The 48,651-nt window shown below is 67.3% G+C and carries 56 protein-coding genes and 1 tRNA gene (1 of these 57 cut by a window edge); 21 read left to right on the top strand and 36 right to left on the bottom strand.

The genetic code is table 11. From position 1 onward, the window contains the following. Nucleotides 1–108: 108 nt before the first annotated feature. Genes I7S92_RS16930 through I7S92_RS16920 form a run of 3 tightly spaced genes read right to left on the bottom strand, consistent with a single transcriptional unit; the run spans nucleotide 109 to nucleotide 1,320 of the window. Nucleotides 109–558, bottom strand: a complete 450-nt coding sequence (locus tag I7S92_RS16930) for a hypothetical protein (RefSeq protein ID WP_197646533.1) — start codon at nucleotides 556–558, stop codon at nucleotides 109–111. Then, the gene (locus I7S92_RS16925) at nucleotides 548–1,072 is read right to left on the bottom strand and encodes a hypothetical protein (protein WP_197646531.1); all 525 of its coding nucleotides are present in this window, start codon (nucleotides 1,070–1,072) and stop codon (nucleotides 548–550) included. The genes I7S92_RS16930 and I7S92_RS16925 overlap by 11 nt, the downstream gene beginning before the upstream one ends. Further along, nucleotides 1,069–1,320, bottom strand: a complete 252-nt coding sequence (locus I7S92_RS16920; protein ID WP_197646529.1) for a helix-turn-helix domain-containing protein — start codon at nucleotides 1,318–1,320, stop codon at nucleotides 1,069–1,071. The genes I7S92_RS16925 and I7S92_RS16920 overlap by 4 nt, the downstream gene beginning before the upstream one ends. A gap of 95 nt (nucleotides 1,321–1,415) precedes the next feature. Between I7S92_RS16920 and I7S92_RS16915 the strand changes: the two genes are divergently transcribed. The 3 genes from I7S92_RS16915 to I7S92_RS16905 are packed head-to-tail and all read left to right on the top strand — an operon-like array spanning nucleotide 1,416 to nucleotide 2,231. Then, a complete protein-coding gene (locus I7S92_RS16915) occupies nucleotides 1,416–1,718 on the top strand; it encodes a hypothetical protein (RefSeq protein ID WP_197646527.1) in 303 nt (100 codons plus the stop codon). Between the two features lie 31 nt (nucleotides 1,719–1,749). Beyond that, entirely contained in the window at nucleotides 1,750–1,989 is a 240-nt protein-coding gene (locus I7S92_RS16910) for a hypothetical protein (RefSeq protein WP_197646526.1), read from the top strand. Then, nucleotides 1,986–2,231, top strand: coding sequence for a hypothetical protein (locus I7S92_RS16905; RefSeq protein ID WP_197646524.1), 246 nt, complete (start codon nucleotides 1,986–1,988; stop codon nucleotides 2,229–2,231). Before I7S92_RS16910 ends, I7S92_RS16905 begins: the two co-directional genes overlap by 4 nt. Before the next feature lie 1,199 nt (nucleotides 2,232–3,430). Here the strand turns inward: I7S92_RS16905 and I7S92_RS16900 are convergent. Then, a tRNA-His gene (locus tag I7S92_RS16900) sits at nucleotides 3,431–3,507 on the bottom strand. A gap of 143 nt (nucleotides 3,508–3,650) precedes the next feature. On the opposite strand from I7S92_RS16900, the gene I7S92_RS16895 reads away from it, so the two are divergent. Beyond that, entirely contained in the window at nucleotides 3,651–3,869 is a 219-nt protein-coding gene (locus I7S92_RS16895; RefSeq protein ID WP_197646522.1) for a DUF6324 family protein, read from the top strand. Between the two features lie 57 nt (nucleotides 3,870–3,926). On the opposite strand, the gene I7S92_RS16890 is transcribed toward I7S92_RS16895, so the two are convergent. From I7S92_RS16890 to I7S92_RS16875, 4 genes are all read right to left on the bottom strand, one after another. After that, a complete protein-coding gene (locus I7S92_RS16890; protein ID WP_197646521.1) occupies nucleotides 3,927–4,388 on the bottom strand; it encodes an MmcB family DNA repair protein in 462 nt (153 codons plus the stop codon). 302 nt (nucleotides 4,389–4,690) lie between these two features. After that, nucleotides 4,691–4,993 (bottom strand): hypothetical protein, encoded by a 303-nt coding sequence (locus I7S92_RS16885; RefSeq protein ID WP_197646519.1) that lies wholly within the window; start codon nucleotides 4,991–4,993, stop codon nucleotides 4,691–4,693. Nucleotides 4,994–5,050: 57 nt separating this feature from the next. Further along, on the bottom strand, nucleotides 5,051–5,773 hold the full coding sequence (locus tag I7S92_RS16880) for a proteasome-type protease (RefSeq protein ID WP_197646517.1): 723 nt from the start codon (nucleotides 5,771–5,773) through the stop codon (nucleotides 5,051–5,053). A gap of 58 nt (nucleotides 5,774–5,831) precedes the next feature. Next, nucleotides 5,832–6,536 (bottom strand): endonuclease/exonuclease/phosphatase family protein, encoded by a 705-nt coding sequence (locus I7S92_RS16875; protein WP_197646515.1) that lies wholly within the window; start codon nucleotides 6,534–6,536, stop codon nucleotides 5,832–5,834. 41 nt (nucleotides 6,537–6,577) lie between these two features. Between I7S92_RS16875 and I7S92_RS16870 the strand changes: the two genes are divergently transcribed. After that, a complete protein-coding gene (locus I7S92_RS16870; RefSeq protein ID WP_197646513.1) occupies nucleotides 6,578–7,228 on the top strand; it encodes a DUF2238 domain-containing protein in 651 nt (216 codons plus the stop codon). A 98-nt stretch (nucleotides 7,229–7,326) separates the two neighbouring features. On the opposite strand, the gene I7S92_RS16865 is transcribed toward I7S92_RS16870, so the two are convergent. The 6 genes from I7S92_RS16865 to I7S92_RS16840 all read right to left on the bottom strand — a co-directional run bounded on the left by I7S92_RS16865 (nucleotide 7,327) and on the right by I7S92_RS16840 (nucleotide 12,731). Next, entirely contained in the window at nucleotides 7,327–8,037 is a 711-nt protein-coding gene (locus I7S92_RS16865; RefSeq protein ID WP_197646511.1) for an aspartate/glutamate racemase family protein, read from the bottom strand. A 3-nt stretch (nucleotides 8,038–8,040) separates the two neighbouring features. After that, nucleotides 8,041–8,793 carry an ABC transporter ATP-binding protein gene (locus I7S92_RS16860; protein ID WP_435532921.1) on the bottom strand — a complete coding sequence of 251 codons (753 nt, stop codon included), beginning with the start codon at nucleotides 8,791–8,793 and terminating at the stop codon, nucleotides 8,041–8,043. Nucleotides 8,794–8,796: 3 nt separating this feature from the next. Next, the gene (locus I7S92_RS16855; protein ID WP_197646508.1) at nucleotides 8,797–9,579 is read right to left on the bottom strand and encodes an ABC transporter ATP-binding protein; all 783 of its coding nucleotides are present in this window, start codon (nucleotides 9,577–9,579) and stop codon (nucleotides 8,797–8,799) included. Continuing rightward, the gene (locus I7S92_RS16850; protein WP_197646506.1) at nucleotides 9,576–10,583 is read right to left on the bottom strand and encodes a branched-chain amino acid ABC transporter permease; all 1,008 of its coding nucleotides are present in this window, start codon (nucleotides 10,581–10,583) and stop codon (nucleotides 9,576–9,578) included. Before I7S92_RS16850 ends, I7S92_RS16855 begins: the two co-directional genes overlap by 4 nt. Before the next feature lie 4 nt (nucleotides 10,584–10,587). Then, nucleotides 10,588–11,457 carry a branched-chain amino acid ABC transporter permease gene (locus I7S92_RS16845; protein ID WP_197646505.1) on the bottom strand — a complete coding sequence of 290 codons (870 nt, stop codon included), beginning with the start codon at nucleotides 11,455–11,457 and terminating at the stop codon, nucleotides 10,588–10,590. A gap of 86 nt (nucleotides 11,458–11,543) precedes the next feature. Further along, nucleotides 11,544–12,731: an ABC transporter substrate-binding protein gene (locus I7S92_RS16840; protein WP_197646502.1), complete on the bottom strand. Its 1,188-nt coding sequence runs from the start codon at nucleotides 12,729–12,731 to the stop codon at nucleotides 11,544–11,546. A 169-nt stretch (nucleotides 12,732–12,900) separates the two neighbouring features. Here I7S92_RS16840 and I7S92_RS16835 point away from each other — a divergent pair, with 169 nt between their 5' ends. Continuing rightward, the gene (locus tag I7S92_RS16835; RefSeq protein WP_197646500.1) at nucleotides 12,901–13,611 is read left to right on the top strand and encodes a GntR family transcriptional regulator; all 711 of its coding nucleotides are present in this window, start codon (nucleotides 12,901–12,903) and stop codon (nucleotides 13,609–13,611) included. Nucleotides 13,612–13,632: 21 nt separating this feature from the next. Here the strand turns inward: I7S92_RS16835 and I7S92_RS16830 are convergent, their stop codons facing one another. The 7 genes from I7S92_RS16830 to I7S92_RS16800 form a co-directional block, all read right to left on the bottom strand. Beyond that, nucleotides 13,633–14,346: an ABC transporter ATP-binding protein gene (locus I7S92_RS16830; protein WP_197646498.1), complete on the bottom strand. Its 714-nt coding sequence runs from the start codon at nucleotides 14,344–14,346 to the stop codon at nucleotides 13,633–13,635. Then, entirely contained in the window at nucleotides 14,339–16,081 is a 1,743-nt protein-coding gene (locus I7S92_RS16825) for a branched-chain amino acid ABC transporter ATP-binding protein/permease (protein WP_354001343.1), read from the bottom strand. Before I7S92_RS16825 ends, I7S92_RS16830 begins: the two co-directional genes overlap by 8 nt. Next, nucleotides 16,074–16,907 (bottom strand): branched-chain amino acid ABC transporter permease, encoded by an 834-nt coding sequence (locus tag I7S92_RS16820; RefSeq protein ID WP_197646496.1) that lies wholly within the window; start codon nucleotides 16,905–16,907, stop codon nucleotides 16,074–16,076. The genes I7S92_RS16825 and I7S92_RS16820 overlap by 8 nt, the downstream gene beginning before the upstream one ends. Before the next feature lie 67 nt (nucleotides 16,908–16,974). Continuing rightward, nucleotides 16,975–18,135: a substrate-binding protein gene (locus I7S92_RS16815; RefSeq protein ID WP_197646494.1), complete on the bottom strand. Its 1,161-nt coding sequence runs from the start codon at nucleotides 18,133–18,135 to the stop codon at nucleotides 16,975–16,977. Between the two features lie 61 nt (nucleotides 18,136–18,196). Then, nucleotides 18,197–19,036, bottom strand: coding sequence for a nitrilase family protein (locus I7S92_RS16810; RefSeq protein WP_197646492.1), 840 nt, complete (start codon nucleotides 19,034–19,036; stop codon nucleotides 18,197–18,199). 221 nt (nucleotides 19,037–19,257) lie between these two features. Then, on the bottom strand, nucleotides 19,258–19,884 hold the full coding sequence (locus I7S92_RS16805) for an ANTAR domain-containing response regulator (RefSeq protein ID WP_197646490.1): 627 nt from the start codon (nucleotides 19,882–19,884) through the stop codon (nucleotides 19,258–19,260). After that, the gene (locus I7S92_RS16800) at nucleotides 19,881–21,020 is read right to left on the bottom strand and encodes a transporter substrate-binding domain-containing protein (protein ID WP_197646488.1); all 1,140 of its coding nucleotides are present in this window, start codon (nucleotides 21,018–21,020) and stop codon (nucleotides 19,881–19,883) included. The genes I7S92_RS16805 and I7S92_RS16800 overlap by 4 nt, the downstream gene beginning before the upstream one ends. A gap of 198 nt (nucleotides 21,021–21,218) precedes the next feature. Between I7S92_RS16800 and I7S92_RS16795 the strand changes: the two genes are divergently transcribed. The 3 genes from I7S92_RS16795 to I7S92_RS16785 all read left to right on the top strand — a co-directional run bounded on the left by I7S92_RS16795 (nucleotide 21,219) and on the right by I7S92_RS16785 (nucleotide 24,289). Further along, a complete protein-coding gene (locus I7S92_RS16795; protein ID WP_197646486.1) occupies nucleotides 21,219–21,569 on the top strand; it encodes a DMT family protein in 351 nt (116 codons plus the stop codon). A gap of 63 nt (nucleotides 21,570–21,632) precedes the next feature. Continuing rightward, complete coding sequence (locus tag I7S92_RS16790; protein ID WP_197646484.1) at nucleotides 21,633–22,841, top strand: Bcr/CflA family efflux MFS transporter; 1,209 nt, start codon at nucleotides 21,633–21,635, stop codon at nucleotides 22,839–22,841. Between the two features lie 56 nt (nucleotides 22,842–22,897). Continuing rightward, on the top strand, nucleotides 22,898–24,289 hold the full coding sequence (locus I7S92_RS16785) for a helix-turn-helix domain-containing protein (protein ID WP_197646482.1): 1,392 nt from the start codon (nucleotides 22,898–22,900) through the stop codon (nucleotides 24,287–24,289). 46 nt (nucleotides 24,290–24,335) lie between these two features. On the opposite strand, the gene I7S92_RS16780 is transcribed toward I7S92_RS16785, so the two are convergent. The 3 genes from I7S92_RS16780 to betI all read right to left on the bottom strand — a co-directional run bounded on the left by I7S92_RS16780 (nucleotide 24,336) and on the right by betI (nucleotide 26,888). Beyond that, the gene (locus I7S92_RS16780) at nucleotides 24,336–24,572 is read right to left on the bottom strand and encodes an HP1242/YdcH family protein (protein WP_197646481.1); all 237 of its coding nucleotides are present in this window, start codon (nucleotides 24,570–24,572) and stop codon (nucleotides 24,336–24,338) included. Between the two features lie 82 nt (nucleotides 24,573–24,654). Next, on the bottom strand, nucleotides 24,655–26,304 hold the full coding sequence (gene betA, locus I7S92_RS16775; RefSeq protein WP_197646480.1) for a choline dehydrogenase: 1,650 nt from the start codon (nucleotides 26,302–26,304) through the stop codon (nucleotides 24,655–24,657). Then, entirely contained in the window at nucleotides 26,301–26,888 is a 588-nt protein-coding gene (betI, locus tag I7S92_RS16770; RefSeq protein WP_197646476.1) for a transcriptional regulator BetI, read from the bottom strand. The genes betA and betI overlap by 4 nt, the downstream gene beginning before the upstream one ends. A gap of 87 nt (nucleotides 26,889–26,975) precedes the next feature. Here betI and choX point away from each other — a divergent pair, with 87 nt between their 5' ends. The 3 genes from choX to choV are packed head-to-tail and all read left to right on the top strand — an operon-like array spanning nucleotide 26,976 to nucleotide 29,822. Then, nucleotides 26,976–27,905 carry a choline ABC transporter substrate-binding protein gene (gene choX / locus I7S92_RS16765; protein ID WP_197646475.1) on the top strand — a complete coding sequence of 310 codons (930 nt, stop codon included), beginning with the start codon at nucleotides 26,976–26,978 and terminating at the stop codon, nucleotides 27,903–27,905. A gap of 58 nt (nucleotides 27,906–27,963) precedes the next feature. Further along, entirely contained in the window at nucleotides 27,964–28,794 is an 831-nt protein-coding gene (gene choW / locus I7S92_RS16760; protein ID WP_197646474.1) for a choline ABC transporter permease subunit, read from the top strand. Beyond that, nucleotides 28,791–29,822, top strand: a complete 1,032-nt coding sequence (choV, locus tag I7S92_RS16755) for a choline ABC transporter ATP-binding protein (protein ID WP_197646473.1) — start codon at nucleotides 28,791–28,793, stop codon at nucleotides 29,820–29,822. The genes choW and choV overlap by 4 nt, the downstream gene beginning before the upstream one ends. A 327-nt stretch (nucleotides 29,823–30,149) precedes the next feature. Here choV and I7S92_RS16750 read toward each other — a convergent pair whose 3' ends face one another. The 5 genes from I7S92_RS16750 to I7S92_RS16730 all read right to left on the bottom strand — a co-directional run bounded on the left by I7S92_RS16750 (nucleotide 30,150) and on the right by I7S92_RS16730 (nucleotide 34,723). Continuing rightward, nucleotides 30,150–31,388, bottom strand: a complete 1,239-nt coding sequence (locus tag I7S92_RS16750; RefSeq protein WP_197646472.1) for a mandelate racemase/muconate lactonizing enzyme family protein — start codon at nucleotides 31,386–31,388, stop codon at nucleotides 30,150–30,152. A gap of 117 nt (nucleotides 31,389–31,505) precedes the next feature. Then, nucleotides 31,506–32,210, bottom strand: a complete 705-nt coding sequence (locus I7S92_RS16745; RefSeq protein ID WP_197646471.1) for an alpha/beta fold hydrolase — start codon at nucleotides 32,208–32,210, stop codon at nucleotides 31,506–31,508. After that, nucleotides 32,203–32,943 carry an alpha/beta fold hydrolase gene (locus I7S92_RS16740; protein ID WP_197646469.1) on the bottom strand — a complete coding sequence of 247 codons (741 nt, stop codon included), beginning with the start codon at nucleotides 32,941–32,943 and terminating at the stop codon, nucleotides 32,203–32,205. Before I7S92_RS16740 ends, I7S92_RS16745 begins: the two co-directional genes overlap by 8 nt. Beyond that, nucleotides 32,940–33,899 carry a threonine ammonia-lyase gene (locus I7S92_RS16735; protein ID WP_197646467.1) on the bottom strand — a complete coding sequence of 320 codons (960 nt, stop codon included), beginning with the start codon at nucleotides 33,897–33,899 and terminating at the stop codon, nucleotides 32,940–32,942. The genes I7S92_RS16740 and I7S92_RS16735 overlap by 4 nt, the downstream gene beginning before the upstream one ends. After that, nucleotides 33,896–34,723, bottom strand: a complete 828-nt coding sequence (locus tag I7S92_RS16730) for an alpha/beta fold hydrolase (protein ID WP_197646465.1) — start codon at nucleotides 34,721–34,723, stop codon at nucleotides 33,896–33,898. Before I7S92_RS16730 ends, I7S92_RS16735 begins: the two co-directional genes overlap by 4 nt. Nucleotides 34,724–34,834: 111 nt before the next feature. On the opposite strand from I7S92_RS16730, the gene I7S92_RS16725 reads away from it, so the two are divergent. From I7S92_RS16725 to I7S92_RS16715, 3 genes are all read left to right on the top strand, one after another. Then, nucleotides 34,835–36,616, top strand: coding sequence for an ABC transporter transmembrane domain-containing protein (locus I7S92_RS16725; RefSeq protein ID WP_197646463.1), 1,782 nt, complete (start codon nucleotides 34,835–34,837; stop codon nucleotides 36,614–36,616). Between the two features lie 109 nt (nucleotides 36,617–36,725). Beyond that, nucleotides 36,726–38,630 carry an acyl-CoA synthetase gene (locus tag I7S92_RS16720; protein ID WP_197646451.1) on the top strand — a complete coding sequence of 635 codons (1,905 nt, stop codon included), beginning with the start codon at nucleotides 36,726–36,728 and terminating at the stop codon, nucleotides 38,628–38,630. A gap of 93 nt (nucleotides 38,631–38,723) precedes the next feature. Next, nucleotides 38,724–39,248, top strand: a complete 525-nt coding sequence (locus I7S92_RS16715) for a DUF1176 domain-containing protein (protein WP_197646449.1) — start codon at nucleotides 38,724–38,726, stop codon at nucleotides 39,246–39,248. Here I7S92_RS16715 and dtd read toward each other — a convergent pair whose 3' ends face one another. Genes dtd through I7S92_RS16695 form a run of 4 tightly spaced genes read right to left on the bottom strand, consistent with a single transcriptional unit; the run spans nucleotide 39,249 to nucleotide 41,963 of the window. Beyond that, nucleotides 39,249–39,692: a D-aminoacyl-tRNA deacylase gene (dtd, locus tag I7S92_RS16710; RefSeq protein ID WP_197646447.1), complete on the bottom strand. Its 444-nt coding sequence runs from the start codon at nucleotides 39,690–39,692 to the stop codon at nucleotides 39,249–39,251. Then, a complete protein-coding gene (locus I7S92_RS16705) occupies nucleotides 39,689–40,612 on the bottom strand; it encodes a carbohydrate kinase family protein (protein WP_197646445.1) in 924 nt (307 codons plus the stop codon). The genes dtd and I7S92_RS16705 overlap by 4 nt, the downstream gene beginning before the upstream one ends. Nucleotides 40,613–40,653: 41 nt before the next feature. Beyond that, nucleotides 40,654–41,619 carry a phosphoribosylaminoimidazolesuccinocarboxamide synthase gene (locus I7S92_RS16700; RefSeq protein ID WP_197646443.1) on the bottom strand — a complete coding sequence of 322 codons (966 nt, stop codon included), beginning with the start codon at nucleotides 41,617–41,619 and terminating at the stop codon, nucleotides 40,654–40,656. A 50-nt stretch (nucleotides 41,620–41,669) separates the two neighbouring features. Then, on the bottom strand, nucleotides 41,670–41,963 hold the full coding sequence (locus I7S92_RS16695; protein WP_197646441.1) for a hypothetical protein: 294 nt from the start codon (nucleotides 41,961–41,963) through the stop codon (nucleotides 41,670–41,672). Nucleotides 41,964–42,097: 134 nt separating this feature from the next. On the opposite strand from I7S92_RS16695, the gene I7S92_RS16690 reads away from it, so the two are divergent. The 4 genes from I7S92_RS16690 (at nucleotide 42,098) to I7S92_RS16675 (ending at nucleotide 43,567) form a co-directional block, all read left to right on the top strand. After that, a complete protein-coding gene (locus I7S92_RS16690) occupies nucleotides 42,098–42,622 on the top strand; it encodes a BrnA antitoxin family protein (protein WP_197646439.1) in 525 nt (174 codons plus the stop codon). Between the two features lie 85 nt (nucleotides 42,623–42,707). Further along, nucleotides 42,708–42,842 (top strand): entericidin A/B family lipoprotein, encoded by a 135-nt coding sequence (locus I7S92_RS16685; RefSeq protein WP_197646436.1) that lies wholly within the window; start codon nucleotides 42,708–42,710, stop codon nucleotides 42,840–42,842. A 192-nt stretch (nucleotides 42,843–43,034) separates the two neighbouring features. Further along, complete coding sequence (locus I7S92_RS16680; RefSeq protein ID WP_197646435.1) at nucleotides 43,035–43,310, top strand: type II toxin-antitoxin system Phd/YefM family antitoxin; 276 nt, start codon at nucleotides 43,035–43,037, stop codon at nucleotides 43,308–43,310. Then, complete coding sequence (locus I7S92_RS16675; protein WP_197646434.1) at nucleotides 43,307–43,567, top strand: type II toxin-antitoxin system RelE family toxin; 261 nt, start codon at nucleotides 43,307–43,309, stop codon at nucleotides 43,565–43,567. The genes I7S92_RS16680 and I7S92_RS16675 overlap by 4 nt, the downstream gene beginning before the upstream one ends. Before the next feature lie 59 nt (nucleotides 43,568–43,626). On the opposite strand, the gene lepA is transcribed toward I7S92_RS16675, so the two are convergent. Then, on the bottom strand, nucleotides 43,627–45,426 hold the full coding sequence (gene lepA / locus I7S92_RS16670) for a translation elongation factor 4 (RefSeq protein WP_197646433.1): 1,800 nt from the start codon (nucleotides 45,424–45,426) through the stop codon (nucleotides 43,627–43,629). A 354-nt stretch (nucleotides 45,427–45,780) separates the two neighbouring features. On the opposite strand from lepA, the gene I7S92_RS16665 reads away from it, so the two are divergent. Then, nucleotides 45,781–46,089, top strand: coding sequence for a hypothetical protein (locus I7S92_RS16665; RefSeq protein ID WP_197646432.1), 309 nt, complete (start codon nucleotides 45,781–45,783; stop codon nucleotides 46,087–46,089). Nucleotides 46,090–46,259: 170 nt separating this feature from the next. On the opposite strand, the gene rpmB is transcribed toward I7S92_RS16665, so the two are convergent. Together rpmB and meaB are read right to left on the bottom strand one after the other, a co-directional pair. Continuing rightward, nucleotides 46,260–46,547, bottom strand: a complete 288-nt coding sequence (gene rpmB / locus I7S92_RS16660) for a 50S ribosomal protein L28 (protein ID WP_197646431.1) — start codon at nucleotides 46,545–46,547, stop codon at nucleotides 46,260–46,262. 174 nt (nucleotides 46,548–46,721) lie between these two features. Then, complete coding sequence (gene meaB, locus I7S92_RS16655; RefSeq protein WP_197646430.1) at nucleotides 46,722–47,699, bottom strand: methylmalonyl Co-A mutase-associated GTPase MeaB; 978 nt, start codon at nucleotides 47,697–47,699, stop codon at nucleotides 46,722–46,724. Between the two features lie 148 nt (nucleotides 47,700–47,847). On the opposite strand from meaB, the gene hrpB reads away from it, so the two are divergent. Next, nucleotides 47,848–48,651, top strand: the 5' end (the start) of a protein-coding gene (hrpB, locus tag I7S92_RS16650) for an ATP-dependent helicase HrpB (protein WP_197646429.1). 1,722 nt of this gene lie beyond the right edge of the window; 804 of the gene's 2,526 nt are visible here — the first part of the coding sequence; the start codon lies at nucleotides 47,848–47,850; the stop codon falls past the right edge of the window.

Here is a 48,651-nt window from a genome sequence, read left to right as displayed (position 1 = left end):
TTCGGAAAGAATGGCTTCAGGCGCTCCATTTGCGCCTCGGACAGCCAGTAGAGGTTGCTCATCGGTCAGGTCTCCTTGCGAGGCCTGAATCACGCGAACCGCCCGAAATCAATGGGTCTGGAGCCTAACAGCCGACCGCATAATCCAAATCGCCTGTGCCATCGTCCAAAGCATGAACATGACCAATGAGGATCCCAGAAGGACAGCGATCAATTTCATATCCCACGGGTCCATCTCGTCCCGAACAAACGACCAGATACCGAACATTCCAGCATAGCCCAAGGTTACAACGAAATTGTTGTAGGTCTGCGCCTTGTCGAAGACCCATGCTTGGTTGGCGAGAAGTCTCTGATCGTACTTTTCGCGGTGCAGCGCATGTTCGGATATAAGAGCGTCATGGTTATCCAGCCAGCGTTGCGCCTCCAGAATTCGGTTGCGAAACCGTAGGTCATCCAGTTCGGCGGCAAGGCTTCTTGCGCCGATTCGGCGCAGATAGTCGGCAAGCTCCGCGTCGTGTCGGTCTTCTGCCTCACGCTTGGCCGCGCTGTTATCGTTCATAGGTTGTTCCCGCGCTCTTGCTCGCCTTCAGTTCTTGCCATACGTCCAGAGCCCGCCGAAGCAGATCGTCAACCTTGGAGATGGCGCCGTCAATTTCCTGGTCTGTTATGGCGTCCGTGTAAGCTCTCCAATCCGGCGCGCCCTTCGGGCCGACGTCTCGGAAGTACTCGCAAGTATGGCTTTCCCCAGGCGGGTGGGTATGCCATGCACCGTGAACTGCCATGTGACGCACATACAATTCGCTCTCGATCTCGGAGACGATGCCCACCAAGATTTTTCCGATGTTCGGTTTAATTTTGCCCGCCGCATCTTTGGCTTCAGAAAGCAGGTCGCGGTTGACCTTGCGAATTCGCATCGCTCTTTGGAAATCCGGTTCGTCGGACACGTCGATCCCTTGCCCGAGCAGAACCACGTGCCAAAGGACTTTTTCAATGTGGGCGCAGGTCTGGGCGTACACCCCGAGGCGGTAAAGAAATCCCTCGGAAAGCATGCCTTCAATTATTGTGGCCGTCATGACTGCGCTTTGCCCAGCGCCACACCTGGCCCAGAGGCTACCTGTCCGCTTTCGAGGAACTGCACCCCTTGGGCTTCAAGGGCCTTGCGGATGGCGGCTTCATTCTCGCGGCTCAAGGTGCGCGTCCGACCGCTTTCGAAAGAGCGCAGGGTGTCCTGAGAGACTGCCGCCGCGTCTGCCAGTTGCGCCCCCGTCCAATCAATCAGCATTCGGGCTGCCTTGCACGTGCCCCGGTCCAAAGCGTTCATTAATTACACTCCAAGTGTAGTATATTACACGCCATGTGTTGACACCTAGCGTGTATGCATCTACATACTATGTGTAGCGAATGGGAGCAACAGCCATGACCATCAACCGCAAGGAAGTCTTTCGTCTCGCCTGGGTCTGGGCCAAACAGGACCAGTGGGGCGCCCGCGCCCCGGCCTCTGCCCTTCGCGGTTACTTCCGGGCCGCCCTGGTGCGCGCGTGGGCGGATGTGAAGCGTCAGGCAGCCTACCGTGCCGCCCAGCGCGCGGCCTTCGCCTCGGCCCGTCCGGCCGAGGAAATCCGCACCGATATCCGGATGCTGGAATGCAAGGACCGGCTGGCCGGTGCTGACTGGCAACGCCTGGACGCCCTGCGCGCCGAGCTGCGCGCCGTAGCCTGATCCATCCACACTCAACCAAGGAGACTGACCTATGCCCCTGCCCCTTTCCGAGGGAAAGCCCTCAGCTGGCCCTTTTCATGCCAAGGTCACTGCCATTTCACTCTATGGCGTCATTCGGGCGGCTGCGACTGCGCACCTACAGATTGACAGCGACACGGCCCCAGAGGGTTCCGATCTGATCCGGAACGCGGTTGATGGGATGCTTGAGGCGGCCGAGAAACTGGCGAAGCAACTGTCTGAAGCCCTGGACGCTGCGGAGGATGCACGATGAGCCGACCATCCGATGAGCCCGGCCGCGCTGCCTATTACCGCCTTTGCGCCCACGTGCGGCGGGTACAGGATGAGGCCTGCGACCTCGATGCGCTGATTGAGGGCCTGGTGATCCTCAAGGACCATGATAAAGGCGCCAATGCATTTGAAGCGGTGCTGACCATCGCGCAAGCAAAGGCCTTCGCGATCTTCAACGCCCTCGATTCGGCAAATCTGCCTAAGCTCGATCCGCCGCCCGCGTGACCGCCAGAACCCCGCGCCCCACCTTGGGCAAGGGGAAGTGTGGCGCGCCATACCCCAAGGGCAGAGCCGTGAAGTCCATAACAGCCGGAGAAGTCCAGAGGGTGCGGGCAATCCGCGCCCCTTTCCTTTCTGCGGGTCCTTCCGCCCTGCTTCAGTATACGGGTCGGCGAGGCGTGTTGACTTATTCGTTGCACCTTTCGGAAAGGGTGCAACTTTGGCCGGATTTCCTGCACTTGCAACGGTTGCGCAACCGACCGGCCGCGCGGCCTGTCTCCATGGGTATGCCTCGGGTCCTTCCTGGCCTCCCCGTGTATACGGGTCGCGGATGCGCATATGTTGCCGCGCTGTAAACTTGACGCGAAGCCTAAACTTCCGGTCCCGCTCGCCCGAGCTGCGCGCCTGGTGGTGGAATCGAGACCCTGTGTTTGCCGGCGCACTATCCGCCCAGCGCCTAGCCTGGCCATGATTTGCGGCCGGTTTCAGCCCGAAGTGGCTCAAGCGAAGGGGATGGGGGGGGGGGCGAAAGTCTGGAATGAGGGGGATCTGGGACCGGCGAGGGAAGCCATTCGGGGTTTTATTTCCGGGTAAGGTGAGTTTTCGCCAAGTCCTCGATTTTCTGCAATTTTTTCGTCGTAGGGGGGTACGCGATTTCTGGCCTTTCTGGGCTAAACTCGGCCTAGAATGCCTCATTTTTTCCGGCTCTGGCCCAGCCTAAACGAGCGGAACCTAGTAAAATCAATGGCTTGATGGGTTACAAGGTCGGTCCGATCTGTAACCTGTTTTGTAACCTGTAGAGGGGTAAATTATGTAATGAATACAATTCATTACATATGTCGGTTACAAAGTTACAAGGTTACACGGGTTTTGCCACTCGCCAGCGATCACCAAAGCCACTTGCCAAGCCCGATCCCTCCTTTTCGCGTAGAGGCGAAAGATCGAAATTTTGCGCCACAGAGTTCCCCCTGCGCCTTCCCGGCGCGCGGGGTGTTGTTCCTCTTGGCCTGCCCGTGCCCGCGCCCTCGGCCTTCGCACCCATCCCATTGCAGAGCGTCGATCCAGGGCCTCAGCCCGGCCGATGTGATCAGCGCCCGCTGCTTCGGGAAGGGTCTTGCCGGTACGAAATCGCGTCCCGTGGTAGCCCGGTGGTAGCCACGAAAACCAAAGGGCTCAGACCTGGCGGTCTAAGCCCTTGATTTTAATGGTACCGCCTCCCCGGCTCGAACGGGGGACCCCCAGATCCACAATCTGGTGCTCTAACCAACTGAGCTAAGGCGGCACTCGGGGGCGATTTAGCCCCGCGCCCCCCGGATTGCAAGCGCCTTCGCAAGGCTTTCCGGCCCGCCCCGCCCGGGGAGGGCGATTTTTCTTGCACCCTGCCCGGCCGACCGTTACGCCGCCGCGGGAACGTGGAGAATGGCCATGGGCATCAACTCACCAAGCGAGATCGCGGCGAACCTGCAGATCGGTCCGACCGACGCCGGCATGGTCCGCATCTATGTCGAGGCCGAGGGCGGGATCGAGCTGCCGCTGGACTTCGACCCCGAAGAGGCCGAGGAAATCGCCGAGGAACTGCGCGCCGCCGCCGAGGCCGCGCGCGCGATGGGGGCGAAGCCGGCGGGCAAGCCGAAGAAACGCTGATCGGGGGAGCAAATTCCTTCGAAGGAATTTGCAAATCTTTTCGAAAAGATTTGCGGCTCAGCCCGCGAATCCCGGATCGCGCAGGCCCTGCAGCCGCCCCGCCGCCGCACGGGCGAAGGTCCGCAGCACCACCTTGCGCCGCGCGCCCGACAGGGGGGCCTCGGGCGCCATGCGCACCACCTCGGCGTCATAGGGATCGGCCAGGATCAGCCCGGTCTCCTCGGGCAGGAGATCGACAGGGAAATCCGCGTCCACCGCCCAGAAGAAGCGGTCGCACCAGTCGAGATAGCCCTGCCACTTGCGATCCGCGCGGAAATCCGCCCGACCCGACTTGCATTCCACCACCCAGACCTCGCCCTTCGGGCCCAGCGCCATCACGTCGACGCGCAGGCCGGGGCTGGGGATCAACTCCTCGACGCAGACGAAGTCCAGCGCGCGCAGGCCCCGGCAGACGCCGCGCTGCAGCCGCTGGCCCGGCTGGAGGGGCAGTATCTCCGGGAGGCTGACGGGAATGTCCATTGGTCGATCATGAACCAAAGGTGAACATCTGTCCAGCCTTGCGGCCAGCCCCCGCACGCCCTATCTTCAGGGATGGCGGGTGCTGCTCCTCGCGTGCGGGCCAATTTTCCAGTGGCCGATAAGCAAGCGAACGGGGGCTGGCTCTGCCCGGATCCTGGTCCGGGTATCTGGCGCCCACCTGAGACCTCTGGCTCTCGGGAAAACCCCGGCTCTCACGGTTGCTGCGGGCCCGCCACCCGGTGCCGCACCGGAATTTTCGAAAATTCCGGTCCGATTTCTTCGAAGAAATCGGCGCCCGGCTCTCAGCGGCGGGATTTCGCGGCGGCGCGCACGGGCACCAGCGCAGGCTCCCGCGCGGCGTGGCCGCCCTTCGGACCCTCGTCCTCCTCGGCCATTGCCATCACCTTGAAGGCGAACTGCACCGCCGAGAAGACAATCCCGTTGAACACCACCAGCATCGCCGCCGCCACCGGCCCGAGGTCCGAGCCCAGGATCAGATGTCCCACCCCGGCCACGTCCCACCAGACCAGCCCCGCCGTGAAGGCGGCCGAGATCAGGAATCCCAGCGCCACGCTGCGGATGTAAAGGCGGACAAGCTCGGGCATCGCGATCTCCATGGCTCTGGTTCCAAAGCTAGGAGTCCCGGCTGCCTTTGCCAAGCCTCAGATCGAGATGCGGGCGAATCCGTCGCGGAGTGCCGCCGACCAGGCCTCGCTCATCGCGCGGAAACCGGGGTCGCCGGCCTCGATCCGGCGGCGGAAGCAGACCTTGCAGCTGTCGCGCTCGATCACCACCAGGTCCAGCGGCATCCCCACCGAGAGATTGGAGCGCAGCGTCGAATCCATCGACAGGAGTACCGCCTTCTGCGCATCCGCCAGGCTGGTCGCGGGCTTCACCACCCGGTCGAGGATCGGCTTGCCATACTTGTGCTCGCCGATCTGCAGGAAGGGCGTGTCCTCGGTCGCCTCGATGAAATTGCCCTCGGGGTAGATCAGGAACAGCCGCATCCCCTCGCCCCGGCGCTGGCCCGCGACGATCAGGCTCGCGCTGGCGCCCTGCATCGCGGAGAGCTTCTGGTCCACCTCGGCCCGGACCTCGGCCAGCCGGGCGCCGACGATCTCGGCCACCTTCAGCATGGTGGGGGCCAGCATGATGCTGGTCTCGGGCGTGGCGTCGTCGTCCTCGATCGCCTCGCGCAGCTTGGCCAGCGTGGTCTGCGTCACCGACAGGCTGCCAGCCGTCATGATCGCAATCACCCGCTCGCCCGGCTCCTCGAAGGTGTAGAGCTTGCGATAGATCGAGATATTGTCGAATCCGGCATTGGTGCGCGTGTCCGCCAGCAGCACCATGCCCTCGTTCAACAGAAGCCCGACGCAATAGGTCATTCCGGCATCCCCCTCGCCCGCAAGCCTATTGCCCCCGCCGCAGGACCGCAACCGCCCCCTACAACAGCCGCAGCTCGGCCAGCAGCGGCAGATGGTCCGAGGGCTGCACCCCCTTGCGCCAGGGCACCGGCAGGGGCTCCAGCCCCAGGTCGTGGCTATGCGCGATCCGGTCCAGCGCCAGCCGCGGCGCGCGCGAGGGATAGGTCGGCGCCGCCTCCATGAGCTGGAAGGCGCGCGCAAGGCGGCCCAGCCCCACCCGGCGCGAATATTCGTTGAAGTCGCCGAGGATCACCGTGGGGCGCGGCGGATGGTGCAGCACCGCCTCGCGCACCGCGTCCAGCTGCTTGCGCCGGGACGAGCGCAGCAGGCCCAGGTGCAGCGCCACCAGCCGCAGCGCCACCGGCCCGTCCAGATCGGCGATGACCGCGCCCCGCGGCTCGAATCCCGGCAGGTCCAGCCGCTGCAGCCCGGACAGATGGAAGCCGGGCCGCGCCAGGATCGCATTGCCATGCCAGCCGATGCTGGAGGCATTGCGCCCGATCGGCAACGGCACCAGCCCGGTCCGTTCGGCGATCACGTCGCGCGGCAGGGCCGAGGGCCGCAGACCCAGCCGGAAATCCGCCTCCTGCAGGGCAACCAGATCGGCGCCCAGGTCCGCGATCCGGTCCAGCACCCGGTCTGCGTCCCGGCGCAGGTCGGTCCCGAGGCCCGCCCGGATATTCCAGGTCGCCACTTTCAGCGATGGCTTTGATTCCCGCGTCATGATCCCAATATAAGGATCGAAGCCTCCAGCCGGAACGCCAGATGCCCGCGCCCTCGCTTCTTGTCCTGAACGGGATCCGCCTCTTCCTGACGGTCGAGATGCTGATCGCGCTGGTGCGCGGCACCTGGCTTGCGGTCTTTGTCGCCCTTTCGGCCCTGGTCCTGACGGCCCTGCCGCAGCTTCTGGCCAGCCGGGTCCGGCTTTTCCTGCCGAACAGCTTTCTGGCCGCCATCGCGCTTTTCGTGCTGGCGACGATCTACCTTGGCGAGATGCACGATTTCTACAACCGGCTGTGGTGGTGGGACCTGGTGCTGCACGGCACTTCGGCGATCGGCTTCGGCATCCTGGGCTTTCTGCTGATCCTGATGCTTTTCGAGGGCGACCGCTACGCCGCGCCCCCTTGGGCGATCGGCGTGCTGAGCTTTTGCGCCGCGATGACCGTGGGCGCGCTGTGGGAGATCTTCGAATATGCGATGGACCAGCTTTTCGGGCTGAACATGCAGAAATCGGGGCTGGACGACACGATGAGCGACCTGATGGTGGACGCGGTCGGGGCGGGTCTCGCCGCCCTGGCCGGGGCCGCCTACCTGAAGGGCCGAAGCCTGGGCTTCGGCGTGGCCTTCGACAGCTTCATCGACGTGAACCGGCCCCGCTTCCGCAAGCTCCTGCCGCGCCGGGGGGCAAGGAAGTAGACTGCGGCGGTCGCGGCCCGCATCGGACGGACCGGGTCCGGGGCGGCCTTCGTGACGTATTCCTGCTGTGCGATCGGCGCGCGCGCAGCGGGCGGGGTTCATGCCGTCGCGCGCAGTTTCTGCACGGGCGGCGGGGCATAGCCGCCGAGGCGAGAGGTCTTCAGGCCGAGGCCGACCATCGCCTCGGCCAGTTTGACCGCGCAGGTGACGCCGTCGAGCACCGGCAGCCCGTGTTCCGCCGCCAGCCGCCCCGCCAGATCGGCCATTCCGGCGCAGCCGAGGACGATGGCTTCGGCGCGGTCTTCGGCCAGGGCGCGGCCGATCTCGGCGCTGATCCGGTTGCAGGCGTCCGAGCCGGGATGCTCCAGCTCCAGCACGGCGACCTCCGAGGAGCGCACGCGGGCGCAGCGGGTGGCAAGGCCGTATCTGTGCAGGTTGTGCTCCAGCGCAGGGACGGAGCGGCCCAGCGTGGTGACGACCGAGAACTTGTTCGCCAGCATCGCGGCGAAGTGATAGGCGGCCTCGCCGATGCCGATCACCGGGCGGTCGGTCAGGCAGCGCGCGGCGTCGAGGCCGGTGTCGTCGAAACAGGCGATGATCACCGCGTCGAAGCCGGGGGTGGTCTGGATCAGGTGCAAGAGGCCGGGGACGCTGAGCGCCTCGTCGTAGTAGCCCTCGATGGAGACCGGGCCGCTGGCCGGGTTCAACGCGAGGATCTCGGTCCCCGGACTGGCCGCGCCCCGGGCGGCAAAGCCGATCTTCTCGGTCATCGAAGCGGTGGTGTTCGGGTTGATCACCAGTAGGCGCATGTTCTAAAGCTCCCCGCCCAGATAGGCGGCCTTGATCCGGTCGTCGTGCATCAGGTCCTTCGAGTTGCCGGACAGGACGACCTGGCCTGTCGACAGGGCATAAGCGCGGTTCGAGATCGACAGCGCCATCCGGCTGTTCTGTTCAACGAGGAGAACCGACACCCCCTCGTCCCGGCTGATCGCCACGATGGCGCGGGCGATGTCCTGCACCAGCTTCGGCGCGATGCCGAGGCTCGGCTCGTCCAGCAGCAGAAGCTTCGGCTTCGCCATCAGCGCGCGACCGATCACCATCATCTGCTGCTCGCCGCCCGAAAGCGTGCTGGCCTGCTGGGTGAAGCGTTCCTTCAGGCGCGGGAAGCGGGTCAGGACGCTGTCCAGCGTCTGCTCGATGCCCTGCTTGTCGGTGCGGGTAAAGGCCCCCATCAAGAGGTTGTCCTTCACGCTCATCAGCGGGAAGACGCGGCGGCCCTCCGGGACCATGGCGATGCCGCGCTTGACGATCTCGGCGGCGGGGCGGCCGTCGATGCGGTCGCCGAGATAGCTGATCGTGCCGGACTTGATCTTGCGCAGCCCGGTGATGGCGCGGAGGATCGAGGATTTCCCGGCGCCATTGGCTCCGATCAGGGCGACGGTCTCGCCCTCCATCAGGTCGATGGAAACGCCTTTCAGCGCGTAGACGTGGTCATAATACAGCTCGACATTGTCGAAGCTGAGCATCTTGCGGGCGGGTTCCAGTTTGGTCGCTGTCTGGGTCATCATTCACATCCCGATGGCGGCGTCTTCGCTGCCGAGATAGGCCTCGATCACGCGGGGGTTGGCCTGGATCTCGGACGGCGAGCCCTCGGCGATCTTCTCGCCGAAGTTGATGCAGACGATCCGGTCGGAGATCTTCATCACCGCCGGCATGTCATGCTCGACCAGCAGCACCGTCAGCCCGCGTTCGTCGCGCAAGCGGCGGACCAGGGCGACCATCCGCATCGTCTCGTCATGGTTCATGCCCGCGAAGGGCTCGTCCAGCAGGATCACCTCCGGCTGGGTCGCCAGCCCGATGGCCATTCCGAGAGCACGCAGATGGCCCTGCGGCAGGTTCGAGGCCAGCTCGTTGCGGATCGCCTGCAACCCGAGGAAATCGATGATGTCGTCCGCCGACTTCCCGAACTCCGCCTCGTCCGCCTTCGCTTGAGAAGACCCGAAGAAGAACCCCAGCAGCGAAGCCTTCGACCGCAGGTGATGCGAGACGATGACGTTCTCGCGCACCGTCATCGACTTGAAGATCGTGGTCTCCTGAAAGGTCCTGACCACCCCCATCCGCGCCACCTTGTGCGGTGGCAGGCCGGAGATTTTCGTCCCCTTGTAGATCACCTCGCCCGTCGTCGGCGTGACGAACCCGGCGATCTGCTTGAAGAGCGTGGATTTCCCCGCCCCGTTCGGCCCGATCACCGACAGGATCTCCTGCGGGGCGACGTCGAAGCTGATGTCGTTGTTGGCGGTCAGCCCGCCGTAACGTTTGGTAACGTTCTTCACCTGCAGGATCGGAATCATTTGCGGCCCCCCTTGCGGTCGAGAAGGCTGAGGACGCCGTTCGGCAGGACCAGCATCAGCGCGATCAGCGCCCCGGAATAGATCAGGAGCTGGTATTGCTTGGCGACCGACAGGAGGTCCCAGCCGAAGTAGAGGAGCAGCGTGCCGAGCATCGGGCCGAAGACATAGCCCAACCCGCCGAGGAAGCAGTAGAGCATGAAGTTCACGCTGTCCTGCACCACGAAGGAGGAGGGGTAGATCGACTGCGAGATGGCGACGAAGATCGCCCCGGCCAGCCCGCCGAAGAAGGAGGAGATGGCATAGGCCAGCACCCGCAGCATCGCGGTATTGACGCCGATGGAGGCCGATAGCTCCTCGTTCTGCTGCAGCGACCGGCAGAGATGCCCGAGGCGGGAATTCACGATGCGCCAGAGGACGAGATAGGTCACGACCATCAGGACGGCGGCCATCAGGTAGAAGGCGAGCTTGGGGTTCGCCAGCGTGGCGAAGTCGGGGATGATGGTCAGGCCGAAGATCGACAGTTCCCCCGGCAGCGGGATCGAGGTGATGCCCTTGGCGCCATTGGTGACTGGGAGCGCAAGGGCGGTCAGCCGGGCGACCTCGGTCAGGACCAGCGTGACCATCGCGAAATAGACGCCGCGCAGGCGCAGGATCGGCAGGCCGATCACGACCGAAACCAGCGCACAGAAGAGTCCGGCCAAGGGCAGCGTCAGCCAGAAGCTGACCCCGTATTGCGTGATCAGGATCGCCGAGACATAGCCCCCGGTCAGGGCATAGGCGCCTTGGCCGATGTTGATCCGGCCGATGTAGAAGGTCAGCCAGACCCCGGCGGCAGCCACCGACAGCAGCGCGACCGACGTGAGCGTGTAGTAGAAGTCCCAGCGCCCGGTCAGGGCGATGAAGGCGGGGACGAGGACGAAGACGGCCAGCAGGAAGGCCAGCACTCCGGCAAGGCGGGTGGTGGAACTGCGCCCTTGCGCGATGGATTGCGTCTGGTCGGTCATGGTCTCACCCCCAGGGCTTGCCCATCAGGCCCTGCGGCCGGATGGCGAGGAAGATCATCAGGGTGACGAAGATCACGAGGTAAGTGACGTCGCCATAGGCGGCCAGCAGGGTCAGGCCGATGCTTTCCATCATGCCGAGAATGAACCCTCCGGCGATGGCACCCGAGATGACCCCGGCCCCGCCGATCATGATCATCAGGAAGGCCTTGATCGAGGTCGGCCCGCCCATCCCGAGGTTGATGCCGGTGATGGTGACCAGAAGCCCGCCGACCAGCCCGGCCAGCATGGCGCCCAGGGCGAAGCCGATCATCGAATAGCGGTCGACGTCCACGCCCATCAGCTGCGCCGCCACCCGGTCCTGCGCCAGGGCCCGCATGGCGCGTCCGGTGCGGGAATACTGCATGAAAAGGATGAAGCCCACGATCAGCGCAATCGCCAGCACCGCGATCAGGATGCGGTCATAAGGCATGATCAGCCGCATGTCCCAGTTGAACACCCCGTTCACCACCTTGGGCACCCCGCGCTGCTTTTCTCCGAACAGAAGCAGGATCACCGCGTCCAGGAAGAAGGCGATCCCCGCGGCCAGCAGCATGGTGGATTCGTCGCGCTTCGACCGGGCGATCACCGGGCGGAACAGGAATTTCTCGATCAGCGCGCCCATCACCGCCAGCACCACTGCCGAGGCAATGAGACCGACGATGAAGGGCAGCCCCAGCTGGGCGACGACGGTATAGGTCACGAAGCCGCCGAAGACATACATCTGCCCGTGGGCGAAGTTCAGCACGTTCATCAGCGAGAAGATCAGGGTCAGGCCAAGCGCGATCAGCGCATATTGCGCGCCGAGATAGAGGCCATTGGCAAGGATCTGTTCCATGGGCGCGGTCCTGTGCAGAGGAAACGGCGGGGCCCGGACCGGGAAAGGCATATCCGGCCCCGCCAGGACAATGCAGGCGTCTGCGCTCAGTCGACCTGGGCGACGAAGAGCGTTTCGAACTTGCCGTCCTTGTACTCGTTAACCACCAGCGGCACCGAAACCTGCCGCTTCTGCCCGAAGGAGGACGTGCCGACATAGGTCAGCTTCGCGTCGCCGACCATGAACGGGTTCGGCGCCTCGAACGTGTCCATGGTCTTCTTGAACTCCTCGACATTGTCGATCGCCGCCGGGTTCGCCTTCAGCGTCTCGACGATGTATTCCAGCGCATAGACCTTGGTGTTCGACTCGTCGTTGTATTCGCCGAACATGTCGGTGTAGCGCTGCACGAATTCCTTCATCGTATCGCTGGCCAGCTCGGGCGTGGACGCCCCGCCGACCGAGATGAAGCCGTTCGCCAGCTCGCCCGCGCCTTCGGCCAGCACGGCGGCATCCTGCGCGGTCTCGGTGGAGATGAGCCCGGTATAGCCCAGCTCGCGGGCCGAGCGGATCAGCTGCGGCGCGTTGGCGGGCGAGACGCCCGACAGGACCAGCAGGTCCGGCGCGGTCTGGATCACCGGGAGAAGGACCGGGGTGAAGTCGGTGGTGTCCATCTGGTAGGTCACGCTGTCCGACACGACCTCGAGCCCCAGTTCGCGGGCGGCGGCGGCACCCGAGTCACGCTGGCTCAGCGGGTCGGATTCGTTGCCCGCGACGAAGGCCACCTTCTTGATGCCGTTGTTTTCCATCAGGTATTTGTAGATCGCCGGGCCGGACTGATAATTCGCCACCATCCCCAGGATCGCGTTCGAGGCGGGGGCGGTATACAGCTCCTTCGGGAAGGCATAGGGGAAATACATGATCCCGTTCTGCTCGGCCACCGGGCGGACCGCCGCCGCGCCGTCATCGACGTTGGGACCGACGACATAGTGGATTCCGTCCTGCGCCATCTTCTCCATGCCGGCAATGGCGCGCTTGGGGTCCTTCTGGTCGTCGAAGGGGACTATCTCGATGTCGTAGGTCGTGTCGCCGATCTGGACCCCGCCCAACTCGTTCAGCCAGGCGGCCCGGGCCTCCATCGAACGCTGGTTCGAGATGCCCCAGGCCGCGGCCGGACCCGAGGTGACGCCGACGAAGCCGATCTTCAGCTTGGCATTCTCGGCCCATGCGGCGGTGGTCGTCGTCAGCGCCAGAGCAAGGGACAAGGCCGTGCCCGCAAGGAAATCGCGTCTTTGCATGTTGTGCTCCCTGTTTGTCAGTCGTCGGAATTCAAGTCCGGGACCTCATGATTGAGGTTGGTGTGAACATGATTGTCAACAAAATAGTGAAGCTGCGTCAGCACTCCTGCCCCTTGATGGTTGACGGCAAAGATCGCTAGGCTGCGTCCAACGCGGGAAGGGGCAAGGAATGGACCACGTCACGGTCGCTGCAGAGCATTCCATCCGGGCCGAGGAGCCGGGCGAGGAGGAGATCGTCGACCGGATCTTCGAGGCGATCATCGACCAGCGCCTGCCGCCGGGGACCAAGCTGTCGGAAGCCGCCCTGTGCGAGGCCTTCGGCGTCGGCCGGATGCGGATCCGGCAAAGCCTCTTGCTGCTGGCCAGCCGCCAGGTGGTGGAACTGCAGCCGAACCGCGGAGCCTTCGTCGCCTCGCCCTCGACCGGGGAAGCGCGCGAGGTGTTCGAGGCCCGGCTGATGATCGAGCCGAACGTGGCCAGGCTTGCGGTCGAGCGGGCGACGGAGGCGGATCTGGCCACCCTCCAGCGCCACTTGGCGCTGGAGCACGCGGCGCATCACGGCAGCAAGCGGCGCGAGGCGATCCGGCTCTCGGGCCAGTTCCATGTGCTTCTGGCCGAGATCGCGGGCAATGCGGTCGCGCTGCGCATGGTCAAGGAACTGGTCACGCGGACCTCGCTGATCATCGGCATCTTCGGCAGTCCGGGCGTGTCGAACTGCCGCGACGAGGACCATGACGAGATCTTCGGCACCTTCCGCAACCGCGACCCCGAAGCGGCCAGCCGGGCGATGGTGGCGCATCTGAAGCATATCCAGGACCATCTGGAACTCAGCGGCCCGATGGAGGCCGCAAGCGACCTGGTGGCGATCTTCCGCAGCTAGATCCGGGCCGGAAGGCGCGGATCAGATCTTCAGGTGCTCCATGATCCGCGCATGCGCCGCGGCATCGTTCTCGCCGCTTTCCTGGATATGGCCCAGTTTCAGCACGGCCCAGCGATGCGCCACCGACAGCGCGAAACCCAGGTTCTGCTCGACCAGGAGCACGGTCATGCCGCGCCTTTCGCACTCGCCCAGAAGGGCGCGGGCAATGCGCTGGACGACGCTGGGCTGCACGCCTTCGGAGATCTCGTCCACCAGAAGCAGGTCGGGCTGCAGCATCAGGCTGCGCGACAGGATCAGCATCTTCTGCTCGCCCCCGGACAGGGTTCCGGCCTTCTGGTTCAGCCTTTCGGCCAGGAAGGGGAAATAGCCGAAGACCCGCTCCAGCGCCGGGGCCAGGGCCCGGTCGTCGCGCAGCGCGAGGCGCAGGTTGTCGAGGATGGTCAGGTCCTGGAACAGCGGCAGTTCCTGCGGCGCATAGCCCAGGCCCCTGGCCAAAAGCCGCGCCGGGGTCCAGCCGGTGATGTCCTCGCCGTCCAGGCCCACCCTGCCCTCGCGCAGCGGCAGAAGCCCCATGACCGACTTGAGCAATGTGGTCTTGCCCATGCCGTTCTTGCCCATCAGGGCGCAGATCTCGCCGGCCGGGATCTCCAGGCTGATCCCGGCGATGACATCGGTGGCGCCATAGCCGCTGCGCAGTCCCGCGATGGCCAGTTTTGTCCGTCCCGCCTCACGCATTTGCCGCCCCGGAATAGATCGCCCGCACCAGATCCGAGTCCACGACCTCGCCGACCGTGCCATCCATCACCATCCGCCCCTGATGCAGGACGACGATGCGTTGCGAGACGATGCGGACGAAATCGAGGTCGTGTTCGATCAGGATCACCGCATGGCCCAACTCGCCGCTGAGGCGCTGCAGCACGCCGCCGATCATGGCGCGTTCGGCCTTGGTCAGGCCCGCCGTCGGTTCGTCCAGAAGGATCAGCTCCGGCTCGAGGGCCACCACCATCGCCAGCTCCAGCGCCTGCTTCTGGCCGTGCGACAGCAGCCCGGCGCGCTGGTTCAGCATCCCGTCCAGTCCGGTCAGGCGCAGGATGTCGATCGCCGGGGCCGGCAGGCCGATCCTGCGCGACCGGCGCAAGAGGCTGGGCCGGTCCAGCGACATGCGGGCCAGCCGCAGGCAATCGGCGACGCTCAGGCTTTCGAACACGCTGGCAAGCTGGAACTTGCGCCCAACGCCCAGGCGCACGATCCGCTCGGGCGGCAGGCCGCCGATGTCCCTGCCGAGCACGGTGATGCTGCCGGAGATCGGTTCGGTCCCGTCCGAGAGGCAGCGCATCATCGTGGTCTTGCCCGCGCCATTGGGGCCGACGAGGCTGACAAGCTCGCCTCGGTGCACCTCAAGGTCGATGCTTTCCAGGACATGCAGGCTGCCATAGGACTTGCCGAGGCCCCGCACCGACAGGACCGGCCCCACGGCATCGGCGCGCCGCCTGGTCGGGATGGCGACCAGTTCGGGCGGCGTGCCCTGATGCCGCCGACGCGGGACGAGACCCGCAAGGCCGCGCGGCAGGAACAGGATCATCACGACGAAGATGGCCCCGATCAGCAACTGCCACAGGAAGGGCAGCTCGCCCGAGAGCTTGGCCCCCAGCCAGTCGATCCCCAGCGTCCCCGCGACCGGGCCCAGCAGCGTTCCCCGGCCGCCGAGGGCGGTCCAGATCACCAGCTGGGTGCCGAAGACGAAGCCCGCGATCTCGGGCGCGACCATCCGCGCCGCATTGGCCAGCAGGAACCCGGCAAACCCCGCGACCCCGCCCAGCACCGTCATCAGCAGGATGCGGACAAGCTGCACCCGCAGGCCCAGATAGGCCGCACGCATCTCGTTGTCGCGGATCGCCACCAGCATCCGCCCGGCGTCGGAGCGCACGAAGACCCAGGCGAGGCAGCCGAAGCCGATCAGCACCACGCCGGCCAGCCGGAAATGGTTGGCCGCGCCGAGGGCCAGCGTCGGATACCCCACCAGCCCGCTGGACGAGCCGGTGGATTGGCCGCCCGCAAAGATCAGCTGCGTCATGACGATGGGCACCACCAGCGAGATCACGGTCGCGTAAAGCGGCGTCGCCCCCTGGTGGAACGACAGCCAGCCGACCAGCGCCGCCAGCAGCGTCGGAATTGCGATGGCCAGCACGAAGGCCAGCACGAAATGCTCGGGCGCGCCGCCCAGATGGGTCAGCACCATGGCGGTGGCATAGGCTCCGGCCCCGAAAAAGGCCGACTGGCCGAAGGTCAGGATGCCGGTGAACCCCCACAGAAGATCGACGGTCAGCGCCAGGATCGCATAGATCATCGACCGGGTCAGGACGTTCATCGTGAACCGATCCAGGAACAGCGGCCCGGCCAGGACCAGCACCGCCGCCAGCAGCAGCAGCGCCAGCAGCAGCCCGCGGGATTGCGTCATGCGGTCAGACACCGGCAAATCCTTTCGGGCGCAGGCGCAGCATCAGCGCGCAGAGGACGGCAACGGTCATCCCGCCCAGGATCGGGCTGACATAGGTGCCGACCGCCACCTGCGCCGTCCCGAAGACGATGCAGGCCAGGGCCAGCGCCCGGACCGAGGATCCCGAGACCATCACCAGCATGAAGCAGCCGATCAGCCAGATCACCCCCATGTTCGGATCGACCGAGGTCAGCGGCGTGAGCAGCACCCCGGCGCAGGCCGCCACCGCCGAGCCGAGCATGAATGTCGCCAGCCGCACCCTTGCGGTGTTGATGCCAAGGGCGCGGGCCAGCGCCTCGTTCATGATCACCGCCCGTGCGGTCAGGCCCAGCCGGGTGCGCTCCAGCGCCAGGACGAAGCCAAGCCCGATCGCCAGGGCGATCGCTATGGCGGTCAGGCGATAGGCGGAATAGGCGGTCCCCAGCACGTCGACGGTCCCGGTCATCAGCACCGGGATCATCTGCACGTCGCGTCCGAAGGCCAGCGTGATCAGCTGCCCGATGACGATGCCCAGCCCCCAGGTGGCCAGGATCGCATCCAGCGGCCGGGCGTAGAGCGGCCGCACGACCAGCCGCTCGGTCAGGCCGCCCAGCACGCCGCCGACCACGAAGGCCAGGGGCAGCGCCAGCCAGGGGCTGACCCCCAGCGCGGTCGTGACCACGGTGGCATAGGCCCCCAGGCCCAGCCAGGCGCCATGGGCGAAGTTGATGATCTGGAGAACTCCGAAGATCATGAAAAGACCGGACGACACGATGAACAGCACCGCCGCCGTGGTCAGCGAATCCAGAACCAGGACCATGCACCCGTTCCCGCAAGAGATGACCGAAAGCCCGGGGCGCGCGCGCCCCGGACCGCTCAGCGCGCCGTCAGAGGTCCGGGCACTGCTCGCCCGGATCGACGTCCTTGAAGCTGGACACCACCTTGACCGAGCCGTCGGCCTGGATCTCGCCCAGATACATCGTCATCGGGGCGTGATGCTGCTTTGACATGGCGATGGTGCCGCGCGGGCCGGTGAAGGACACCTCCGGCAGCGCCGCAAGCACCGCAGCCGTCTCGGTGCTGCCCGCCTTCTCGACCGCGGCCTTGTACAGCCAGATCGCCTCGTACTGCGGCACCGACAGGTCGTTGGGCGTGCGCAGGTCGGCGCCGAACTTGGCCTGCATCGCCTCGAGGAAGGTCTTGTTCTCGGCGCTGTCGATCCCGGTCACATAGGAGGCCGAGATGATGATCCCGGCGCTGTCCGCGCCCAGGGTGGCCGCCGTGCCCTCGTCCACGGCAAGATTGCCATAGGGCAGGTCCACGCCCGCCGCGCGCAGCTGCTTGATCAGCGTCACATTCGGCGCGCCGCCCGAGGTCGAGGAGATCAGCGCCTCGGCCCCCGAGGCCCGCAGGTTCGAGATGATCGCCGTCCAGTCGCTGCTCTCCAGCGGCAGGTATTCCTCGCCGACGACCTCGCCGCCCTTCTCGGCGACATATTTGCGGGTGAACTCCAGCATCCCGCGCCCGAAGGCATAGTCGCTGCCGACCAGGAAGAACTTCTTCGCGCCCGCCGCCATGAACTGGTCGACCACCGGCGGGACCTGCTGCTCGGGCACCCAGCCGTTGACGAAAAGGTTCGGGCTGCAGGACCGGCCCTCGTAGAAGGAGGAATAGATATAGGGGACGTTCCCCTCCTCGACGATCGGCAGCCCGGCGTTGCGCGCCGAGGAGACCTCCATCGTGATGATGGCGTCGACCTTGCTGTCGAAGACCAGCGAGTCGAAGGCCGCCTGCGCCCCCGCCGCGCCCGAGGCGTCATCGGCGATCTTCAGCTCCAGCGGCCGCCCCAGGACACCGCCCTGGGCGTTGATCTGCTCGACCGCGAGTTCGGCGGATTGCACGACCGAGGGCGCGACCACGCTGTTGGCGCCCGACAGGCCGACCGGGATCCCGATCACGATCGGCTCGCCCTCCTGGGCAAGGGCCGCGCCGGCCAGAAGACCGGCCGTGCCGACGGTGGCAAGAAGTGCTGCGAATGTCCGTTTCATTTCTTTCCCTGTTTTCTGGTTGCTGTTCCGCCGGCTTCCGGCCGGTTCGTTTCCTGCGCCGTCAGCCGTAGACGTCGGTCCGGCGGTCGCCGAAGACATCGTTCCTTTCGCTGACGGCCCGGTTCCTGGCCACCACCCCGGTTGGGATGGTGGCGATCAGGATCTCTTCGCCATCGGCGCTTGCCGGCCCGGCCAGTTGCCAGCCGTCCGCCCCGATGATGACGCTGTTGCCCAGGAACTCCTGGCCGCGCTCGGTGCCGATGCGGTTGGCGCAGGCGATGGGCAGGCCGTTGCTGTGCGCCGCCGCGCGGTGCAGGATATTGGCCATGATCTCGGCCCCGGCGGGCTGGCTCGGCATCGGCACCCAGTTCGTCGGCACGCAGACCAGATCGCAGTTCTCGCGCGCGAGGTGGCGGAACACCTCGGGAAACCAGCCGTCATAGCAGATCACCACGCCGAAGCGCCCGACCGGCGTGTCGAAGACCGGCAGGCCCAGGTTTCCGGGCCGGAAGCTCAGCTTCTCGCGGTTCCACAGGTGCAGCTTGCGAAAGGTGCCGAGATGGCCCGAGGGGCCGCAGATGATCGCGGAATTGTAGACCGTGCCTTCATGCAGCTCGTTCATGCCGCTGACGATGTACAGACCCAGCTCTGCTGCCAGAGCGATGAGCTTCTGCGACGGAGGTCCTTCGGGAATGGGCGAGGCAAGCGCCCGCGCCTCCTCGGGCGAGTCGAAGTTGTAGCCGCTGTCGGCCAGTTCCGGCAGCACCACCAGCTCGGCCCCGCGCGCCGCCGCGGCGCGGATCAGCCGCTCCATCGCGGCCAGGTTCGCCTCGACCTTCCCGACCTGCGGTTCGAACTGCAGGCAGGCCACGGTCACGGTTCCGGGATTCTGATTGGTCAAGGCGGTCCTCCAAACGCAAAAACCCCCGGCCGCGGAATTCACCGCGCAACCAGGGGGCTCTCCAGCCGATGATGTCAGTATGCGGCAACCCTGCCGCTTTCCCTGCGCCGGCCTGTCTGCAAGACGGCCGGCCGCGCGGGGTGACGATGCCCCTCCCGGCACCTTCGAGCGTCAGTAATGCACAATCCCGCCAGCCTGGCGAGAAGAAATTTTCCCGCCGTTCATTTTCCGGTTCCGACCGCGATCGACAGGCCGAGGCCGGTCAGCGCCTCATGCGCGGCGATGATGCTCTCCGCCACGGCCGTCATCGAGATCTGCCGCGAGGTCGCCTGGTCGCGCAGGAAACGGTAGGCCTCGTCCTCGCCGATCCCGCGGGCGGCGCTGATCACCTTGGTGGCCCGCTCGACCGTGCGGCGGCCGCGCAAGGTGTCCTCCAGCTTGCGCACCTTGCCCGCCAGCCGCCCCTCGAAGCTGCGGCGATGGCGGGCCAGCACGAACTGCGCCAGGATCCCGAACGGGCGCAGCGGCTTGGAAATCACCGCATGGGCGTTCAGATCCAGGATCGACTGCATCGCCGTCGGCGTCTCGTAGGTCATGATGGCGATCACCGCCGGATCGTGCTCGGCCAGCAGTCCCGCCAGCGCCTCGCCGGGGCGGTCGTCGACCTGCACGAAGACCACGTCATAGCGGCTGGGGATCGACCGGGGCAGCGGCCACATCGCCTGCACCGAGCAGCCCAGCCGGCGCAGGTGGTCGGTCAGGAGGCGGCCGTCCTCGTCATTGGGATGCAGGACCAGCACCTGCGAGCTGCGCAGCTCGTCCAGGATTCGGCGCGGGCCCGGTTTCATGCCTCGATCCAGCTTTCGTCGAATCGCACGGTGGCAAGATAGGGATCGGGCCGCAGCGGTGCCGGGGCCTGCCAGCGGATGTCGAACAGCCCCCCCTCGCGCACCACGCCGATGCGCGGGGTCAGCCAAAGGTGGCGCGTCTCGGCATCCACCCGCACCGGCCCCTCGGGCGCGATGACCTGCTGGCCCAGGAAGGCCTGCGACAGCGCCTCGGTCTCCAGCGTTCCGGCCTGTTCCAGCGCCAGCGCAAGCAGGCGCGTCTGCGTATAGGCATTGGCCGACCAGGTGCTGGTGGTCGCCCCGTCGCCGAAACGGCTGCGGAAGGCGGCGACGAAGGCAGCATTTGCGGGGCTGTCGATGGTCTGGAAATAGCTCGAGGACAGGATGTGGCCGACGCAGGCCTCCGGCCCGATCCGGCCGATCTCGGTTTCCGCCATGGTCAGCGAGGCGATCGGCCGCTCACGCGGGTCGAAGCCCGCCTCGGCATACAGCCGGTAGAACTCCCGCGCGGGCCCGCCGATGATCGTGGCGAAGACCACATCGGGCGCGGCCGCCCTCACATCGTCGATCAGCCCCCGCAACGCGCCGGTGTCGGCCGCCAGCGGAACGTGACGCTCGCCGACGATGCTGGCGCCCCGCGCCTCCAGCAGGTCGCGCATCACCCGGTTGGATTCGCGCGAGAAGATGTAATCCGCCCCGCAGAGGAAGATCCGCCTGCCGTGGTTGCGGACCAGGTAGTCCGCCAGCGAGCAGCCGATCTGGTTCAGCGTCGCCCCGGTGTAGATGACATTCTCGGAATATTCGAACCCCTCGTACATCGAGGGGTAGAGCAGCAGGCCGTTGTGCCGCTCGATCAGCGGCAGCACCGCCTTGCGGCTGGCCGAGTGGGAACAGCCGAGGATCACGTTCACCCCCTCGTCCACCAGCAGCTCGCGCGCCTTCTCGCGGTAAAGCCGGGGATCGGATTCGGGATCGCGCATCACCGGGGCAAGCGGGCGGCCGCGGACCCCGCCCGCGGCATTGATCGCCTCGATGGCCAGGATCGTGCCGCGGATATGTTCCGCCTCGGTCACCATGCTCAGCCCGCGTTGCGAGAAGAGGATGCCGATGCGCCATTCTTCGGGAAGACCAGCCATGTCCTGCGGATTCGGGTTGGAAGAAGCTGCGGCCGCGACGCGTTCGACGGCCCGCGGCAAACCATATGGCCTGTCCCGGCCGGCGTATAGCCCCGTTCTTCGCGGCCGCCCGGCAGCAGATATGGCGCCGAGGCCCCGACATGGGATAGAGGTCGCGCCCGGGGCGATCATCGCCCGTCCGACACTCCGGGGACCCCCATGCACCTGCCCGTTCCGCTTGTGACCATTGGCCTTCTCCTGGCCTCGAACGTCTTCATGACCTTCGCCTGGTATGGTCACCTCAAGTTCAAGTCGGCCGCGCTTTTCACCGTGATCCTGGTCAGCTGGGGTATCGCCTTCTTCGAATACGTCCTGCAGGTCCCCGCCAACCGGATCGGCCACGGCCATTTCTCGGCGGCCGAGCTGAAGACGATCCAGGAGGTGATCACGCTGTCGGTTTTCGCCGTCTTTTCCGTCTTCTACCTGAAAGAGCCGCTGGCGTGGAACCACCTCGTCGGATTTGCGTTCATAGCGGCGGGGGCGTTCTTCATCTTCCACAAATGGGCCTGAGACCGGCTTTCCCCGACCGGCCGCCTGTAGACAAATCACCGCCGCAGGCGTAGCCCGAGGATCATGCAGACCGCCCGTTTCCTGGACCGGACGACGCCGCCGAAGATCGTCACCCTGATCCTGATGGCCGGGCTTTCCGCCCTGACCATGAACATCTTCCTGCCCTCGCTGCCCGGCATGGCGGCCTGGTTCGGCGTATCCTATGGCCTGATGCAGCAATCCGTGGCGCTCTACCTTGCGCTCTCGGCCGCGCTGCAGGTGGTGATCGGCCCGATCTCCGACCGCTACGGCCGCCGCAAGGTGCTGCTCTGGGCGCTGGCGCTGTTCCTGCTCGCGACGCTCGGCACGCTCCTTGCGCCCAATGCCACCGTGTTCCTGATCTTCCGCATGGCCCAGGCGGTGATCGCCGCGGCCATGGTCCTCTCGCGCGCCGTGGTCCGCGACATGGTCTCCGACGCCGAGGCCGCCAGCATGATCGGCTATGTCACCATGGGGATGAGCCTCGTGCCCATGGTCGGCCCGGTGATCGGCGGCTTTCTCGACGATCTCTACGGCTGGCAGGCGAGTTTCGCACTCCTGCTCCTGCTGGGGGCCGCCACGCTCGCCCTCGTCTGGGCCGACCTCGGCGAGACGGCGAGCCCCCGCCGCGTCAGCCTGGCCGAACAGGTGCGCAGCTACCCCGCCCTCCTCGCCTCGCGCCGGTTCTGGGGCTATACGCTCTCCGCCGCCTTCGCCTCGGGCTGCTTCTTCGCCTATCTCGGCGGCGCACCTTACGTCGGCGACAAGATCTATGGCCTCACCTCGACCCGTGTCGGCGCGCTCTTTTCCCTGACCGCGATCGGCTATGCGGTCGGCAACTTCCTTGCCGGGCGCTATTCGGTGCGGATGGGGATGAACCGGATGATCCTGGCCGGCTGCATGGTGACCACCCTCGGCCTCGCGGCTCTGGCGCTGTTCACGCTCGCCGGGCTCTCCGGCCCGACGGTGTTCTTCAGCCTGATGATGTTCATGGGCCTGGGCAACGGAATCTGCCTGCCCAATGCCAATGCCGGTCTCCTCTCCGTCCGGCCCGAGCTTGCCGGCACCGCCTCCGGCCTTGGCGGCGCGATCCTGATCGGCGGCGGCGCGGCGCTGGCGGCCTTCGCGGGCGTCCTCCTCGGCCCCGGCTCGTCCGAGATGCCGCTGATCCTGCTGATGCTCGCCTCCTCCATCGCCTCGGTCGTCTGCATCCTTTTCGTCATGCGCCGGGCGCGACAGATCGGCGCTCCCTGAATCGATGGTTGACGCGGCTTTGCAAAGCGATGCATGGCTTTGCAAAGAGGTCCGCCATGTCCCAGAAACTTTACGCCGGCGTCAAGCTGCGCGAGATCCGCACCCGCCTCGGCCTGACGCAGAAGGCCTTCGCCGACAAGCTTTCCGTCTCGCTGCCCTACCTGAACCAGATGGAGAACAACCACCGCCCGGTCTCGGCCGCCGTGGTGCTGGCGCTGGCGCAGGAGTTCGGCCTCGACGTCACCGAACTGACCGTCGGCGAAAGCGAGCGTCTGGTCACCGACATGCGCGAGGCGCTGGCCGACCCGGTCTTCACCTCAGCCGCCCCGCCGCTTGCCGACCTGCGCCTTGCCGCCTCGAACGCGCCCGCCCTGGCCCGGGCTTTCCTGAACCTGCACCGCGCCTACCGCCAGACCCACGAGCGCCTCGCCTCGCTGGACGAGGCCCTGGGGCGCGAGGATGCAACCCTGCGCCCCTCGCCCTGGGAGGAGGTGCGCGACTTCTTTCACTATTGCGACAATTACCTCGATGCCATCGACCGCGCGGCCGAACATTTCGCCACCTCGGCAAACAACGGAAAATCCATCGAAACCTTGGCCCAGGACCTGCTGCGCCGCAGCGGCATCAGCCTGCACTATTCGAACACCGCGCCGCTGCGGCGCTATGATCCCGCCGCGCGCCGGCTGGACATCTCGGCCCGCGCGTCAAGCCCTTCGCGACGCTTCCAGCTGCTGCATCAGGTCGCGCTCCTCAGCCAGAACGATCTGCTGGAGGCCACCCTCGACCTCGCCCGCTTCTCCACGCCCGAGGCCCGCGACATCGCCAAGATCGGCCTTGCGAACTATTTCGCCGGGGCGGCCCTTCTGCCCTACCGCGCCTTTCTGGCCGCCGCACAAGAGGTGCGCCACGATCTTGAACGCCTCGCCGACATCTTCGGCGCCTCGATCGAGCAGGTCGGCCATCGCCTCTCGACTCTGCAACGGCCCGGCGCCAAGGGCATCCCCTTCTTCTTCGTCCGCGTCGATCAGGCCGGCACGATCACCAAGCGCCACTCCTCGACCCGGCTGCAATTCGCCCGTTTCGGCGGGGCCTGCCCCCTGTGGAACGTCCACCAGGCCTTTGAAACGCCCGGACAATTCCTGCGGCAACTGTGCGAGACCCCGGACGGCGTGCGCTACATCAGCCTGGCGCGCGACGTGTCGAAACCGGGCGGCGCCTTCCTGGCGCCGGTCCGGCGCTATGCCATCAGCCTAGGATGCGAGGTGCAGCATGCCCCGCAACTGGTCTATTCCGACGGGCTCGACCTGAAAGGCCGGTTCGAGCCCATCGGCATTTCCTGCCGGATCTGCGAGCGGGTGAATTGCCACCAGCGATCCGTCCCGCCGCTGGAGGGGCGGCTGAAGATCAACCCCAATGCCCGCGACCTGCTGCCCTACGAGATCGGCTGACCCCGTCCCCCCGCGAAGAGGAGACGAAGTCGAACGATGAGCCGCCTTACTTCCGCAGCGCCACCGCGATCTGGTCCTTGATCCGCATCCGCGCCTTGCGCAGGTGCTCTTCCTCTTCCTCGGTGATCAGGTCCAGCCGGGTTTCCGCGCGGTGCACCTTGTCGTTCACCTCGTCATATTCGACCAAGAGCCTGGCGAATTGCGGGTCCGAGGCCTTCAGCGCGGTGATGGCAGCCGCCTGGCCGGGGAATTCCTCTTGCAGCGTGTGCGGGGTGTTCGACATTTGCGTCTCCTTCTTGACTCGTCCCCCTTAGTCTATGGCGACTGGGGGGACCAGACCTTGACCCCGATCAAATGCAGCAAAATCAGCGTTGTGCCGTGCGCCAGTTCGGGTTGATCCAGGGCTCCAGGTTCGACGCCGGCAGGGGCGTGCGGCCCAGGATGTGATCCGCCGCCTTCTCGCCGGTCATGATCGACGGCCCGTTCAGGTTGCCGTTCGTCACCTGCGGGAAGATCGACGAATCGGCGACCCGCAGCCCTTCGACCCCGATCACCCGGCATTCGGGATCGACCACCGCCATCGGGTCCGAGGCCCGCCCCATCCGCGCCGTGCCGCAGGGGTGATAGGCGCTTTCGACATGCTGGCGCAGGAAATCGTCCAGCTCGGCGTCGCTCTGGTAGCCCGGCCCCGGCTGCAGCTCCTTCTTCACGAAGGGCTTGAACGCCTCCTGGCCGAAGACCTCGCGCGTCAGGCGGATGCAGGACCGGAAGTCCTCCCAGTCGTCGGGATGCGACATGTAGTTGAAGCGGATCACCGGCGCATCGGCCGGATTGCCCGATCGCAGCGTGACCGCGCCGCGCGACTTCGACCGCATCGGCCCGACATGGACCTGGAAGCCATGCCCCTCGGCCACCGCCTTGCCATCGTAGCGCACGGCGATCGGCAGGAAATGATATTGGATATCAGGATATTCCACCCCGGCCTTCGAGCGGATGAAGGCGCAGGCCTCGAACTGGTTCGACGCCCCCGGCCCCCGCCCGGTGAACAGCCACTGCGCCCCGACCCAGGCCTTGCCCCAGAGGTTCCAGTACTTGAACAGCGTCACCGGCTGGCTCGCGGCATACTGCATGTAGATTTCCAGGTGATCCTGCAGGTTCGCGCCCACGCCGGGCCGGTCCGCGACGACCTCGATCCCGTGTTCCTTCAGATGCGCGGCCGGGCCGATCCCCGACAGCATCAGAAGCTTGGGCGAGTTGATCGACGAGGCCGCCAGAATCACCTCGCGCCCCGCCCGGATCACCTGCCGGCCCGCCCGGGTGTCGACCTCGACCCCGACCGCGCGCCTGCCCTCCATCACCACCCGGCGGGCAAGGCCGCGCACCACATAGACATTCCCGCCCGCAAGCGCCGGCTTCAGATAGGCATTGGCCGCCGACCAGCGCCGGCTTTTCCAGATCGTCGCCTCCATCGGGCCGAAGCCCTCTTGCTGTTGGCCGTTGTAGTCGGCCGTCACCGGATAACCCGCCTGCTCCCCGGCCTGGATGAAAGCGTCGAACAAGGGATTGGCGCGCGGCCCCCTGGTGATGTGCAAGGGTCCCGAGGTTCCCCGAAACTCCGCGCCCGAGCCGCCGTGCGAATGTTCCATCCGCTTGAAATACGGAAGGACATCGGCATAGGACCAGCCATCCGCCCCCATCTCGGCCCAGGTGTCATAATCCCGCGCATGGCCCCGGACATAGACCATCCCGTTGATGCTGGAGGACCCGCCGATCACCTTGCCGCGCGGCGTCGCCAGCACCCGGCCGCCCAGATGCGGCTCGGGCTCGGTCGCGAAGCCCCAGTCGTAGATCCCCATGTTCATGGGATAGGACAGCGCCCCCGGCATCTGGATGAACGGCCCCGCATCCGATCCGCCATGCTCGATCACCGTCACCCGCCGACCCGCCTCGGCCAGCCGGTAGGCCATGGCGCAACCCGCCGAGCCCGCGCCGACGATCACATAATCCGCGTTCATTCCCCCACCCCCTGCTCCAGTTCCGCCTCCAGATGGCGCAGCGCGAACGCCACCGCCGCCGCCCCGTCCGGAGCCCCCGATTTCAGCACCTCGCGCAGGTAGAGCCCGTCGATCATCGCCCCGAGCGATTCGGCGATCTCCGGCGCCCGCGCCCCCGCCAGGGGCCGCAGCGCCGAGGACAGGTTCGACCGGAGCCGTCCCTGATAGACCGCGAGCAGCCGCTTCGCCTCGGGCACCGTCAGCGCCATAACCCAAAAGTTCAGCCAGGCGCTCACCGCCTCGCGCCGGAAGTTGCCGGGGCTGAAACTGGCGCGCAGGATCGCCCGGATCCGTCCCTCCGCCCCCTCGGCCGCCGCCAGCGCGCCGCGCACTTCCGCCCCGTAAAGCGTCAGGATATGGCGCATCGCGGCCAGGAACATGTCTTCCTTGGACCCGAAGTAGTGGTGCGCCAGCGCCGAGGACATCCCCGCCCGCTTGGCGATCTGGCTGACCGTCACGTCCAGCGAACCCACCCGTCCGATCTCGACAATGGTGGCTTTTACCAGCGCTTCCTTGCGGATAGGCTCCATCCCAAGCTTCGGCATTTCGGTCCGGCTCCAGAAAACTCTTGCCAAACCGAATAAGGGCGAAGTTTATTGACTCGTCAATCAACAAAAAACAGGGAGCCCTCCATGACCCTCCGATCCACCCTTCTGACCAGTGCCGTCACCTTTGCCCTGGCGGGTTCCGCCTTTGCCGAGGGATGCGACAAGATCGTCTTCTCCGACGTCGGCTGGACCGACATCACCGCCACCACCGCCGCGACCACCCTGGTGCTGGAAGCCCTGGGCTATGAGACCGAGACCAAGGTCCTCTCCGTCCCCGTCACCTACACCGGCCTTGCCGAGGGCGACGTCGACGTCTTCCTCGGCAACTGGATGCCGACGATGGAGGCCGACCTCGCCCCGCACCGCGACGCGGGCAAGGTCGAGACCGTGCGCACCAACCTGGAAGGCGCCAAGTACACGCTGGCCACCAACGAGCCCGGCGCCGCGCTCGGCATCAAGGATTTCAAGGACATCGCCGCCCACAAGGATGAACTCGGCGCCCAGATCTACGGGATCGAGCCCGGCAACGACGGCAACCGCCTGATCATCGAGATGATCGAAAGCGGTCCCTTCGGCCTCGACGGCTTCGAGATCGTCGAAAGCTCGGAACAGGGCATGCTCGCCGAGGTCGCCAAGAAGACCGACGCAGGTGAGCCGATCGTCTTCCTCGGATGGGAACCCCACCCGATGAACGCCAGCTTCAAGATGACCTATCTCTCGGGCGGCGACGAGGTCTTCGGCCCGAACTACGGCGGCGCGGTGGTCGATACCAACGTGCGCGCAGGCTATGTCGCGGAATGCCCGAACCAGGGCAAGTTCCTGCAGAACCTCGTCTTCTCGCTGCCGATGGAGAACGAGATCATGGGCAAGATCCTGAACGACGGCGAGGATCCGGACGACGCCGCCAAGGCCTGGCTCGCCGCGAACCCGGCCGCATGGGAACCCTGGCTGGACGGCGTGACCGCCAAGGACGGCGGCGACGCCAAGGCCGCCGTCACCGCCGCGCTGCAGTAACGACCAAAGGCCCCGGAGACCAACCCGGGGCCAATTTTCACCGACCGGGGGGACGGAATTGGACTGGCTGACGGATCACAAGATCCCGGTCGGCAAGGTGGCGAAGACCATCTTCGACTGGATGAAGGACAATCTCTCACCGCTCTTCGACGCGATTTCCGCCGTCATGGACGCGATGATCGCGGGCATCCTCTGGCTGCTGCAAACACCGCATCCGCTGGTCGTGGTGGCCTTCTTCCTGGCGCTCACCTGGATCCTGCAACGCAGCTGGAAGGTCTGCCTCGGCGTCCTCCTCGGCTTCCTCTTCATCCTGAACCAGGGCTATTGGGAGGAGACGACCGAAAGCCTCACCCTCATCCTCTCGGCCTGCGTCGTCTGCATGGGCCTTGGCGTCCCGATCGGAATCGCCGCCGCGCACCGGCCCCGGCTTTACACCGCGCTGGCGCCGATCCTCGACCTGATGCAGACCCTGCCGACCTTCGTCTACCTGATCCCCGCCATCGTCTTCTTCGGCCTCGGCATGGTGCCCGGCCTGATCGCCACGGTGATCTTCGTCCTGCCCGCGCCGATCCGGCTGACCCATCTCGGAGTCTCCTCCACGCCCATGGCGCTCCTCGAGGCCGCGACCGCCTTCGGCGCCTCGCCCCGGCAGCGGCTGTGGAAGGTCGAACTCCCCTGGGCCATGCCGCAGATCATGGCGGGGCTGAACCAGACCATCATGCTCTCGCTCTCGATGGTCGTGATCGCGGCCCTGGTCGGCGCGAACGGCCTCGGCGTCCCGGTGGTCCGCGCCCTGAACAGCGTGAACACCGCGCTTGGCTTCGAATCGGGCTTCATCATCGTGGTGGTGGCCATCCTCCTCGACCGCATGCTCCGGGTGTCGAAATGAACCGTCCCGCCGTCGAATTCGACCGCGTCTCCATCGTCTTTGGCGACCATCCGCAACGCGCCCTGCCCCTGATGGACGCGGGCAAGACCCGGGCCGAGGTGCAGCAGGCCACGGGCCAGGTGCTTGGCGTGCACGACTGCTCTCTGACCGTGGCCGAGGGCGAGATCCTCGTCCTGATGGGCCTCTCCGGGTCCGGCAAGTCCACCCTCCTGCGCGGGGTGAATGCGCTGAACCCGGTGGTGCGGGGCGAGGTGCGGGTCCTGGACGGCGACAAGATGGTGTCGGTGACCAGGGCCGACCCCGAGACGCTCCGCCGCCTGCGCGCCACCCGCATCGCCATGGTCTTCCAGCAGTTCGGCCTTTTGCCCTGGCGCACCGTGCGCGAGAACGTGGGCCTGGGTCTGGAACTGGCCGGCCTTTCGGCCGAGGCGCGGCGCCCCCGCGTCGATGCCCAGCTGGAGCTGGTGAATCTCAGCCAATGGGCCGAGCGCAAGGTGGGCGACCTTTCGGGCGGCATGCAACAGCGCGTCGGCCTCGCCCGCGCCTTCGTGACCGAGGCGCCGATCCTTCTGATGGACGAACCCTTCTCGGCCCTCGACCCCCTGATCCGCACCAAGCTGCAGGACGAGCTTCTGGACCTGCAACGGACGCTGAAGCGCACCATCGTCTTCGTCAGCCACGACCTCGACGAGGCCTTCAAGATCGGCAACCGGATCGCCCTGATGGAAGGCGGCCGCATCGTGCAATGCGGCACCGCGCGCGAGATCATCGCCAATCCGGTTTCCGAATATGTGGCGGACTTCGTGGCCCACATGAACCCGCTCGGCGTCCTGACCGCCCGCGACGTGATGGAGCCCGGCGCACCGGGGGCCACCGCGCCCGAGCTGCCCGCCGAGACGCCGGTCAAGGACATCATGGAGCTGATGTCGAAGGGCGTGGGCGAGCTGGTGGTGACGGAACACGGCCGCAACCTGGGGCTGGTGCGGACGGCGAGCCTGATGGCCAAGCTGATCAACCCGCGCGGCTGAAGGACCCCTCCGCAAGCGGGTGTCGAAACCGGCCCCCGCCGCCCGGGGGCCGGTTGTGACTCCGGATCCCTCGGCCATCTCGGACGCTGCCGCAGCCCTTGCATCGCGCAGCTCCCCGGCGAGCGCGGCTTGGCCATGCAGACCGGCCTTCCGATCGTGGCGAGGTCATTCCATATCAGTCACTTAATGACTGAATATACGCGTCAGATCGGTCAGACTGGCATGGCTGTGCCCTGGGCATCCGGAACGGCTCGTCGAGCACTTCGTGCACTCCTCGCGGGAGCGGCCCGACGAGTGCACGAAGTGCTCGAGGAGGTTTCCCAGGGGTCAGGTGATCGAACTGGGCGCACCGCCCTCGAAGCGGTTGCCGTGGCGATGGTCGCAGGGCGCCTCCTGCATCTGCAGATGCAGCGCAGTGCCGGTATAAGGATGGGCGCGGGCGAGGTCCTCGTCGAAGTCGATGCCGAGGCCGGGGGCTTCGGGCGGCAGGATGTAGCCGTCCTCCCAGCGGATCGAATTGCGGATCAGCTTCTGGTGGAAGGCGCCGCCGGTCTCGATCGTCTCGGCGATCAGGAGATTGGGGATCGAGGCCGAGAGATGGATGTTCGCCGCCCATTCGACCGGCCCGGCGTAAAGGTGCGGGGCCATCTCGGCGTTGAAGATTTCGGCCATGGCGGCGATCTTCTTCGCCTCCCAGATGCCGCCGACCCGGCCGAGCGCCGGTTGCAGGATCTTGACGCCCCCGGCGCGAAGGAGCGTGCCGAATTCGGCCTTGGTGGTCAGCCGCTCGCCGGTGGCGAGGGGGATGCGGACGGATTTCGCCACTTCCGCGAATTCCAGCAGGTTGTCGGGCGGGATCGGCTCTTCGTACCAGAGCGGGTTCCAGGGTTCGAGTTCGCGACCCAGCCGGATCGCGCCGGGGGTGGTGAACTGGCCGTGGGTGCCGAAGAGGAGGTCGACGCGATCCCCCACCGCCTCGCGGATCGCCTTGCAGAAGGCGACGGAGCGGCTGATGTCGGACATCGCGGGCTCGTGCCCGCCGCGGATGGTGTAGGGGCCAGCGGGGTCGAACTTCACCGCGGTGAAGCCGAGGTTCATGAAGCGGAGCGCGGCCGCGGCGGCGGCGTCGGGGTCGACCCAGAATTCCGCGCTTTCGCGGCCCGGCTCGGGATAGAGATAGGTGTAGCTGCGGATGCGGTCGTGCATCCGCCCGCCGAGGAGCGCCCAGACCGGACGGTTCCGCGCCTTGCCGAGTATGTCCCAGCAGGCGATCTCCAGCCCCGAGAAGGCCCCCATCACCGTAGGATCCGGGCGCTGGGTGAAACCGGCGGAATAGGCGCGGCGGAACATCAGCTCGATGTTCTCCGGGCTCTCGCCCAGCATGTGACGCTCGAACACGTCCTCGATCACGGCCTGCATCGCCCTGGGGCCGACGGTGGAGGCGTAGCATTCGCCATAGCCCACGATGCCGTCGTCGGTGATGAGCTTCGGGAAGATCCAGTAGCGCCCGCCCCAGCCGGGGAAGGGCGGCGCCACGACGAAGATTTCCAGGTCCCTGAGCTTCATGCCGCCCCCCCTTTGGCATCGGCCGGAGCGGGGGTTTCACACCCCCGCACCCCCGTGGAGTATTTCTCCAAGAGGAAGGGCGGGGTTGCGGATAAGCGACGCCGGCGTGACGCAAACCTACCTTGGGACGATCGCCCGGCGGATCCGGGCCAGTTCGCGGGCCAGCAGGCCGGGCATCGACAGGAAGGGCGAATGGCCCGAGGGCAGGCGGTGGCGGCACTCCGGCGGAAGGGTGGCGGCCATCCGGTCCTGATAGGCGGGCGGGATGGTCCGGTCCTGCGTGCAGGTGATGTAGTGGCGCGGCAATCCGGGGGCGGCCCGGGGCCAGAGCGGGGTCTCCTGCGGGGCCACGGGCTGCGGGCAGAGGCGGGCGATGGCGGCGGCGGCAAGCTCCTCGGGGCAGTCCTGGTAGAAGGCGGCGCGGGCGAGGGCCGGGTCGATGGTGAAGCTTCCACGGTCCGGGGCCATGCGGATCGCGGGCAGGAGCGGCTGTGACGGACCCGCGCGGCGCATGTCGGCGAGGCTTTGCCCGGCCTCAGGCAGGTAGGCGCAGAGGTAGACGAGGCCGCGGAACCGGCTCGGATCGGCCTCGGCCGCGGCGGTGATCGCATAGCCGCCGGCGGAATGGCCGACGAGGATCGTATCCGGCCCGGCCGCGGCGAGGATCGCGCGGGCGTAGTCCTCCAGCGTGGTGGCGGCGCCGTCGCGGCCGGGCAGGTCGATGGCGCGGGCGGGGATCTCCAGCCGGGCAAGCCCGGCCAGCAAGGCCTCGAAGCACCAGGCGCCGTGGCAGGTGCCGTGGACGAGGAGGAGTTCAGACATGGCCGATCCCGGTCAGGAAGGCGTCGAGAGCCCCGGCGAAAGCCTCGGGCTGGGTCAGCATCGCCAGATGCGTTCCCCTCGGCAGAAGCTGGAACCGTGCGCCCGCGACGAGGTCCGCCAGCTCGCGCTGGAGGTCGGGCGGCACCTTGCGGTCGTCGGCCCCGGCCAGCACCAGCGTCGGCAGGCGCAGGGTGGCGGTGGTCTGGTAGAGGTCGGCCGTTGCGATGGCGGCGGCGAGGCCCTGCCAGCCCTCGGGCCGGGTCGCCTCCAGCATCGCGCGGACCTGCGCCAGCGCCGGCTGGTCGCGCCAACGCGGGCCGAGGAGCCGGGCGCATCCGGCATCCCGGTCATCCGGACGCGGGACCAGGCGGGTGGCGCTGCCGGTCAGGACCATGGCGCGGACCAGGTCCAGCCGCTTGACCGCAAGGCCCTGGGCGATCAGCCCGCCCTCGCCCGCGCCGAGGACCACCGCCTCCTTCAACGCGAAATGGCTGATCAGACGCTCGACATCGCGGATCAGCGTGCCCAGCGCATAGGGCGGCGGAGGCGCGTCCGAACTGCCATGGCCGCGCAGCGACAGGCGCAGGATGCGGTGCCGGGGCAAGAGCGGCGCCAGCGCGTCCCAGAGCCGCAGGTCCATCCCCGCGCCATGGATCAGCACCAGGGGCGGGGCATGGTCGGGGCCGGTCAGCTCGGCCTGAAGCCGCAGGTCCGAGAGCCAGACCAGCGTCATGCCGGGCGGTCCAGCGCGGCGGCGAAGGTCGCGGGGTCCACGTTGCCGCCCGAAGCGACGGCGATCACCGTCTCCGGCAGGTCGGGCCGGCAGAGGGCGGCGGCCAGGGCGACGGCCCCGCCCGGTTCCAGCACGATGCGCAGATGGGCGAAGGCCAGCGCCATGGCTTGCAGCACCTCATCGTCGGTCACGGAATATCCCGGTCCGGCAAGGCGCTGCAGGATCGGGAAGGTCAGCTCTCCCGGTGCGGGCGTGAGGATCGCGTCGCAGATCGAGCCGGTGGCGGAGGGGTTCCGCTGCCGGGCCCCCGTCGCCAGCGAACGCGCGGTGTCGTCGAAGCCCGCAGGCTCGACCGTATGGACGCGAAGGCCGGTGCCCTCCAGCGCCAGCGCGGTCCCTGCCGCGAGACCGCCGCCGCCGCAGGGGATCAGGACCGGGGCGCGGGCCACCCCGGCCTTGGCCGCCTGCTCGGCCAGTTCCAACCCGACCGTCCCCTGCCCCGCGATGACCTGCGGGTCGTCGAAGGGCTTGACCAGCGTCAGCCCGCGCTGCGAGGCCAGGGCGGTGCCGATCGCGTCGCGGTCCTCGGTCGCGCGGTCGTACAGCACCACCTCGGCCCCGTAGGCGCGAGTATTGGCGATCTTCACCGCGGGCGCGTCCGAGGGCATCACGATCACGCAGGGCGCGCCATGCCGGGCCGCCGCCAGCGCCACGCCCTGCGCGTGATTGCCCGAGGAATAGGCGATCACCCCTCGCGCCCTCGCCGCCTCGTCCAATGCCGAGACCGCCGCCCAGCCGCCGCGCGCCTTGAAGCTGCCGGTCAGTTGCAGGCATTCCGCCTTGACCAGCACCTGCCGCCCCGCCAGCCGGTCGAGAAGCGGCGCATTCAGAAGCGGCGTGCGGCGGACATGGCCCGCCATACGCCCCGCAGCCGCGCGGATGAGATCGGGTGTCATGCAAGGCCCCCAAGGAAGCTGTGGATCAGGGCGACGGCCTCGGGCTCGTCCAGGAAGGGGATATGGGCGCGGCCGGGCACCTCGGCGAAGCCCATGTCGGGGCGGCGGGCGCGCATCCTTTCCACCGTCTCCGGCGTCAAGAGATCCGAGTTGGCGCCCCGGATCAAGGCCAGCGGCAGGCCCTGCAGCGCATCGAAGAGCGGCCAGAGGTCCACCGGCGGACCATCGAACCCCGCAAGGAAGGACTCGCGCAGGGCCGGGTCATAGGGGATGCGCAGGCCCTCGGGCATCTCGACCGCATGTCTCCGCGCCTCCTCCAGCCAGCGCGACATCGGCACGCCCTCAAACCCCGGCGCGCGGGACAGACGCTCGGCCAGCCCCTGATGCGTCCGGCCCGCCGGGTTGCGGCCGACGTAATCGAAGATCCTGACCAGACCCTCGCGCGCGATCTCGGGGCCGACGTCGTTCAGGCAGAGGCCCAGAAGCCGCCCGCGCGCCGTCGCGCCCAGAACCATCCCGATCAGCCCCCCGCGCGAGGTGCCGAGGATCGCCGCCCGCTCCAGCCCCAGATGGTCGAGCAGTGACAGAACGTCGCGCGCCTCCTGCGCCAGGGTATAGCTGGCCGCCCCGGTCCAGTCGCTTTCCCCACGCCCGCGCTGGTCCATGCGGATCAGGCGCAGGGGCGGCAGATGCGGGGCCAGATAGTCGAAATCGGCCATCGACCGGGTCAGCCCCGCCAGGCACAGAAGCGGCAGGCCCGCGCCTTCGTCGCGATAGGCCAGGCGGGCGCCATCCCCGGCGCGGAAATGCTGTGTCTCGCTCATGCGCCGAAGGTGGCACGGGGCGCGGGCAAGGGAAAGGGCCGTCCCGCGCGGCTTGTCGCCGGGGGGCGGGGCGGGTAAGGGGAAACGGCATCAACCGTATGGGGCGGGCTAATGTCGGACAGCTCGGTGGTCGAGGATCGGCCGAAGTCGAAACGCGTGGGCGCGCTCAGGGGCCTGGCGCCCTTCATGCGGCCCTATCGCCTCATGGTGGGGCTGGCGCTGGTGGCCCTGACCCTGACCGCCGGGATCAGCCTCGTCCTTCCCCTGGCCGTGCGCCGGGTGGTGGACGGGTTCAACACCGGGACGACCGCGCTTCTGGACAAGTATTTCGGGGCGGCGCTGGCGATTGCGGCACTGCTCGCTTTGGGCACGGGGATGCGCTACTACCTCGTCACCCATCTGGGCGAGCGCGTGGTCGCCGACATCCGCCGCACGCTCTTCGACCGCGTCCTCGGCATGTCCCCCGCCTTCTTCGAGCGCATCCTGACCGGCGAGGTCCTGAGCCGGATCACCACCGACACCACGCTGATCCTGTCGGTCATCGGCTCGTCGGTCTCGGTCGCGCTGCGCAATGTGCTGATGCTGATCGGCGGGCTGGTCCTGCTGTTCCTGACCTCGGCCAAGCTGACCGGCCTTGTCCTGCTGGTCGTGCCGGGCATCGTGGTGCCGATCATCGTCCTCGGCCGCCGCCTGCGCCGCCTCTCGCGTGAGAACCAGGACTGGATCGCCTCCTCCTCCGGCTCGGCCTCCGAGGCGCTGTCCTCGGTGCAGACGGTGCAGGCCTTCACCCATGAGGGCCCGACCCGCGCCGATTTCGCCGAGGTGACCGAAAAGGCCTTCGATTCCGCGCGGGCCCGGATCCGCACCCGGGCGGTCATGACCGTGATCGTGATCTTCCTGATCTTCGCCGGGATCGTCGGCGTCCTCTGGATCGGCGCGCGCGACGTGCGCTCGGGCGCGATGAGCGTGGGCGAGCTGATCCAGTTCGTGATCTATGCGGTTCTGGTCGCGGGCGCGGTGGGCGCGCTGTCCGAGATCTGGGGCGAGCTGCAGCGCGCCGCCGGGGCGACCGAGCGGCTGGTCGAGCTCTTGAATGTCGAGGATACGGTGCAGGACCCGGCCCGCCCCCTCGCCCTGCCCCGCCCGGTCCGGGGCGAGATCGCCTTCCAGGACGTGACCTTCCGCTATCCCGCCCGGCCCGAGACCAGTGCCCTGAACGGGGTCAGCCTGCATGTCCGGCCGGGCGAGACGGTGGCGCTTGTCGGCCCGTCGGGCGCCGGCAAGACCACGATCCTGCAACTCCTGATGCGCTTCTATGATCCGCAATCGGGCCGGATCACGCTGGACGGCATCGCCCTGCCCGACCTGGCCCGCGCCGACTTCCGCCGGCACATCGCGCTGGTGCCGCAGGACCCGGTGATCTTCGCCACCTCGGCGCGCGAGAACATCCGCTTCGGCCGCCCCGATGCCAGCGACGCCGAAGTCGAGGCCGCCGCCAGGGCCGCCGCCGCGCATGACTTCCTGACCGCCTTGCCGCAGGGCTATGACAGCTATCTGGGCGAGCGCGGGGTGATGCTTTCGGGCGGGCAGAAGCAGCGCGTGGCCATCGCCCGCGCCATCCTGCGCGACGCGCCGATCCTGCTCCTGGACGAGGCGACCAGCGCGCTGGATGCCGAAAGCGAGCGTCTGGTGCAGGCCGCCGTCGAGAAGCTGTCCGAGGGGCGGACCACGCTGGTCGTGGCGCACCGGCTGGCCACGGTGAAGCGCGCCGACCGGATCGTCGTCTTCGATCAGGGCCGGATCGTCGCGCAGGGCACGCATGACCAGCTGGTCGCCGAGGATGGGCTTTACGCCCGCCTCGCCCGGCTGCAGTTCACCGACGGCACGCTCTGACGTCGCGTCCCGGCCGCCCTGGCCGGGACAATCCGGCTTCACAAACGCGCCGCCGCCGCCCATCCTGCAGCGAAGCCCGCGGCTACAGCGGGTGGAAGGGGAGGATGCGATGACCACATTCGCCACACTTGCGGACGTGAAGGCGATCGAGGCCGAGGCGCCCTGGGCCGACCGCGGCCAGGCGCGCACGATGTACGACTACCTCACCCGCACCCGGGACGCGCATGGCGACCGACCGGCGATCAGCTACCAGCTGCTTTCGGGCCCGGCGACGAAGAAGCTCACCCTCACCTGGGCCGAGCTGCATGCGCAGGTCACCCGGGCCGCCAACCTGTTCCGCAGCCTCGGCATCGGCGAGAAGGACGTGGTCGCCTTCATCCTGCCCAATGCGCTGGAAACCGCGATCACCCTGCTTGGCGGCGCGGTGGCGGGGATCGTCAACCCGATCAACCCGCTCCTGGAACCCGAGAAGATCAGCGCCATCCTGCGCGAGACCAATGCCAAGGTCGTCGTCACGCTGAAGGCCTTCCCCCGGACCGACGTTCCCCAGAAGGTCAGCGAGGCGGTGCAGTTCGCCCCGAACGTGAGGACCGTGCTCGAGGTCGATCTGGTCCCCAACCTCTCGGGCCTGAAGAAGGTGGTCGTGCCCTGGATCCGGCCGAAGAACCCGGTCCAGCACAGCGCCAACATCCGCGATTTCCGGGCCGGGATGGCAAGGATGCCCGCCGACCGGCTGACCTTCGCCGACCCGCCCGAGGACCGCGTCGCCGCCTATTTCCACACCGGCGGCACCACCGGGATGCCCAAGGTCGCGCAGCACAAGGTCTCGGGCATGGTCTACAACGGCTGGCTCGGCGCGACGCTGCTGTTCAAGCCGACCGATGTGGTCATGTGCCCGCTGCCCCTGTTCCATGTCTTCGCCTGCTACCCGATCCTGATGTCGGTGATCGGATCGGGCGCGCATGTGGTGTTCCCCACCCCGCAGGGCTATCGCGGCGAGGGCGTGTTCGACAACCTCTGGAAGCTGATCGAACGCTATCGCGTCACCTATCTGATCACCGTCCCCACCGCCCTGGCCGCCCTGATGCAGCGCCCGGTGAACGCCGACATCTCCTCGCTCCGCAACGCCTTCTCCGGCTCTGCCCCGCTGCCGGTCGAGCTTTACAACCGTTTCGGGAAGGAGACCGGGGTCGAGATCATCGAAGGCTACGGCCTGACCGAGGCGACCTGCCTCGTCTCGGTCAACCCGCCCGAGGGGGTGAAGAAGATCGGCTCGGTCGGCCTGCCCTTCCCCTATACCCATGTCCGCATCCTGACCCGGAAAGGCGCGACCGACTACCGCGAATGCGCGGTGGACGAGGTGGGCGAGATCTGCATCTCCAACCCGGGGGTCTATGAGGGCTCGACCTATACCGAGGCCGACAAGAACCGCGAGCTGTTTGCCGAGGGCCGCTTCCTGCGCACCGGCGACCTTGGCCGGCTGGATGCGGATGGCTACCTGTTCATCACCGGCCGCGCCAAGGACCTGATCATCCGCGGCGGCCACAACATCGACCCGGCGATCATCGAGGAGGCGCTGATGGGCCATGAGGCGGTGGCCGTCGTCGGCGCGATCGGCCAACCCGACGCCCATGCGGGCGAGTTGCCCTGCGCCTATGTCGAGCTGGTCGCGGGGTCCACGGCCACGGTCGAGGAGCTGATGGCCTATGCCACGGCCCATATCCACGAACGCGCGGCCCTGCCCAAGCACCTGGAAATCCTGCCGGAAGTGCCGAAGACCGCCGTGGGCAAGGTGTTCAAGCCCGACCTGCGCCGCCTTGCCATCACCCGCACCTACGACGCCGCGCTCGCCGAGGCGGGCCTTCCCGCCCGCGTCGCGGCCGTGATCGAGGACCGCAAGCGCGGGCTGGTGGCGCAGGTCGCCAGCCCGTCGCCGGTCGGGGATGCGGAAGTGCAGGCCATCCTGGGCCAGTTCAGCACCCCCTGGGAATGGATGCCCCAGCCACGCGGCTGACCGCGGCACGCCACAAAAATGACAGCAAGATTCATTTGCCTGAATCGCATCCGGGCGCGACAAGAGCCTTGGGGATATTTCGGGAAGTGGACGATGGGCCTGAACAATTTCATCACCGCCGCCGCCCTGGCGGTCATTGGCAGCGCCGCCGGCGCACAGGAATCCGAGGTGCTTTTCCAGCACAAGCACTGGCAGGTCTCGGTCGTCGCCTGGGACGACGGCTCGGTCGGCTGCGTGGCCGAGGTGAACGCCCCCGGCGAAAGCTTCTCGCTCTGGACCTTCCCCGATGGCGGGGTGCAGCTGCAATTCTACTCGACCGCCTGGTCCTTCGGCGAAGGGGATACCGCCGATCTCGAGGTGCAGATCGACCGCCGCTCGGCCTGGAACCTGACCGGGGCCGAGCTTTACCAGAACTCGGTCCTGTTCACCCTGCCGGACGATCAGGCGGGGATCAATTTCATCGTCGAGGTCGCCCAGGGCCAGCGGCTTTACCTGCGTTCGGCCGACGGCTCGGATGTGCAGAACTATTCGCTGTCGGGGTCGCGCGCCTCGATCGACGCGCTGGTGCAATGCGGTGACGTGATCTCCAAGCAGACGCCCGGCAACCCGTTCAACTGATCAGCCCTGGTCGGTGTCCATCCAGATGGTCACCGGCCCGTCGTTCACCAGGCTGACCGCCATGTCGGCCCCGAACCGGCCGTTGGCGACCGGAACGCCCTCCTTCTCCAGGCACTTGCTGAAATGCAGGTACAGCCGTTCTCCTTCGGCCGGGGCGGCGGCGGTGGAAAAGCCGGGCCGGTTGCCGCGCAGGTCGGCGGCCAGGGTGAACTGGCTGACCACCAGGGCGCCGCCGCCGATGTCGCGGACCGATAGGTTCATCTTGCCCTGATCGTCCTTGAACACCCGCAGCTTGGCCGCCTTGGCCGCCAGCTTTTCCGCCTGCGCCTCGCCATCCCCGGCCATGGCGCAGACCAGGATCAGGAAGCCCTTGCCGGTCTCGCCGACCAGCTCTCCATCGACATGGACCCGGGCCTCGGCGACCCGCTGCAGGACCGCCCTCACAGCTCGCTCTCCCAGGGCGGATTGGCTCCGGCGCGGCTGACCGTCACCGCCGCCGCCCGGATGCCCAGCTCGAGCGCGGCGGTCAACGTGGCAGCGTCCAGCCCGGCCACCCCTGCCTTGGTCAAGGCCCCCGCCCGGTGCAGCGCGGCCAGCACCCCGGCATTGAACGTATCCCCGGCCCCGACCGTATCGACCACCGTAACCTTCTGCGCCGCCAAGAAAATATCCTGCCCCGCCGTCACCGCCCGCGCCCCGTTCGCGCCCTCGGTGATGAAGACGACCTTCGGCCCGCGGGCCAGGATCCCCCGCGCCAGGAAGGCGAGGTCGCCCTGCCCCTCCAGCCAGTGCAGGTCCTCGTCCGAGAGCTTGACGATGTCCGCAAGCGCCACCATCCGCTCGATCCTGGCGCGATACCCGGCCTCCTTCCCGGCGATGAACCCGGGGCGGATGTTGGGGTCGAGCATGGTGACCCGGCTGCCACATTCCCGCGCCTGCAGCGCCTCATAGGTGCTGGCGGCGGGATCGTTCACCAGGCTGATCCCGCCCAGGAACAGGGTGCCGACCTCGTCCGGGAGGGCCGGAAGATCGGCGATCGACAGCATCCGCCCCGCCGTCGCCTCGTCGTAGAAGGCATAGGTCGCCTGGCCGTTCACCAGCTTGACGAAGGCCACCGTCGTCGGCCGGTCCGAGCGGACGAGAAACCGGGTGTCGACCTTCGACGCCGCCAAGGTATCCGCCAGGATCTCCCCCAGCATGTCATTGGAAACGCCCGACAAGAACGCGGATGGCGCGCCAAGGCGCCCCAGGGCGATCGCCGTGTTGAACACCGCTCCCCCGGCATAGGGGGCAAAGCAGGCCTCGCCTTCGGTCGAGGTCCGGGGCAGCATGTCGATCAGCGCCTCGCCACAGCTGAGAATCATCGTCGTCCCCCTTGGGTTTCCCGACTGTTAGCGCAAACGGATCAGGTGGTGAAGAAGGGCTTCAGGTTGGCCCGGATACGCTCCAGCGGAGTGGCGCCCGAGGCGTCGGGCACGAAGGCCCGGCCGGTGATCCTCTCGAAGGCGTCGATATAGACCCGGGCGGTTTTCTCGATCATTTCCAAGGGGATATCCGGGACCGGATCCTTGTAGGGATCGCAGCGCGCCACCACCCAGGACCGGATCACGTCCTTGTCGAAGCTCGGGGGCCGGGCCCCGTTTTCGAAAGCTTTTTCATAGCCTTCCGCGATCCAGTAGCGGCTGGAGTCGGGGGTGTGGATCTCGTCCGCCAGCAGGATGTCGCCCTCGGCATCCGTGCCGAATTCATATTTCGTGTCGACCAGGATCAACCCGCGCTCCGCCGCCATCTTCTGGCCCCGCGCGAAGAGCGCCAGGGCCTTCTGGCTGACCTCGTCCCATTGCGATTTCGTCAACAGGCCGGTCGAGACGATCTCCTCGGCGGTCAGCGGCTCGTCATGGCCGCCGTCGAATGCCTTGGACGTCGGCGTGATGATCGCCTGCGGCAGGGCCTGGTTCGGGCGCAGCCCTTCGGGAAGGGTATGGCCGTACATCTGGCGCAAGCCCTTGGAATATTGCGTCAAAATCGAGGTGGAGGTGGTGCCGGCAAGGTAGCCGCGGACCACGATCTCGACGGGAAGGATGGTCAGCCTTCGCCCCAGCACGACGTTCGGATCCGGGTAGGAGATCACATGGTTCGCCGCGATGTCGGCGGTCGCGTCGAACCAGTAGCGGGCAAGCTGGGTGAGGACCTGGCCTTTCCAGGGGATCACCGCAAGTATCTGGTCGAACGCGGAAATCCGGTCGGAGGAGATCAGAAGCCGGGTGCCGTCGGGCAGATCGTAGCAGTCGCGGACCTTGCCGAAATAGGGGTTCGGAAGCTCCGCGATCCGCGCATGCGGCAGGCTGCGGGAAAGGTCGATTGTCGGCATGGGCGGGCCCCCGTTTCGGTGCCTGCTTTTTGGGTTTTTGGCCCCTCGAGTCAAGCCGGGCAGTTCAGCGAGCCGCGCATTTCTCCGCTGTCGCCGGTCAACGTATTCTCGCGCAACTGGCAGCCGGTGACGCGGGGGATCAGTTCGATCATCGTGGCGCGGATCGCCTGATGTTCGCCGCGCGTGGCATGGCCGAGGCGGATGACCTCCACCCGCTCTCCCTTCTGGAAAACCGTGTAATCGCGGCCGTTCAGGGTGACGTCGCTGCGCTTGGCGCCGAGGAATTCGGGGGCTGGCGAGGCCCCGCAGGCGGCGAGGAACAGGAGGGGGACGAGGGCTTTCATGGGGCCAGCGTGGCAGAGGCCGGTTAACAGGGGGTTAAGCGTCTGGCATCTGTCTGCCTTGCGTCGGGCAGGCCGGCGGCTTCCGGTTGCGTTAACCTTTGGGCCTCAGGCTGGCAGTCGCAAAGGAGCACGCCATGCCCGACCTACGCAAACAGACGCCCCGGCAGCGGGCGCAGATGACCTATATGATGGATGTGATGCGGCGCCTGGAATGGGACCTGCACAACACCATCGAGGCGACCGGCCGCATCCCCGAGGAGTGGCACGAGATCGCAAGGGCGACGCCCCGCTCGGCCAGGGCGAAGGTGACGCTGCGGCTGGAGGCGGATGTGGTGAAGTTCTTCAAGTCGATGGGGCCGGACTACGGGCCGCGGATCAACGACGTGCTGCGCAGCTACATGCATGCGCGGCTGGCGGGGGTGCTGCGGGGGGCCGAGACGCTGGACCATTACCGCAAGCGCGACGAGGCCTATGCCGGGCCGAAACCGCAGTTCGGCGAGTTGGGCCCCGACTGGGCCGAGGCCGCCCGGCAGATCGGGCTGGAACTGACGCCCGAGGGCGTGGAGGCCGCGCGGGTACGGATGCAGGAGGCGATGCAGCGCCGCCTTGCCGAGGGGCGGGGGCTGGACGGGGAAGAGCCGGCGCCCTTCGTGCGGTGAGGGTGAGTCGGGGTGAACCCCGACCTACGGGAACATCCGGCGGGTCGGGCGGTTGGGCGGGCTGGAGATTGGAAAGGACCGAGTGATGACCCGTTTGCTTGTGCTGCTTGCCCTCTTGGCCGTGAGTGCGTGCGAAACCATCGAAGGCGCGGGGCGTGATCTGGAGATGACAGGTGAGGCGATCACCGAAGAAGCCCAGGAGACCCAGGCGGGAATGTGAGGCGTAGACTGCGCTACAGCGCACCGTTCCACCCGGCCGAAGGTGCGCTGTAGCGCACCCTACGGGCCGTGGGCGGTGGATGAGGCGGAGGACCGCGAGGACGGGGGATGGGTTGTTCCAAGCCGAGGTTGATTTTCGTACAGATGTGACATATCTTGCGTTTCTGACGTTTTGTACGAAAGCAGGCGGGCGATGATCGAAGTCACGGTGTCGGAGGCGCGGGAAAGGCTGGCCGACCTCCTGGGCAAGGTCCAGCACGGGGGCGAGGATGTCACCATCAAGAAACACGGGAAACCCGTGGCGGTGATGATCTCTCCTGAGGCGATGGAGTATTACGAGCGGCTGGAGAACGAGGAACTGGCCAGGCTGGGGGCGAAAGCTTACGCGGAATATCTGGCGGACCCGTCGAAGGCGATGACGCTGGAGGACTATCTGTCTGAAACGGCGGCTGAACGCGCCGCAGAATGACCTATCGGGTCGAACTGTCGCCGGAGGCGAAGAAGAACCTGCGGCGGATCAGGGACCGGCGGCTGCACGACCGGCTGGTCGCGGCGATTGACGAGCTTGGGACCGATCCCCGTCCACCGGGGTGCCTGAAGCTGGTGGGCGAGGTGAACCAGTGGCGGGTCCGGGTCGGCGACTGGCGCGTGGTCTATTTGATCGAGGACGGTCGGCTGGTGGTCCTGGTGGTGCGGGTCTCGCCGAGGGGTGGGGCGTATGGGTAGGGTGCGCTACAGCGCACCGTTCCACCCGGCCGAAGGTGCGCTGTAGCGCACCCTACGGGTTACCCATCCATCTTCAGGGCCGAGATGAAGGCCTCCTGCGGGATCTCGACCTTGCCGAACTGGCGCATCTTCTTCTTGCCGGCTTTCTGCTTCTCCAGCAGCTTCTTCTTCCGCGTGGCATCCCCGCCGTAGCATTTCGCCGTCACGTCCTTGCGCATGGCACTGATCGTCTCGCGCGCGATCACCCGGCCGCCGATGGCCGCCTGGACGGGGATCTTGAACATGTGGCGGGGGATCAGGTCCTTCAGTTTCTCGACCATGGAGCGGCCGCGCGCCTCGGCGCGGTCGCGGTGGACCATCATCGACAGGGCGTCGACGGGTTCGTCGTTCACCAGGATCGACATCTTCACCAGGTTGTCCTCGCGGTATTCGCTGATCTGGTAGTCGAAGCTGGCATAGCCTTTGGTCACCGATTTCAGCCGGTCGTAGAAGTCGAACACCACTTCGGCGAGCGGCAGGTCGTATTCGACCATCGCCCGCGACCCGGCATAGGTGAGGTTCAGCTGGATGCCGCGGCGGTCCTGGCAGAGCTTCAGGATGTCGCCGAGATAGTCGTCGGGGACCATGATCGTGGCCTTGATCCGCGGCTCCTCGATATGGTCGACATAGGTGAGGTCGGGCATGTCGGCGGGGTTGTGCAGGTCGCGGACCTCGCCGTCCTTCATGTGGAGCTTGAAGACCACCGAGGGGGCGGTGGTGATCAGGTCGAGGTCGTATTCGCGTTCCAGGCGGTCCCGGACGACTTCGAGGTGGAGCAGGCCGAGGAAGCCCATGCGGAAGCCGAAGCCCAACGCAGCGCTGGTCTCCATCTCGTAGGTGAAGCTCGCGTCGTTGAGGGCCAGCTTCTCGATGGCGTCGCGCAGCGCCTCGAAGTCGTTGGCGTCGACCGGGAACAGGCCGCAGAAGACCACCGGGACCGAGGGCTTGAAGCCGGGAAGCGGCGCGTCGCAGGGTTTGCGCTCGTGGGTGATGGTATCGCCGACGCGGGTGTCGCGGACCTGCTTGATCGAGGCAGTGAAGACGCCGATCTCGCCCGGGCCAAGCTCTGCGATGTCCTGCATCTGGGGTTTCAGGACAGCGAGCTTGTCGATGCCGTAGAGCGCGCCGGTCTGCATCATGCGGATGCGGTCGCCCTTGCGGACGACGCCGTCGACGATGCGGATCATCACCACGACGCCGAGGTAGGGGTCGTACCAGCTGTCGACCAGCATCGCCTTCAGCGGCGCGTTGCGGTCGCCCTTGGGCGGCGGCAGGCGGTGGACGATGGCCTCGAGCACGTCGGGGATGCCGAGGCCGGTCTTGGCGCTGATCGGGACGGCGTTGGAGGCGTCGAGGCCGATCACGTCCTCGATATTCTGCTTCACCCGCTCGGGTTCGGCGGCGGGGAGGTCGATCTTGTTCAGGACCGGCACGATCTCATGCCCCGCATCCAGCGCCTGGTAGACATTGGCCAGCGTCTGCGCCTCGACGCCCTGGGAGGCGTCGACCACCAGGAGCGAGCCTTCGACGGCGCGCATCGAGCGGGAGACCTCATAGGCGAAGTCGACGTGGCCGGGGGTGTCGATGAGGTTGAGGATATAGGTCCTGCCGTCCTTGGCCGGGTATTCGATCCGGACGGTGTTGGCCTTGATGGTGATGCCGCGTTCCCGCTCGATATCCATCGAGTCGAGGAGTTGCGCCTTCATGTCCCTTTCGGCGACCGTGCCCGTCATCTGGATCAGCCGGTCGGCGAGCGTGGATTTGCCGTGGTCGATATGGGCCACGATGGAGAAATTGCGGATGCGGTCAAGGTCGATCATGGCCTCGGCATATAGCCGAGGGAACGGGGGCCGGGAAGGGTTATTCCGGCTGGATCGGCAGGGGTTTCGGGGCGGTCGCGCGGGGGGTGCGACGGGGCCGGGGCGGGAGTCCCGCGAGCCGCGGCGCCTGGAGCGAGTCGCGGCCTTCCCGCGCGGGCTTCGGCAGGAGGCCTACTGCATCTTGTATGCGCCCCGGGTCGGGGCCGCGAGGCATTGCGGCAATGCGCCGATCCGGCCAAGCCTCTGGCAAGGCTTGATAAATTCGCTTTGATCTGGCATGATCCCTGCCACAGAATGACCGGCGGCGGAGGTTGCGGAGACGCGCCACGCGGGACCGGCGATGAGGCAGAGCGAATGAAATCCATCCTGTTTGCGGCCGCGACGGCGGCATCTCTTGCGGTGTTCTCGGGTGCGGCCATGGCCGGCCCCATCGAGCGGGCCTGCATGGCCTCGGACCGGGGCGGCAACCGGGCGCTTTGCGGCTGCATCCAGCAGGCCGCGGACATGACGCTGTCGGGCGGCGACCAGCGCCGGGCGGCGAAGTTCTTCAAGAATCCGGAAGCGGCGCATGCGACCTGGATGTCGCAGAAGGCGTCGGACGATTCGTTCTGGGATCGCTACAAGAGCTTTGGCCGCACCGCCGAGGCCTATTGCGCCGGCTGAAGGGCCGAAGGTGGGCGGATCGCCCACCCTACGGGCGCAATCGCCAACATCCGGACGGAGGGGAAATGGTGTAGGCTGGGCAATCTGCCCACCTCTCCTTTGACCCGGGGAAACGCGAAAGGCCCCGCCTTCCATCCGGAGGCGGGGCCTTTTCGTTCCGGTCAGCCGGATCAGGCCGCGGCTTGCGCCTTGGCGATGTCCTTCTTGATCTTCAGCGCGGCGGCCGAAAGCTCCTCGTCCCGGGCCTTGGCAAGGTAGGCGTCGAGGCCCCCGCGGTGGTCGACCGAGCGCAGCGCCGCGGCGGTGACGCGCAGCTTGAACGACTGGCCCAGCACGTCGGAGATCAGGGTCACTTCGTTCAGGTTCGGGAGGAACCGACGGCGGGACTTGTTGTTGGCGTGGGAGACGGTGTTCCCCGTCATCGGGCCCTTGCCGGTGAGTTCGCAGACGCGCGACATTGCGGTGTTCCTTCGGTTCGTCAAAGCGGGGGAAGGCGGGGAATCCCCGACCTTCGAATTCGATTGGGGGCGTGTAAGGGGAATTGCGGGCGACGTCAAGCGGTCAGGCGGCCGATCCGGCGGAAGCCTCGGCTGCCTCCGGCGGGCGTATCCGGGAGAAGGGCAGGCCGCAAGTCAGGTCCGGCCGAGCAGGCGCAGCATCTCGGCCGCCGCCGCCTCGGGTGCGAGGTCGCCGCACGCCACGCGGTCGCCGAGGCCGGCCATCAGGCCCTTCTGCGGCTCGCGCGCGAGGGCGGCGAGGAGGCCCTGGCGGACCTCTTCCTCGAACCAGTGCCGGGCCTGGTCGGCGCGGGCGCGGTCCCATTGGCCCTGCGCCTTGCGCCAGGCGGTCAGGGCCTGCATCTCCTCCCAGGCCTTCGCCAGCCCCGCGGACTCCAGGGCCGAGACCGGCATCGCCTTGGGAAAGCCGGGCGGGTCCTGCGGCCGGTGGCGCAGGAGTTGCAGCGCGCCCGCGTAATCGGCCACGGTGCGTAGCGCCGCCGGCTTCAGGTCGCCATCCGCCTTGTTGACCAGGATCAGGTCGGCCATCTCCATGATGCCGCGCTTGACCCCCTGCAATTCGTCGCCGCCGGCCGGGGCGAGGAGGAGGAGGAAGAGGTCGGAAAGCTGCGCCACCACGGTTTCGCTTTGGCCGACGCCCACGGTTTCGATCAGTACCACGTCGAAACCCGCCGCCTCGCAGAGCGCCACCGCCTCACGCGTGCGGCGGGCGACGCCGCCGAGCTGGCTCTGGCTGGGCGAGGGGCGGATGAAGGCGTCGGGATCGCGCGAGAGGCGCTCCATCCGGGTCTTGTCGCCGAGGATCGAGCCGCCGGAGCGGGCCGAGGACGGGTCGACGGCGAGGACGGCGACCTTCAGGCCCTGTCCGGTGAGCATCAGGCCGAAAGCCTCGATGAAGGTGGACTTGCCGACGCCGGGGGTGCCGGAGAGGCCGATCCGCAGCGCCTCGCGCCGGGGCTCGCGCAGGGCGGAGAGGAGGGCCAGCGCCTCGTCCCGGTGGTCGGGACGCGCGCTTTCGACCAGGGTGATGGCGCGGGCCAGCGCCCGGCGGTCGCCGGAACGGATCAGTCGGGCGCGTTCGGTGATGTCCATGGGGCCTCTCGTTTCCGTCTTATTGCCGGAAGGACGCGGGCTTGGCGAGGGGGGTGGGGCGACCGGAGGGGTCTAAAATTTTTTCGACGAAAAATTTTAGACCCCTCCGGCGCTGGCCTTGGCCGGGTCGCCGCGCCATAAGCGGGGCATGGCCGACCTGCCCGTCACCTCCATCCTGCCAGACCTTGCCGATGCGCTGGCATCGCGCGGGATGGCCGTGCTGCAGGCCCCGCCGGGCGCCGGGAAGACGACCGTCGTGCCGCTGGACCTGCTGGCGCGGGGGTTGGTCAAGGGGCGGATCGTGATGCTGGAGCCGCGGCGGCTGGCGGCCCGCGCCGCGGCCGAACGGATGGCCGAGACGCTGGGCGAGCGGGTCGGGGCGACGGTGGGCTACCGGATCCGGGGCGAGGCGAAGGTCTCGGCCGAGACGCGGATCGAGGTGGTGACCGAGGGGATCCTGACGCGGATGCTGCAGTCCGATCCGGAGCTGGCGGGCGTCGGCCTGGTGATCTTCGACGAGTTCCACGAGCGCAGCCTGAACGCCGACCTCGGCCTGGCGCTGTGCCTGGAGGTGCGGGGGGCGCTGCGCGAGGACCTGAAGCTTCTGGTCATGTCGGCCACGCTGGACGCGGGCCCGGTCGCGGCGCTGATGGGGGAAGCGCCGGTCGTGACCTCGGAAGGGCGGGCCTTCTCGGTCGGGACGCGCTGGCTGCCGCGGCCGCCGGATGCGTCGATGCGGCTGGAGGCGGTGGTCGCGGGCGCGGTGCGGGCGGCGCTGGCGGAGACCGCCAAGGACTTTGGGGGCGGGGTGCTGGTCTTCCTGCCGGGCGAGGGCGAGATCCGGCGGGTCGAGGCGCTGTTGCGCGACCTGCCCGGCGTGGCGCTGCGGCCGCTGTACGGCGCGATGGACTTTGCGGCGCAGCGCGCGGCCCTGACCCCGGCCGAGGGGCGC

This window comes from Tabrizicola soli (genome assembly GCF_015999335.1).
GTDB lineage: Bacteria > Pseudomonadota > Alphaproteobacteria > Rhodobacterales > Rhodobacteraceae > Tabrizicola > Tabrizicola soli.
Note: the sequence above shows the minus strand (reverse complement) of the source record. Positions and strands in the feature narration are given on the sequence as shown.

Excerpts from the sequence above, each read along its gene's own strand:
- betI (WP_197646476.1), bottom strand. The coding sequence starts at position 26,888 with ATGCCGAAGCTTGGGATGGAGCCTATCCGCAAGGAAGCGCTGGTAAAA.
- I7S92_RS16700 (WP_197646443.1), bottom strand. The coding sequence starts at position 41,619 with ATGCCGACAATCGACCTTTCCCGCAGCCTGCCGCATGCGCGGATCGCG.
- I7S92_RS16835 (WP_197646500.1), top strand. The coding sequence starts at position 12,901 with ATGGACCACGTCACGGTCGCTGCAGAGCATTCCATCCGGGCCGAGGAG.
- rpmB (WP_197646431.1), bottom strand. The coding sequence starts at position 46,547 with ATGTCGCGCGTCTGCGAACTCACCGGCAAGGGCCCGATGACGGGGAAC.
- I7S92_RS16695 (WP_197646441.1), bottom strand. The coding sequence starts at position 41,963 with ATGAAAGCCCTCGTCCCCCTCCTGTTCCTCGCCGCCTGCGGGGCCTCG.
- I7S92_RS16680 (WP_197646435.1), top strand. The coding sequence starts at position 43,035 with ATGATCGAAGTCACGGTGTCGGAGGCGCGGGAAAGGCTGGCCGACCTC.
- I7S92_RS16820 (WP_197646496.1), bottom strand. The coding sequence starts at position 16,907 with ATGGTCCTGGTTCTGGATTCGCTGACCACGGCGGCGGTGCTGTTCATC.
- I7S92_RS16840 (WP_197646502.1), bottom strand. The coding sequence starts at position 12,731 with ATGCAAAGACGCGATTTCCTTGCGGGCACGGCCTTGTCCCTTGCTCTG.
- I7S92_RS16780 (WP_197646481.1), bottom strand. The coding sequence starts at position 24,572 with ATGTCGAACACCCCGCACACGCTGCAAGAGGAATTCCCCGGCCAGGCG.
- I7S92_RS16925 (WP_197646531.1), bottom strand. The coding sequence starts at position 1,072 with ATGACGGCCACAATAATTGAAGGCATGCTTTCCGAGGGATTTCTTTAC.
- choX (WP_197646475.1), top strand. The coding sequence starts at position 26,976 with ATGACCCTCCGATCCACCCTTCTGACCAGTGCCGTCACCTTTGCCCTG.
- I7S92_RS16730 (WP_197646465.1), bottom strand. The coding sequence starts at position 34,723 with ATGAGCGAGACACAGCATTTCCGCGCCGGGGATGGCGCCCGCCTGGCC.
- I7S92_RS16690 (WP_197646439.1), top strand. The coding sequence starts at position 42,098 with ATGCCCGACCTACGCAAACAGACGCCCCGGCAGCGGGCGCAGATGACC.
- I7S92_RS16905 (WP_197646524.1), top strand. The coding sequence starts at position 1,986 with ATGAGCCGACCATCCGATGAGCCCGGCCGCGCTGCCTATTACCGCCTT.
- meaB (WP_197646430.1), bottom strand. The coding sequence starts at position 47,699 with ATGGACATCACCGAACGCGCCCGACTGATCCGTTCCGGCGACCGCCGG.
- I7S92_RS16720 (WP_197646451.1), top strand. The coding sequence starts at position 36,726 with ATGACCACATTCGCCACACTTGCGGACGTGAAGGCGATCGAGGCCGAG.
- I7S92_RS16675 (WP_197646434.1), top strand. The coding sequence starts at position 43,307 with ATGACCTATCGGGTCGAACTGTCGCCGGAGGCGAAGAAGAACCTGCGG.
- I7S92_RS16715 (WP_197646449.1), top strand. The coding sequence starts at position 38,724 with ATGGGCCTGAACAATTTCATCACCGCCGCCGCCCTGGCGGTCATTGGC.
- I7S92_RS16735 (WP_197646467.1), bottom strand. The coding sequence starts at position 33,899 with ATGACACCCGATCTCATCCGCGCGGCTGCGGGGCGTATGGCGGGCCAT.
- I7S92_RS16845 (WP_197646505.1), bottom strand. The coding sequence starts at position 11,457 with ATGGAACAGATCCTTGCCAATGGCCTCTATCTCGGCGCGCAATATGCG.
- I7S92_RS16795 (WP_197646486.1), top strand. The coding sequence starts at position 21,219 with ATGCACCTGCCCGTTCCGCTTGTGACCATTGGCCTTCTCCTGGCCTCG.
- betA (WP_197646480.1), bottom strand. The coding sequence starts at position 26,304 with ATGAACGCGGATTATGTGATCGTCGGCGCGGGCTCGGCGGGTTGCGCC.
- I7S92_RS16740 (WP_197646469.1), bottom strand. The coding sequence starts at position 32,943 with ATGACGCTGGTCTGGCTCTCGGACCTGCGGCTTCAGGCCGAGCTGACC.
- choV (WP_197646473.1), top strand. The coding sequence starts at position 28,791 with ATGAACCGTCCCGCCGTCGAATTCGACCGCGTCTCCATCGTCTTTGGC.
- I7S92_RS16855 (WP_197646508.1), bottom strand. The coding sequence starts at position 9,579 with ATGATTCCGATCCTGCAGGTGAAGAACGTTACCAAACGTTACGGCGGG.
- I7S92_RS16830 (WP_197646498.1), bottom strand. The coding sequence starts at position 14,346 with ATGCGTGAGGCGGGACGGACAAAACTGGCCATCGCGGGACTGCGCAGC.
- I7S92_RS16930 (WP_197646533.1), bottom strand. The coding sequence starts at position 558 with ATGAACGATAACAGCGCGGCCAAGCGTGAGGCAGAAGACCGACACGAC.
- I7S92_RS16805 (WP_197646490.1), bottom strand. The coding sequence starts at position 19,884 with ATGAAACCGGGCCCGCGCCGAATCCTGGACGAGCTGCGCAGCTCGCAG.
- I7S92_RS16745 (WP_197646471.1), bottom strand. The coding sequence starts at position 32,210 with ATGTCTGAACTCCTCCTCGTCCACGGCACCTGCCACGGCGCCTGGTGC.
- I7S92_RS16705 (WP_197646445.1), bottom strand. The coding sequence starts at position 40,612 with ATGATTCTCAGCTGTGGCGAGGCGCTGATCGACATGCTGCCCCGGACC.
- I7S92_RS16860 (WP_435532921.1), bottom strand. The coding sequence starts at position 8,793 with ATGACCCAGACAGCGACCAAACTGGAACCCGCCCGCAAGATGCTCAGC.
- I7S92_RS16815 (WP_197646494.1), bottom strand. The coding sequence starts at position 18,135 with ATGAAACGGACATTCGCAGCACTTCTTGCCACCGTCGGCACGGCCGGT.
- I7S92_RS16890 (WP_197646521.1), bottom strand. The coding sequence starts at position 4,388 with ATGGACATTCCCGTCAGCCTCCCGGAGATACTGCCCCTCCAGCCGGGC.
- I7S92_RS16790 (WP_197646484.1), top strand. The coding sequence starts at position 21,633 with ATGCAGACCGCCCGTTTCCTGGACCGGACGACGCCGCCGAAGATCGTC.
- I7S92_RS16910 (WP_197646526.1), top strand. The coding sequence starts at position 1,750 with ATGCCCCTGCCCCTTTCCGAGGGAAAGCCCTCAGCTGGCCCTTTTCAT.
- I7S92_RS16850 (WP_197646506.1), bottom strand. The coding sequence starts at position 10,583 with ATGACCGACCAGACGCAATCCATCGCGCAAGGGCGCAGTTCCACCACC.
- I7S92_RS16880 (WP_197646517.1), bottom strand. The coding sequence starts at position 5,773 with ATGACCTATTGCGTCGGGCTTCTGTTGAACGAGGGCATGGTGCTGCTG.
- I7S92_RS16665 (WP_197646432.1), top strand. The coding sequence starts at position 45,781 with ATGAAATCCATCCTGTTTGCGGCCGCGACGGCGGCATCTCTTGCGGTG.
- I7S92_RS16750 (WP_197646472.1), bottom strand. The coding sequence starts at position 31,388 with ATGAAGCTCAGGGACCTGGAAATCTTCGTCGTGGCGCCGCCCTTCCCC.
- I7S92_RS16685 (WP_197646436.1), top strand. The coding sequence starts at position 42,708 with ATGACCCGTTTGCTTGTGCTGCTTGCCCTCTTGGCCGTGAGTGCGTGC.
- I7S92_RS16725 (WP_197646463.1), top strand. The coding sequence starts at position 34,835 with ATGTCGGACAGCTCGGTGGTCGAGGATCGGCCGAAGTCGAAACGCGTG.
- I7S92_RS16920 (WP_197646529.1), bottom strand. The coding sequence starts at position 1,320 with ATGAACGCTTTGGACCGGGGCACGTGCAAGGCAGCCCGAATGCTGATT.
- I7S92_RS16800 (WP_197646488.1), bottom strand. The coding sequence starts at position 21,020 with ATGGCTGGTCTTCCCGAAGAATGGCGCATCGGCATCCTCTTCTCGCAA.
- I7S92_RS16895 (WP_197646522.1), top strand. The coding sequence starts at position 3,651 with ATGGGCATCAACTCACCAAGCGAGATCGCGGCGAACCTGCAGATCGGT.
- I7S92_RS16865 (WP_197646511.1), bottom strand. The coding sequence starts at position 8,037 with ATGCGCCTACTGGTGATCAACCCGAACACCACCGCTTCGATGACCGAG.
- I7S92_RS16875 (WP_197646515.1), bottom strand. The coding sequence starts at position 6,536 with ATGACGCGGGAATCAAAGCCATCGCTGAAAGTGGCGACCTGGAATATC.
- I7S92_RS16915 (WP_197646527.1), top strand. The coding sequence starts at position 1,416 with ATGACCATCAACCGCAAGGAAGTCTTTCGTCTCGCCTGGGTCTGGGCC.
- I7S92_RS16785 (WP_197646482.1), top strand. The coding sequence starts at position 22,898 with ATGTCCCAGAAACTTTACGCCGGCGTCAAGCTGCGCGAGATCCGCACC.
- lepA (WP_197646433.1), bottom strand. The coding sequence starts at position 45,426 with ATGATCGACCTTGACCGCATCCGCAATTTCTCCATCGTGGCCCATATC.
- I7S92_RS16870 (WP_197646513.1), top strand. The coding sequence starts at position 6,578 with ATGCCCGCGCCCTCGCTTCTTGTCCTGAACGGGATCCGCCTCTTCCTG.
- I7S92_RS16885 (WP_197646519.1), bottom strand. The coding sequence starts at position 4,993 with ATGCCCGAGCTTGTCCGCCTTTACATCCGCAGCGTGGCGCTGGGATTC.